Below are 55,920 nucleotides of genomic sequence, written 5' to 3'. Positions count from 1 at the left end.
TTTGCCCTTGATGACAGCGCCCGCGGCATGGTGAGGAGTCCCGCGCCGAGCATCGTGTTTGAAATCAACGCTGTCCCTTGATAGCTTGTAAGCTTATTGTGAGTTGTTTTCTGGCTCATTTACGTTTTTCGCCTCTTTTGGTTGATTTTTAATAGGGAGACGGAGAATAGAGTCGTTTGCGTTTTTTAAGCTGAAAAATCCATTCGGCGAGAAATACGGAGAACCGAAGCTTCGCTGTCTCGATAAATGAGTGTAGATCGCCAGCATAAATAAAATCATGCCGTACAGCCCGAAAGCTGCCGCGGTAAACATCGAAATGAAACGGAGCACACGGAACGACAGACCCATCCCGTACTGCGGCACCGTAAATGAAGCGAGCGCGACAATGCTGACCACGATGACCATGATGGAGCTGACAATATTCGCTTCAACGGCCGCCTGGCCAATGACAACTCCGCCCACCAATCCGATCGTCTGGCCGAGCGGGCTGGGAAGCCTCAAGCCCGCTTCTCTCAGCAGCTCTATCGTAATTTCCATTACCATCGCTTCAATGATAGGCGGGAAGGGAACGTTTTCTCTGTTCGCCGCGATGGTGACTGCAAGCGACGTCGGCAGCAGCCCTTGGTGAAACGAAACGAGGGCGATATAAATGGACGAAAAAAACAGCGTAATAAAAATAGACGTAAACCGCAGCACCCGGATGAGCGAGGCGGAAATCCACCGTTCATAATAATCATCGGGAGACTGCATTAAAATTCCTAAAGAAGCCGGGACCACCAGCGCAAACGGCGAATTGTCGACAAGGATGGCGACGCGGCCGTTGAACAAGGCGGAAGAGACTTTATCAGGCCGTTCCGTATTTTGTATTTGCGGAAAGGGCGAATACTTATTATCCTCAATAAGCTCCTCAAGCGTTCCGGAATCCTGGATGTCGTCCATCTTCACTTCGCTGAGGCGCTTTACAACATCGCTGACGACAGACGGGTCCGCCTTATCATCTATGTACATGACAGTGGCGTATTTTAACTTATTTTCTCCGATCGGAACCTTTTTCGTTTTCAGCTTCGGATGGTTCGTGCGCTGCCTGATCATGGCGACGTTTGTATCAGAATCTTCTATGAAGGCGATTTTCGGACCTCTTACGACCTTTTCGGATGTGGGTTCATTCACGCTTCTTTTTTCTCTTTTTCCCGTGGACAAAATGTATACGCTGTCAAGTCCGTTAATAAACACGGCGCATTTTCCCCGCAGAATGGAGATGACGGCTTCCTTCGACGTAAAGACGGGACGGGCGTCGATCTTATCAAGACGTTTCGCCACCGTATCCAGCGTCAGAGTGTCTTCCTCCCGAAGCAGCGTTTCCATCGCCTCTTTTATTTTGTCTTCGTCGTTCATTTCACTCAGATACATATAATAAAAAACAAGCCCGTTCGGAAGCATCTTTTTATTTTGAACCAGGTCATCATTCTGCTCTACGTGGGGAAGCACCAGTGCCAGATTAACGTGTATGTATTCCTTGAATTCCGATTGCGCCATCGACAGTCACCCGCCTTCCAATCCTTAATTGAGGTTATCTTTTCCTGTTAAAAAAATGATATACTATGATAAAGTATTTAATGGTACAAGTTTTTTTATGAAAGCGGAGGAGAGATGTGGCACAAGTCAGACTGGCAGGAAATGCCGAAGAAATTGAACAGCTCATCAAATCATTTGAAGCGCATTACGAAGTGGCTTACACGTCGAAAGAATACCGTAAAACAAATCCGAAGTATAAATACTCAAAGGATTCGCGCGTCTATCTTGAGCTGAAATTAAAAACGGCCAAGGCCGAAAAATAAAAAGGGTTTCATCTGTTACTGGCGAATAATACTCAGGGTGAAGCAACTGTTATGGAGGGATACATAAATGGACTACAGAATTGAAAAAGACACCATGGGAGAAGTTAAAGTTCCGGCAGATAAATTTTGGGGCGCTCAGACACAGCGCAGCAAAGAGAACTTCAAAATCGGTTCAGAAAAAATGCCTCAGCGTGTTGTGAAGGCGTTTGCAATATTGAAAAGAAGCACAGCGATCGCCAACGAACGCCTCGGCAACTTAGAGTCTGAAAAAGCACAGGCGATTGCCGCTGTATGTGACGATGTTTTAAACGGCAAATACGACGATAACTTTCCGCTCGTTGTCTGGCAGACGGGAAGCGGCACGCAAAGCAACATGAACATGAATGAAGTGGTGGCCAACCGCGCGACTGCTTTATTGAAAGAAAAAAATTCCGAGCTGAAGATTCATCCGAATGATGACGTTAACCGCAGCCAAAGCTCAAACGATACATTCCCGACGGCGATGCACGTTGCGGCGGTTCTTGCTGTATATGAGCAGCTCGTTCCGGCGCTTGATCAGCTGCGCGCGACGCTTGATGAAAAAGCGAAAGCTTATCAGGATATTGTGAAAATCGGACGCACGCATTTGCAGGACGCCACTCCGCTGACGCTCGGACAGGAAATCAGCGGCTGGGTATACATGCTTGACCGTTCGAAAGAAATGATTCTTGAGTCAACGGAAAAAATCCGCGCGCTTGCCATCGGAGGCACGGCAGTCGGTACGGGAATCAACGCCCATCCGCAGTTCGGTGAATTCGTCGCGGAAGAAATCACAAAAGTAACGGGGCAGACATTCAAGAGTTCGCCTAACAAATTCCATGCGCTCACAAGCCATGATGAAATCACTCACGTTCACGGCGCGTTAAAAGCATTGGCTGCCGACCTGATGAAGATTGCCAACGATGTCAGATGGCTGGCTAGCGGCCCGCGCTGCGGAATCGGCGAAATCGTCATTCCTGAAAATGAGCCGGGAAGTTCTATCATGCCGGGCAAAGTCAACCCGACGCAAAGTGAGGCGCTGACAATGATCGCCGCGCAAGTGATGGGAAATGACGCGACAATCGGATTTGCGGCCAGCCAAGGAAACTTCGAGCTGAATGTCTTCAAACCGGTTATTATCTATAACTTCCTGCAGACCGTGCAGCTGCTCAGTGACGGAATGAATTCCTTCCATGACAAATGCGCTGTCGGTATTGAGCCGAACCAAGAGACGATTCAGGAAAATCTCTCTAACTCATTAATGCTTGTTACGGCGCTTAACCCGCACATCGGTTATGAAAACGCCGCGAAAATCGCCAAGCTTGCCCACAAAGAAGGCTTGACGCTGAAAGAAGCGGCATTACAGCTGAACCTTCTGACAGAAGAACAATTTAATGAAATGGTGCGTCCGGAAGATATGGTGCACCCGAAAGCATAAAAAGAAAGAACGGCTGCAGTCATTGCGGCCGTTCTTCTAAATAAACTGCTGTTTCAGTAAAAATCTGAGCTGTTCTGCATCTTCAGCCAGCAGGTCGGATTCCTTCAAATTCAAAATCATTCCTTTGATGATTGCCGGTTTCGGCGACTTTTTCTTCATTTCCGCTTCCAGAATATCCAAGCTCTCGGTGAATTCAGATGCTTGCGTCTTGTCCATCGTGCCGATGCGCGTGCGGAGGGTCTGCAAGATCGATTGGCTTAAAGGATCGGGCTGCCCGTTATGAAGGGGGCCAAACAGTGAGCTTGCCTCATCAAGAGAAATAAACGCTTCATCATGTCTGTCCGCCATTCCGTTTACGATGTCATCAATTCTGTGAATCACGGTATTTGCCAAAAGCGAAGGCTGTACGGACCGGCCGGTCAGAATGAGATATTCAAGATACATCTGACTGATTCCTTCTATTAAAAAACAAAGCTCGGCTGTGTATGGTTCAGCTTTTTCTCCGTAAATCGCAAGAAGACTGTCGATATGAAACTGCAGGATCGACCGGCGGATTCTCTTTCCGCACTGCGCCGCTTCTTCGGTATAAGGAAGTGAACCGTCTTTCATCTGCACGGTAATAAAATCCTGATGGGCGAGAATCGATTCGTAAAACACCGCAAGCTGTTTTTGGTAAGCGGCTCTCGGACTGTCACCCTCCGTTTGGATCGTCGTGATTCGGGTAAACGTTTTATCATAGTAGTAATTCAGCATGGATAGAAGCAGTGCTTCTTTGGAAGGAAAGTAAAGATAAAAAGCGCCTTTTGAGATTTTGCATTCATCGGCGATTTCCTGAACCGATGTAGATTTGTACCCTTTTCGGGCAAACAGTTTAATTGCTGCTTCAATGATCAGCTTTTCTTTTTCCTTCAATGGTTCCACCCTTTCGGAGCCAGGAGGCTGGCTTGTGCTTCTCATGTATGACTATATGGTCATATTGATATTCCGTAAATTTAACCTGATTGTAACTTGTTTTTTTGTTTTGTTTTATTTATATTATAAAGTGAGCTGACCGAATGGTCAAAGTTCTGGCGAAAGGGTGAATCTGAAAATGAAAGAATTAGATGAAATGATCAGCCGCTTGCGAAACAGAGGAATTAAAGTCGAAAAGGTGAAATATCCGAAAAAGACAATTTGTGAAAAGAAATGGGTTCATCAATGCCAAAAACCGCTGAAAGCAAACTACAGAGATTTTAACGGCTATTCCTTCACATAAAAAAAGACTGCAATGAAACACTACAGTCTACTTTGGTATGATAATTCGGTAGATTACACCCGATTGGTCATTTTCAATTGAAATTGATGCTTTATGCAGGGTTAAAATCCGTTTTACGATGCTGAGTCCTATGCCGAACTCGCCTTTCTTCCCTTTATTAAAAGGCTCGTACAAGCTGGATAGCATCTCATCCTCAATCGGAGGCCCGTCATTTTCAACCGTCATGACAATCTGCTGCTGATTTTGGCTGATCCGAATGTGAATCGCCGTTTCTGCATAGCGGATTTGATTTTCGAGAATGTTTTCAAGAAGTTTGCTCCATTGTTCCGGATCACCGGGCATCATTAATGCATCTTCTGTTTCAACGGTCCACGATAATTCCTTCCGGGCCCATTTGAGCCGTTCAATGACTTCTTCCGTGACCTTCACAATGTCAAATGTCTCATGGTGCACCCGCTGCTTCATTAAATAATCAAGCTTCGTTAAATATAATAAATCCTTAATTTTCTTCTCAAGTTTTTCTGCTTCGCCTTCAATGACATCAATTGTGGTTTCCAGATCCCCCTTAGGAAAAATCCCGTCCTTTATTGATTGAGTATAGCCCCTTATCACCATGACAGGCGTTTTTAAATCATGAGAGATATTTTGCAGGAGCGTTCTTTCCGTTTCGTCTTTTTGCACCAGCTTGCTCCGCATGTCTTCAATGGTATGGCCTAATTTTCCGATTTCGTCTTTTCTGTCGACGATGACCGGATCATCCCAATCCTGTTTTGAAATCCGTTTGACATGCTTCTCTAAGGAAACGAGCGGGCGCGAGAGATATTTGGCAAGCCAAATCGCCGGAATCCAGCTTAACAAAATCACGCCGGCAATGATAAAGAGCAGCTGCTTGAACAGGGTGAATGCCAGATCATCACGATAAGAATCAAGGGCGTAAGACAGCATCATCGCATCCTGGCCGTTAATGGTGAGGCCTTTTTTAATGACGAAAAATACTTTTTCACCGCTGATGTCCGCGCTGTATCGTTTCGTGACGCTGTGCTGGCGGTCCGCGAGCTTGTACACCTTATGGATAAAGGAAGAAGAAAAGTAGTTCAAGTCTTTGTCACTGGCCGATTCCTCCCGTTGCGGCAGAAGAACGTGCTGAACGGATCGGAAAGTCGTCGGAGCGGTCGCATCCTCGCTGTAATATCCCCGCTCGATCGATCCGGGCAGCCGGTACTCCGTCAGTACATGCTGTTCATTTTCAATGGTCGTATACGTTTCATCCGTGAAAAAATTACGCAGCGTATTTGAGAACAACACGAGCAGCAGAATCGAAATGGCTAAGAGGATGCCTGAGATGACCACCCATATTTGAAAAGCAAGCGGCTTATTTTTCATGACGTCATCATCCTGTAGCCGAATCCGTAAATGGTCTCAACCTTTAACTCCGGCATTTTTTTCCGCAGCCTCCGCACAAGATCATCGACCACCCGGTCAGTGCCGAAATAATCATGGCCCCATATTTTCAGCAGAATATCTTCCCTGGAAAAAGGGTGTCCTTTATGGTGAAGAAATAAAAGCAGCAGATCAAATTCCTTAGACGTCAAATTGACCAGGCTGCCGGTTTCATCATAAACCTCTCGGGCATCTTCGATCACATTGTAGGAAGAAACGGTGATGCCGGTTTTCTTTGCGGCGGGCTGTTCTTTATACACGAGCTCCAGCAGCTTCTGAACCCGTATAATGAGCTCTCTCGGCAAAAAAGGCTTGGCGATATAATCATTGCTTCCAAGCTCTAACCCGAGGACTCTGTCAATATCGGCATCCCGCGCGGAAATGAAAATGACGGGCACATCGGGATCTTTTTCTTTTATTTCTTTTATCAATGTATAGCCGTCCGTATCCGGAAGCATGATGTCGAGAATCCACAAGTGGGGAGACGGCTGCATCTGCTTTCTGGCATCTTCGCCTTTTGTGAAAGATGTAATGTTCCAGCCTTCATTCTCTAAATATTTTGTGAGCAGTTCATTCAGGTTATCCTCATCTTCAACTAGATAAATGGTGTATGACAAGGCATTTCACATCCTTTCAACGTCATTATACTAGTTTTAACACACTCAAGCCGCATTTTCATAATTTCACATATTCTTTTCATTTTTATCCCACAATGTTTGTTTATGATGTGTATAAGGGAAGAAAGGAAGAAAAAAAGCGGGGAAGATAACATGTTCAAACACATTTTGTTTTGGAGCTTTGCTTTTCTCCTTATTATTGGGACAATAGAACTTGTACATGCGATGAATATGTAATCGATAGAATGAAAACATGCTAAAAGGAGTGTGCGTGAATATGAATGATCATCGAGATGACGGCAGAAGCCGCGATCAGTCAGATCTTTCACATACGGAACAAAACAGAAATGAAAAGCAGCGGATCAGCCATCAGGAGCCGGAGCTGCTCGAAGGGCCCGTCTCGAAAGAAGCGGAAAACGAGACGGCCGCCGGCGCGGAATTTGAAAAAACGGCTGCCGTGAAAAAAGAAAAAAAACGGAGAGCCGCTTGGCTGAGCCCGATTTTAGGCGGTATTATCGGCGGAGGCCTCGTGCTTGGCATTGTGCCGAACCTGCCGAGTGAGCAGCATAAGACAGAAGCCGTTTCTGATACGAAACAAGTTCAGTCTTCGAATTTTACGTCAACGCCTTTGAAAAATACCTCAAGCGTAGCGGATATGGTAGAAGATTTGGAGCCTGCGATTGTGGGAGTGTCCAACTACCAAGCTTCGCAAAGCAGCCAGTTCGGACTTGACGGCGGTTCAAGCTCTGAAACGGAAAGCGGCACGGGGTCCGGCGTCATCTTCAAAAAAGACGGCGAAAAAGCGTACATCATTACAAACAATCATGTCGTAGAAGGTGCGAACAAACTGTCGGTCACTCTTTACAATGGGAAAACCGAAACGGCAAAGCTTGTCGGAAAGGATGCCATCAGTGACTTGGCTGTATTGGAAATCAGCTCGTCCAATGTCAAAAAAGCGGCCAGCTTCGGAGATTCCTCCAAGCTCCGCATTGCCGATAAAGTGATTGCCATCGGCAACCCGCTCGGCCAGCAGTTTTCCGGCACCGTCACACAAGGTGTCATCAGCGGGCTGAACAGAACGGTAGACGCCGATACATCTCAAGGCACGGTGGAAATGAACGTGATTCAAACGGATGCGGCGATTAACCCCGGAAACAGCGGCGGCCCGTTAATCAACTCAAGCGGCCAGGTTATCGGGATCAACAGCATGAAAGTCAGTGAAAGCGGCGTGGAGTCACTCGGCTTTGCCATTCCGAGCAATGATGTAGAACCGATAGTCGACCAGCTGCTTGCAAAAGGAAAAGTCGAGCGCCCGTTTTTAGGTGTGCAGATGATTGATATGTCGCAAGTGCCGGAAACCTATCAGGAAAACACGCTCGGACTGTTCGGCGACCAGCTGTCTAAGGGTGTTTACGTAAAAGAGGTGCAATCCGGCTCACCGGCTGCGAAAGCGGGCATCAAATCAAATGACGTCATTGTACAATTGAACGGCAAAGATGTCGGCAGCAGCGCCGATATCAGACAGATCTTATATAACCAGCTGAAAATCGGCGATAAGACGACTGTTCAAGTTCTCAGAAGCGGAAGCAAAAAGACGCTGAACGTCACATTAACGAAACAAACCGAAAGCGCAAGCTGAACGCATAAAAAAAGCTGAACCTTCAACTGAGGTTCAGCTTTTTTCGTCATTCTCCCAAGTAGGCTGACAGCATCCACACATGCTTGTCCGCTTCTTCAACTAATCCGACAAACAGGTCGGCAGTTGACGGGTCATTTTGTTCCTCGGCGATGCCGATGACAAATTTTGATTCGCGGCTGATTTGTTTATAGTCTTGAACCAGTGATTCCACCATTTCAGAAGCCGTTTTTTCCTGGCCTTCATCCGTAATGGAAGCTTGTTCAAGGTAAGTGTGTAAAGTCGCCGCAGGCTGTCCGCCGATGGCCAGAAGACGCTCTGCGATGGCATCCGCCGTTTCCGCCGCTTCGTTATACAGTTCTTCAAATTTTTCATGAAGCGTAAAGAAATGAGGGCCTTTTACATACCAATGGAAGCGGTGCAGTTTAGAGTAAAGGATAAACCAGTTTGATAATTGTGTGTTCATTGATTTCTCAACAAGAGTTTCAGTTTTTTTCGCGTTTTGTGTATTCATATTCATCGTCCTCCCTGTGATCTGTTAATTTAATTATACCACATATCAAATAAAAATCAATACTAAATTATAATAATTATAATTTAGGTTTAAGTGAACAGCTTTTTCTTCACAACAGATTCCCAGGCGGACCACGAGAAGAGTGAGCGGAAAGCCAATGCCAGCTTAACGCCCCTGCCGATCGGATACCGCAGTTTCTTCAGCCGTTTCCTTTGTGCCAATTGATAAATCAGCTCCGCTACGTCATCAGGATCGCCGCTTTTGGATGCGTTGGCTTTGAAGTAAGCTTCGATTTGCTGATAATAGCGGTAATAGGGCGAATCTTTGGCGGGTGCCGTAAGATGATTGGAGAGAGACGTCTCCCAAATAGACGTTTTATAGGAGCCCGGTTCTATTAAAGCTGCATCAATTCCTAAAGGCAGCAGTTCGAGGCGCAGACACTCTGTAAATCCTTCAACCGCGAATTTGGAAGAGACATACGGAGATAGAGCCGGGAAACCGGTCAGTCCGCTGATACTGCTGATATTGAAGATTTTCGCCCCGCCATGTTTTCGCATATAAGGCAGCACGGTTTTTGTGACGTGAATCAGACCGAATACATTTGTTTCATACTGCTGTCTGTAATGTTCCATCAGCACATCGTCAATAAACCCCCCGTACGCAGAGCCGGCGTTATTGACGAGCAGGTCAATCGGTCCGAAACCGCTGATGGTGTTCCCGAAGTCAGACACCGACTGCTCATTTGTCACATCTAAAGAAACGACCGTAACATGATCGGATGCACCCGCTTGAGCGGCGGCCTCTTTCAGTATTTCAGCTTTCTCCGGCTGTCTGGCTGTTGCGATGACGTGATAAGACCGGGCGAGCTTCAGCGCTGTCAGCAGCCCGAATCCGCTCGTCGCGCCGGTTACAATGGCAATTTTTCTGTTCATCTTATAATCCTCCCCGTTTGTTCTTATCTCATAGTGTATAACATCTCGCGGAAAGAAGGAGAAATCGTTCGGAAATATGTCAGAATTGTTTTATAATGGAGTCAGCTTCGGATAGAAAGGGGTAAAGAAAAGATGGCATTAGAGGGATTGAAGGAAACATGGGATTTAAACTCCATTTTTGAGGGCGGGAGCCGGTCGGAAGAGTTTCAGCAATACATACAAGAGCTCAAAAAGCATCTAAGCGCCTTTCAACATGCGGTTGAAGCGTTTACAGTTCCGGCGCATGCGGATGAAAGCCGGGAGCTGATAAATCTGATTGATAGGTTTGAACGGTCAGCGATCATGATCAGGCAGGCGGGAGCGTTCGTCGGCTGTCTTCAGGCTCAGAACACTCAAGATCAGAAAGCGAATGAATGGAGGGCGCGGATTAATCAGCTGAGCAGTGATTTTAAATCCGCTCTGGTCACCCTTGACGATACACTTGCCCGGATTGACGAGCGGGTCTGGGAGGAGCTGCTGCAAAAACCGGAACTTCAGGATCTCACATATGTTTTAAATGAGAGAAGAGACCGTGTCAAAGAGAAGCTCAGCGCTTCAGAAGAAAGGCTGATTGAAGGCCTGGCCGTTGACGGCTATCACGCATGGGGCGACCTGTATAATGCGGCTGTCGGCAGAATGAAGATTCCGTTTGAGGATAAAGAGCTGTCGGTCGGCCAAGCGGAAAATATGATGGCGCACCCGGACCGCCGCATCAGACGTCAAGTGTTCAAAGAGCTTAATGAAGCCTGGAAAGGAGAAGAGGAGCTTTTCGGCAGCACGCTGAACCATCTGGCCGGCTTCCGCACAGAAATCTATAAAGCGCGGGGCTGGAAAAGCGCTTTGGAAGAGCCGCTTGCGATCAACCGGATGAAAAAAGAAACGCTGGATGTCATGTGGCAGGTCATTACCGATCATAAAAAACCTTTTGCCGAATACCTGAATCGAAAGGCGTCTCTTTTAGGGCTTGAGCGGCTGAACTGGTATGATGTGGACGCGCCGATCGGCGAGGCTCCGAAAGAATACACATTTGATGAAGCGGCCAATCTGATCGTCAGCCAATTTTCGACGTTTGGCAAAAAGCTGTCCGCATTTACGGAAAAAGCGTTCCGCGATCAGTGGATAGAAGCGGAAGACCGCAGCGGCAAACGGGTCGGCGGTTTCTGCACCAGCTTTCCCGACAGCGGGGAATCCCGGATTTTTATGACGTTTTCCGGAAGCGCTTCGAATGTATCGACGCTGGCGCATGAGCTCGGTCACGCGTTCCATCAGGAGGCCATGCTTCAAGTGCGGCAGCTGAACAGAGCCTACGCTATGAATGTCGCTGAAACAGCCTCGACCTTTGCGGAAATGATCGTCGCCGACGCCGCTTTGAAACAAGCGGAGACAAAGGATGAAAAGCTGTTCTTGCTTGAGGATAAAATTCAAAGAAGCGTTGCCATGTTTATGAATATTCATGCGAGATTTTTGTTTGAAACGCGTTTTTATGAAGAGCGCAAGCAGGGCGTCGTTCCGGCTGAGAAACTGAATGAACTGATGGAAGCGGCGCAGAAAGAAGCATTTTGCGATTCATTAGGGGAATACCACCCTCATTTCTGGGCGTCGAAACTGCATTTTCATATTACGGGAGTGCCGTTTTACAACTTTCCGTATACGTTCGGTTACTTATTTTCGCTTGGAATATATGCAAGAGCTCTTCGGGAAAAAGCGGATTTTGAAGAAAAATATATCGCGCTTTTGTGTGACACGGCTTCGATGACCGTTGAGGATTTGGCGATGAAGCACCTTGGAGCGGATCTGACGGAACGGTCGTTTTGGGAAGACGCGGTCCGCCTTGCCGTACAGGATGTGCAGGAATTTTTAGAGCTGACTGAATGATAATCTGGAGATGAACCGGCCGGAGTGTTACCGCTCCGGTTCTTTTTTGTTCCATGAATGACAGCCGCCTCCCTTGGAAATACCTAAAAACGATCGGAATGGAATGGGAGTGAATCGCATGAAATGGTTCAGGACGGCGGGCGTTTTATGTCTTACGCTGATGCTGATTGCCGGCTGCCGATTGATTGAAGAAAAACGGGAAGCGGAACAAGACAGCACACCCGTGTCATCCGCGAAGCCGGTTCCTTACAGCAGCTTTTCCCTTCGCGTCAGCTACGGAGCCGGAGAGCATAACCGCTATGAAGGTTTGTATGAAAGAAAAAGCGGTCATGAAAAGGCGGACATCCGGGACAAGCTCTCAGGGGTTCACAGAGAGGGCGAGGAAGCGCTTGATGAAATGAAGATGATCCTCGGAGAACTTGCTGTAAACAGCCGGATGCAGGAAAGCGAGGTCGTCCGGCAGGTGCTCTCGGCTTTTAATTTAGACAGCCGCTATGACCATTTTTATCTGAAACTGAAAAAGAACGACGGAGAAATGACAGAAATAAAAAAATAACCGCCGTCCGCTGCTTTTTTGCCCAAAACTAATTGATAATGATATTCAGAGTCATTAATTTCTGTTACAATATAATCATGATCTCACGTTGAATGTTTAGGCAATTTGTTTATATACATAGTGTTGGGAAACTCAAAAAAGGAGCGGTTAGCGGTATGAGTGCAATTTCTACAGAGACGCTGAGCTTAGGGTACGGAGAAACTGTTATCATTGACGAATTGGATGTCGCGATTCCAAAAGGCGAAATAACTGTATTGATCGGAAGCAACGGCTGCGGAAAATCGACGCTTTTACGTTCATTGGCCCGGCTGATGAAACCGAGGGGCGGTTCTGTGCTTTTAGAAGGAAAAGCCATCGCTAAGCTTCCGACGAAGGAAGTGGCAAGAGAGCTCGCTATTTTGCCGCAGAGTCCGTCAGCTCCCGAAGGCCTGACGGTGCATCAGCTTGTGAAGCAGGGAAGATACCCTTATCAAAGCTGGCTGAAGCAATGGTCCAAAGAGGACGAAGACGCAGTGGCAAACGCGCTTAAAGCGACGAAGCTTGAGGAAATGGCCGACCGTCCGGTAGATTCCTTGTCAGGCGGACAGCGCCAGCGCGCATGGATTGCGATGACACTCGCTCAGGATACGGATATCATTCTGCTTGACGAGCCGACAACCTATCTTGACATGACGCATCAAATTGAAATTCTTGATTTGCTGTTTGAATTAAATGAAAAAGAAAAACGCACAATCGTCATGGTGCTGCACGACCTCAATCTGGCATGCCGTTATGCCCATTATCTGGTCGCCATTAAGGATAAACAGATTTACGCAGAGGGCCGTCCCGAAGAAGTCATCACTTGCGAACTTGTACAGCAGGTCTTTGCGATGAACTGCCAGGTAACGCAAGACCCGCTGTTCGGCACGCCGCTTTGCATTCCGCACGGACGCGGCAGATGTATCGTGCAGGAAGCGGCCCTCACCGCCCGATTGTCATAATCATGAAAAAAGGGAAGGGAACGGTATGGAAGAGAAACTGCAGCAGCAGCTGGACGGCCTGCTTGAAAAATACACGGAACTATTGCTTGGCGAAACAAACCCGGATGTAAAGGAAGAAGTCAGGCAGTGGATTTTGTATACACATATCGCAAAAAGCATGCCTCCGCTCGTCAAACATTGGAATCAATCCTACCCGGACGCCAAAGAGGGCATCAAAGCTGCGATACAGCACATTAAACAGCTCAATGAAGCACACAGAAAAAAACAATAAAAAAGCTTTCGGCATCAAAGAGAGGTGCCGGAAGCTTTTTTTTCTGAAAAGGAATCAATAAAGGCGCCGTTCAATTCATAGCGAAGAACTTTAATGTAACGCACCCGTTTGTTAACGTATATTTCTTCCGCTTGCTGAACCAAGAAAAAAGGACCGCCGCAGCAATCCCTTTCTCTCTTTCCTATATATCACATTTCCTTTCGGATACGTAATAACTCTTCAAATGCTTTTATATTTGTATCAAAATTGGGCACTGTTTGAGATTCCTCGGCACATTTGACTTGTGCTACAACCAAATCATGAAAAGGTGTTGAAATGCCAGTACCTTCTGCCATTTTGGGAATAACTCCATTAATATAATCAATTTCAGTTTTGCGTTTTTTCTCAAGATCCTGGAGCATACTTGCTCTTAGCAGCCTAGATGGTTCCATGGCTGCCCTAAATGTTTGGATACGTTCAGGAATATCATTTTCGCTTCTTAATTCCAAAGATTCTATATCAAGGCCGCCCATTTTCGCAAATTTGACACCATTGGCGTGTCCAACCTTAATCGTCTCATCTGCGATATGAACTGCACTAACAATGCCGATTTCATGGTCAAGAATGTCTCCGTATTCTCCGTTTAATGCTGCTGATAAACCACTGAATGCATTATTGATAAGTAATTTTGACCACTTCGTTCCAACTAAATTATCGGAAATATGTGTTCCGCCGATAAGGTCTAAAACCGATTTAATACGCTGGATTCTTTCTGTTGTTTCACCATGTAATTCTCCAATTTGAAAAGCGTACTCTTTAAATTGAGTATACTCAGTTGTAAGTCTGGATACGCCCGGTTCAATAAACGTAGCACCAAATTCAACAGAACCTGCAATAACACGTTCATCACCAACGATCGAAGCGACTTTCTGTTCAGGTATACCGTTTTGCAAGGAACATACTACACTGTCATCCTTTAAAAAAGGCAGTAACTCCTTAAGAATGGAGTCATTATATAATTGTTTCGTCAGAAGTAATATGAAATCATACTTGCCCGACTTGTTTTCAGGGGTAATGGCTTTCACCTTTGCTTGAAATTCCGTTGTACCAACTACTTTAGCACCTATTTGATTTAAAGTATCTACATGTTCTTTGTATGAATCAATCAATTCGACATCCATTCCGCCAGCAGACAGATATGCTCCAACAATGGTTCCTAAAGAACCTGCTCCTAAAACTGCAATTCTCATTGTAAACGTCTCCTTATTTTTCCTCTAAGTAGTTATAAACCGGCTGTGCTGCATTTAAGGTTAAATCCGTAATAATATGAGATGCTGAAACAACTTCTAGTACAGGCAAATCTGCAAGCGGTGCCAGAGCATGTTCAAATAATTGAAGCCGCGCCGGTCCAGTCCAGGCACCTTTAACTTCTATATTCGTTATTTGCGTTCGCACCAAATCACAAACCCTTAAATCACCATTGTAATCAGTAGCAATCTTCACCATAAAATTAGGTCGGCAAATTTCCCTTTTCGCTTTTTCCTTGTCCATTTCGAAATGTTTATATCCCATAGTCGCAGCTGCCACACGAAGACTGCCATAATCTAATGTGCCAACAAGAGTATCAGAGTCTATATACAGCTTAGGGGCACCCAATTTCTTTGGATATGCAGTAAGTTCCCGTCCGCTTGCAATAGCCGGGAAATTGTCTACATACATAGAATGAACATAATCTCCTTCTTCACCATTAAAGCTGACAGGGATGATTTGTCCCGCCTCTGTATAGGCACCAAGTCCGGAAACATCGGGCATCCACATCACTTCGAATTTCACTAAAGGTTCAGTAATTTCAAGAGGTTCCGGCACTGCCGCACGTAAAGCTTTTTCATCCGTTCGGTAAATAATATTAAGATATTCCCGGTTAACAAATTTATAGGTTGGCACGGGGTAAGCAGGTGATGTTAAAGGTGTGTTTAAATTTTTCACAATGTTATTCACATCAATTTTCATAGTAGGAGACCCCTTTCCTTTTCTTTAACTATGCTATTATCTTACATCCGCATTTACATTTAATCCAATACATAATAAGGTATATATATATTTATTGAAATAAATGAGGGGGGTGCAGACAGATGGAATTGCTGCAGCTAAAATACTTTCAGACAGTTGCCTATACTGAACATATTTCTAAAGCAGCAGAACAATTAAAGATTGCCCAGCCTTCTTTAAGTCTCACTATAAAAAGACTTGAGAATGAACTGGGAACAACCTTGTTTGAGAGAAAAGGCAGAAATATTAAGCTGAGTTCAGCAGGGGAAATTCTTTTAAAACATGTAAACAGGATTTTTACTGAGATTGAAAATGCACAAACGGAAATTCAATTGGAGGAACATCAAATTTCTGACACCATCAGAATATCTATTTCCAATCCAAGATTCCTTGCAGGACTGATGAGTGAATATATCAACCGCTCCCCTCAATCAAAAATTCTCCAAGCAATCGGAGTTAAAAGCGAGATCATAACAAGTTTAAAAAAAGGGGACATTGATTTAGGAATAACAGGTCATCCGATTCAAGATGAAGAGATAGAGAGTTGTGTGCTGGTAAATGAAGATATTGTTCTGGCTTTGCCCTCAAACCACCGATTTACGGGTAAAACAGAAATTTCTTTACGTCTTGCCGCCGATGAACCATTTATTACCCTTGCTAATAATGAAGAGTACAGCGGTTTTACAGCCTCGCTTTGTGAGAAAGCCGGTTTCACCCCAAATATTGCATTTGAGGCGGATTCTCATTTACTGGTCGAGATTATAAAGCTGGATCAAGGTGTGGCGTTGCTTCCTATTTCAGTTTGCAGAACATTGGGGCTGAATTTTATAAAAGTGACTGATCACTCTGCTTCATATCCAGTCGGCTTATCTTGGTTAAGACATAAGCTGTTATCTTCTTCGGTAAGAAATTTTCGGGATTTTATTATGTCGTACTATAAAGATAACTATGAAATGTTTAAAGTTTATTAAAGGATTTCATTATTATTTTTTTGAATTTTTCCCCCAATTCCAATGAGGCGGAAGACTGGTCATTCGGAAACGGAGAGGCCCAGATGATATAAAAAAATCCCGCGGCATCCGCGGGATTTTTCTTTGTTAAACGGCTTTCGCCTTTTCTTCTTGTTTGCCTGTCTTTTTGTTTGTCAGTTTAATTGATTTAACAAACAGCGTGAGGATCAATCCGGCAGCGATAAAGGCCAGGCCTGTGAAAAACACGCTGTGAAGCGAATCCATCAGTGACGTTTTCAAAACCGGCACGATATGGGAAGAAAATGCGGCCGGGATCTGCTTAATCGATTCCTGGCTGAACAAGGATTGAAGCAGCCCTTCAGGATTCTTGTCAATCATACCTTTAAACTGGGCGGCAAAGGCACTTGCCTGTTTCGGGAGTGAGTCTAAGTAAGGCACCAGTCTGTCGGTTAAAAGGCTTCCTGATCTGGCATTCATGACAGCGCCGAGCACCGTAATGCCGAACGTTCCCCCGATCATCCGGAAAAATTGGCTTGAAGAGGTCACAACACCCAGCTCTTCTTTTGAAAACGTTTCTTGCAGAGCGAGTGTGAGAAGCGGCATGACGAGCCCCATTCCCAGACCGATCACGGCCATATAGCACGTCGCCGCGAGCTTGCTTGTATCCAGCTGCAATGTCGTTAATAAGAAGAAGCCGACGGCCATGATCAGCATGCCGATCATGATTTGCGGTTTAATACCGATCTTATAAACCAGCTGGCCTCCGATAATACTTGTGATAATCATAGATACCATCATCGGCGTCATAATCGTGCCGGACGCGGTGGCGCTGACTCCGATAATTCCCTGCATAAAGAAAGGAACGAACGTAACGGCGCCGAACATGCCGATACTCATGAAAAAGCCGATCAGATTCAGTACGGTAAACGTTCTGTTTTTAAACAGGTACATCGGCAGAATCGGCTCTTTTGCTTTGATTTCAGCGAAAATGAATCCGACAATCCCGGCAAGCGCAAGCGCAAAGAGACCGAGAATCTGCCAAGAGCCCCATGCGTAATCCTTTCCTCCGAAGCTGAGCGCGAGGAGGAGGCTGACGATTCCGACGATCATTGTGAAAATGCCGGCGATGTCAAAGTTAATCGGCCCAGTCTGTTTTCTGCCTTGAAGTCCTCTTGCGATAAAGATCACGGCTAAAATTCCGACAGGCAGGTTGATATAGAAAACCCATTTCCAATTTAATGAGTCAACAATCCAGCCCCCGATTTGCGGGCCGATCACGGAAGCAAGCCCGTAAATCGCCCCGAAAAGCCCTTGGAACTTGGCACGCTGTTTTCCTGTGAACAAATCCCCGATGACGATCATAGCCATCGGCATCATGACACCGCCGCCGATTCCCTGAAGTCCGCGGAAAATAATCAGTTCCGTCATGTTGCTGGCCATTCCGCACAGTGCGGAAGCTCCCATAAAAATCAATAAACCTGACACATAGACGACGCGGCGTCCCAATAAATCTGCAAGTTTCCCCGCAATCGGAACGATCGTCGTCGAAGTTAAAAGATATGCCGTGGTCAGCCACGTCATCATGCTTAATCCCCCGAGGTCACCCACGATTTTAGGAATCGCCGTTCCTACGATGGTGCCGTCAAGGGCTGAGAAAAACATGGCGATGATTAAGCCGGTTATCAATAATGTGCGTTTTGGATCTTTCTTTTCAATGCTCATGTTTCGGCAGCTCCTCTATTCTATTCGTTTTCTTTTTGATCAGCCGCGTATTTCTCGGCGGCTTCCGCTACTTTGCGGATGATGTTCACGGACTGAATCAGTTCATCGTCAGTCAGAACGGACAGGTTTCGCGCCAGTATCGCTTTCCGTCCTTCCACAACATCTTCGAATTTTGTTTCGCCTTTTTTGGTGAGGCTGATGTCGATGACGCGTCTGTCCTGCTGGTTATGTTTGCGGACGATAAGTCCTTTTTGCTCGAGGCGGTCGGCCATCAGCGTCACTGCGCTCGGTTTTACCTCCATGCGTTCCGCAATTTCGGAAACTTTGCAGCTCCCGTGTTTTTTCAGGCTGGCTAAAACAAATAATTGGGCAGGCGTCACCTCGTGTTTTGCCATGCTTTCCACCATTTCAGGCTGTATGTTTTGCAGCAGCGTCTGAAGAGATTTCTGGATGTCAGACACATATTGATCCGCGTTTTTCATAACTCCTCCTCATCTTGTTCCTTGAGAAAATAATTAACATTAGTTAAATATAAATAAGGATTAATGATAAGTCAATCTTTTTGTGCAAAAATAAAAAAAGGATTGATGCTTGTCGAAAACATCAAATCCTTCTTCGTTTTACTGCTGATAGGGAGACTGCTGCTGAATGGTCTGCCGGAACTTCTCATACGATTGCTGAAGCTTTTGGGTATCGGCTGCTTCAATGGAATACCAGCCATTTTGAAACATCACATCGTATAATCTTCTTTGCGCTTTTTGTGACTCATCGAAAATCGCCTGAATATCTTGATAAAGAGACTCGTGGCTGAACTCGTGCAGGGCTGTGCAATATGAAGACGTGATGTATTTTTCCGTCGTCAGCAGCTCATTCACCAAGTCTCTGTCATTCATTTGCGCCGTATTGGGCACGGGCGTTTGCGGATTCGTGATTTTTTGATTTTGCTGTTCCATGTATTGTCCTCCTATTGCATATAGCCTGTTGTTGTCTGTCCGCCTTGATCGGGGTTCAAGCGGCCCAATATGTGCTGATAATGCTTCTGATGCATCCGGCCGATCTGATCAAGCTCTTGTTTTAACGTCTGATTCTGGCAATGTTCCGCCATAAAATGCGCTTTTTTCATGGCAAGCAGATTCCAGTTCAGCATGTCCTCAAGATACAAATGGTCTTTCGTTGAGATGACGGCAGGCGGCAAGTTTCCGTGCTGCTCTTGGTTGTTCATATAAACGCCTCCTTCAATTCTGTTCTTTTTAGCTTTCTCTGCGATCAGGATTTCATACACGAATAAAAGAAAAAGGAGGGAGTTCATCCTTGCTGCGGAACATATGTTTATTTTTGTCGAAAAATAAAATGCTTACAAAATTCGCCCAGGCTTACGGAATCCGCTTCGGCGCGGGAAGGTTCGTTGCAGGGGAAACACTCACAGAAGCTGTGAAAACGGTAAAGCGGCTGAACCAAAAAGGGCTGTCGGCTTCGATTGATTATCTAGGTGAATATGCGGGTTCAGAGAAGGATGCGAAAAGGACGGCGGAAGAATGTAAAAAAGCAATCAGGGCGATTGCCGAGAATCAACTGGATTGTGAGCTGTCTCTGAAATTAACATCCATCGGTCTGGATATTTCCGAGAAGCTCGCGGAACAGCATGTCAGAGACATATTGACGGAGGCAAAAGAACGCTGCGTGCCTGTAACGATTGATATGGAGGACTATTCAAGATGCGGCCGTACACTCGAGCTGTATAAGCGGTGCAAGCCGGATTTCCCGATGCTCGGCACCGTCATTCAGGCTTATTTGTACCGGGCAGCTGAAGACATCAGCGGTCTGATGCCATACAAGCCGCGGCTCAGGCTTGTAAAAGGCGCTTATAAAGAATCGGCGGCCGTTGCATTCCCTGATAAAAAAGCAACCGATCTTCATTTTCAGCAGCTGATTAAGCTGCAGCTTTTGAGCGGCCATGAAACGGCGGTGGCGACTCATGACGATGACATCATTTCTTATACGAAAACACTCATAAGCGAACATCAAATTCCCCGGGAGCAGTTTGAATTCCAAATGCTGTACGGCATCAGAACGGAGCGCCAGAAGGAGCTTGCCGAAGAAGGATACAGGATGAGGGTGTATGTCCCGTACGGAACCGATTGGTACGGGTACCTGATGAGAAGAATCGCCGAGCGCCCGGCAAACGCGGCGTTTGTGCTGAAAGGGATCTTCAAAAAATAACGGCTGCTCCAAAAAGCAGCCGCAGCATGTTATTCCATGTTGTCTTTTTTATATTGCTGATTTTGGCTCGTCCGTTTGCCGCCGCCGTATTTTTGCTTCGGTCCCGCATTTCCTTTCATGCTGGCCGCGCTCACTGCGGCAGAAGACGGATCTTTTCTCCCTCGCACCATTCCCTTCACCTCCGGGTTTAAGTTTCCCGCCCGCGCCATGGAACATGCGGAAGCCGAAAAATTTAAAAAAATTCCATATTTGCTATTGAAGTCATCCTGAAAATCTTTTAAGATGAAAGAAGAAAAGGGTTTCATTTTTTTTGCCGAAAAAATGAATGACTATTCATTCAAAGTTCAAGGGGGATGACTCATGCACAAGTTTATAAAGAAAGCAGCCGTTCTCGGATCAGGCGTCATGGGGTCCGGAATTGCCGCGCACTTGGCTAACATCGGAATTCCCGTCCTGCTGCTTGATATTGTGCCAAACGAGCTGACAAAGGATGAGATGAAAAAAGGGCTGACATTAGAAAGCCCGGAGGTCCGCAGCAGGCTGAGCCGATCGGCCATGCAAAAGCTGCTGAAGCAAAAACCGGCGCCGCTGACTTCGGCTGCCAATCTCGACTATATAACTGCGGGGAATTTGGAAGATGACGCAGCTCAATTAAAGGATGCTGATTGGATTATTGAAGTCGTCGTCGAAAATCTTGACGTAAAAAAACAGATTTTCTCACTCGTTGATGAATACCGGAAACCGGGAAGCATCGTGTCGAGCAATACGTCCGGTATCTCCGTCACAAAAATGGCGGAAGGCCGATCTGCCGATTTTAAAGCCCATTTCTTAGGAACCCATTTCTTTAATCCGGCCCGCTACTTAAAGCTTCTGGAAATCATTCCGATTCAGGAAACAGATCCTGACGTGCTGGAGTTTATGACTTCATTTGCAGAAAACACGCTCGGGAAAGGTGTCGTCATCGCGAAAGACACGCCTAACTTTATCGCCAACCGCATCGGTACGTACGGCCTGCTGGTCACGGTAAGAGAAATGCTTTCTTCCGGCTGCCGCATCGGCGAGGTGGACACGGTGACCGGGCCTTTGATCGGCAGACCGAAAAGCGCGACCTTCAGAACCCTCGACGTTGTGGGGCTTGATACTTTCGCCCATGTGGCAAAAAATGTGTATGATAAAGCCGACGGCGCTGAAAAAGACATGTTTAAGCTGCCTGAATTTATGAATGACATGCTGAAAAACAATTGGCTGGGCAGCAAATCAGGCCAAGGTTTTTACAAAAAAGAAGGTAAAACAATATATGAACTCGATCCGCTGACCATGACATACGGTGAGCGCTCGAAAATGAAGACGCCCGCTTTAGAAGCCGCCAAACAGGCAAAGGGTGCCAAAGGCAAAATGAAAGCGCTTATATACTCCGATGACCGCGCCGGACGCCTGCTTTGGAATATTACATCGCAAACACTCTTATACTCAGCCCGGCTTTTAGGTGAGATCGCTGATGATATCAAAGCGATTGACGACGCCATGAAATGGGGCTTCGGATGGGAGCTCGGCCCGTTTGAGATGTGGGATGCCATCGGCGTCAGAAAATCAGCGGAGCGGCTCGAAGAAGAAGGCGCAGAAATCCCCGGCTGGGTGAAAGATATGCTTGATCAGGGCCATGAAACATTTTATATGAAGGAAAACGGAACACCATTTTACTATTCAGACGGCCAATACAGGGCTGTGAAAGAAAATCCGAAACGGATCAGCCTGCAAACGTTAAAAGAAACAAAAGGCGTTATCACTAAAAACAGCGGCGCAAGTCTGATTGATCTCGGCGATGATGTCGCGCTGCTGGAATTTCATACGAAAAGCAACGCGATCGGCTTAGACATTATTCAGATGATTGACAATGCGCTTGAGGAAACCGAGCGGAATTATAAAGGACTTGTCATCGGAAACCAAGGCAGACATTTCTGCGCGGGGGCAAACCTTGCGATGATTTTGATGGAAGCTCAGGATGATAACTTCATGGAAGTCGATTTTGTCATCCGCCGTTTTCAGCAGACGATGCTGAACATCAAATACAGCGCTAAACCCGTTGTCGCGGCGCCATTCGGGATGACACTCGGCGGCGGCACGGAAGTCTGTCTCCCGGCGGCACGCGTTCAGGCGGCGAGCGAATCGTATATGGGTCTTGTTGAAACCGGCGTCGGCCTTATTCCGGGCGGCGGAGGAAACAAAGAGCTGTACATGAATTATTTGAACGGCGGAAGTGAACTGATGGACGCGGCCATTAAAACCTTCGAAACAATCGCGCTTGCCAAAGTGTCCGGTTCGGCACACGAAGCCCGTGATATGCAGATTTTGTCCGCGGCAGACCGTGTCAGCATGAATCAGGATCACCTGCTGCACGATGCGAAACAGCTGGCTGCTTCCTTATATGACAGCGGATACCGCCCGCCTGCCCGCAAAAAAGTGAAAGTCACCGGAGAAACCGGCTGTGCGGCATTACTGCTCGGAGCAGACCAAATGAGACGGTCGGGTTATTTATCCGATCACGATATGAAGATTGCGAAGAAGCTGGCCCATGTCATTGCCGGCGGAAGAGTCCCGTTCGGCACGGAGGTTTCAGAAGAATATTTACTCGAGATTGAAAGAGAAGCCTTTTTAAGCCTCGCTGGCGAGGCGAAATCTCAAGCGAGAATGCAGCATATGCTCGTCAAAGGCAAACCTTTACGGAACTAGGAGGGTGTTTATGAGAGAAGCAGTCATTGTGGCCGGTGCGAGAACCCCGGTCGGTAAAGCGAAAAAAGGATCGCTTGCAGCCGTTCGTCCTGATGATTTAGGCGCGCTTTGTGTAAAAGAAACGCTGAAACGGGCAGGCGGCTATGAAGGAAATATCGATGACTTAATTATCGGATGCGCAACACCTGAAGCCGAACAAGGATTAAATATGGCGCGGAATATCGGTGCGCTGGCGGGGCTTCCTCATACGGTGCCGGCCATTACGGTGAACCGCTACTGCTCTTCCGGGCTCCAATCCATCGCTTACGGTGCTGAAAAAATCATGATCGGCGCGGGTGACACCGTCATTGCGGGCGGTGCGGAATCCATGTCGCAAGTTCCGATGATGGGGCATGTGACACGGCCGAATATCGCTTTGGCGGAGCATGCGCCTGAGTATTACATGAGCATGGGGCACACAGCGGAGCAGGTCGCCGAAACGTACGGCGTATCCAGAGAAGACCAAGATGCATTTGCCGTCCGCAGCCATCAGAATGCCGCAAAAGCCCTTAAAGAAGGCAAATTCAATGACGAAATCGTGCCGGTTGAAGTATCGCTGACAGAAGTCGGTGATGACCATAAGCCGCGGAAAAAACAATTTACCTTTTCACAAGATGAAGGCGTTCGTCCCGGCACATCGGCTGACGTCTTGGCGAAGCTCCGTCCGGCTTTTTCTAAAACGGGAACCGTGACGGCCGGGAACTCTTCACAAACAAGTGACGGCGCGGCGGCTGTCATGCTGATGGATCGCGAAAAAGCATCGTCGCTCGGGTTGGCGCCGCTTGTCAAATTCCGTTCCTTTGCCGTAGGCGGCGTTCCGCCTGAGGTAATGGGGATCGGTCCGATTGAAGCCATTCCGCGGGCGCTCAAGCTTGCCGGACTCGAATTACAGGATATCGGGCTTTTTGAATTGAATGAGGCCTTTGCTTCACAGGCCATTCAAGTCATCAGATCGCTTGGGATAGATGAAGAAAAGGTGAACGTCAACGGAGGCGCCATCGCGCTCGGACATCCGCTCGGATGCACGGGAACGAAGCTGACCCTGTCACTCATTCATGAAATGAAACGGAGAAACGAGCAATTCGGCGTGGTGACGATGTGCATCGGAGGCGGCATGGGCGCTGCCGGCGTATTTGAGCTCATTTAAAACAAGGGGGAAACGAAGCATGAAACAGGAAACGGTCAACGTCAAAAAAGGCGGCAGCTTTCTGATTGAAGAGACGGGATATGATCAAATATTCACTCCGGAGGACTTTACAGACGAACATAAAATGATCGGAAAAACGACAGAAGACTACGTCGTAAACGATGTGCTTCCTTATATTGATGAAATTGAAAATCATCAGTTCGAGCATTCGGTCAGACTGCTGAAAAAAGCCGGAGATCTCGGCCTCCTCGGAGCAGACGTGCCTGAAGAGTACGGCGGCATCGGCCTGGATAAAATCAGTTCAGCCTTCATTACGGAAAAGTTTTCACGTGCCGGCAGCTTTTCGCTGTCTTACGGCGCTCACGTCGGGATCGGCTCATTGCCGATCGTGTTCTTCGGAACGGAAGAACAGAAAAAAACCTATTTGCCGGACTTGGCTTCAGGACAAAGAATCGCGGCATACGCCTTAACTGAGCCCGGTTCAGGTTCAGATGCCCTCGGCGCGAAAACGACGGCTGTTTTGAATGAAGCGGGCACACACTATATTCTTAACGGAGAAAAGCAATGGATTACAAACTCCGCCTTTGCAGATGTCTTTGTCGTCTACGCTAAAGTGGACGGAGATAAGTTTTCCGCATTTATCGTAGAAAAGAACTATCCGGGCGTGTCAACGGGACCGGAAGAGAAAAAAATGGGGATTAAGGGTTCGTCGACAAGAACGCTGATTTTAGATCAGGCGGAAGTCCCGAAAGAAAACCTTCTAGGCGAAATCGGAAAAGGCCATGTCATCGCCTTTAATATCCTGAATATCGGGCGCTACAAGCTTGCCGTCGGCACAATCGGCGCTTCAAAACGGGTGATTGAGCTGTCCGCCGCTTATGCAAACCAGCGCCGGCAATTTAAAACGCCGATCTCAAGCTTCACGCTCACTCAGGAAAAGCTTGCGACGATGTCAGCGCGGCTTTACGCCATGGAGAGCTCTGTATACAGAACAGTGGGCTTATTCGAAGATAATATGAGCAGACTGACGGAAGAGGAGCAAAAAGACGGACGCGAAGTCGCGAAGTCAATCGCCGAGTACGCGATTGAATGCTCGCTCAACAAAATGTGCGGTTCTGAAACGCTTGATTACATTGCCGATGAAGGCGTTCAAATTCACGGCGGTTACGGATTTATGCAGGAATATGAAGTGGAGCGCGCTTATCGCGACTCAAGAATCAACAGAATTTTTGAAGGCACAAATGAAATCAACCGCCTGATCGTAACGAGCACGTTCCTGAAAAAAGCCGTAAAAGGTCAGCTGCCGCTCTTTGAAAAAGCAAAAGCGCTCCAAGAAGAACTCATGATGCTGATGCCTGAAGAGCCGGGCTCAGAACCTCTTGAACAGGAAAAATACATTGTCAGACAGGCGAAAAAGATCGCCCTCTTGACAGCGGGTCTCGCGGCGCAGAAATACGGCAAAGAGATCGAAGGCGAGCAGGAAATCATGGTGAACATTGCCGATATTGTCAGCGCGCTTTACGCTTTGGAATCTGCCGTCCTCAGAACGGAAAAAGCAATTGCGGCGGACGGTGCCGAAAAAGCCGCGCAGAAGCTGTTATATACGGAAATCTTTGCTCAGGAAGCCCTTCAGAACATTGAAGCGCACGCCAAAGAATCACTGATCGCCATGGAGGAAGGAGATTCCCTCCGCATGATGCTTTCCGTGCTGCGCAAACTGACGCGCCTGACGCCGAAAAACCTCATTCAGAAAAAACGTGAAGCGGCAGCCGCCGTCTTCCGTGAAGAAAAATATACGGTCTGATCACATGCTGAAAGCGCTCCTTCATCAGGGGCGCTTTTTCATGAAGCAACGTTATAGGTTTTTACAAGTGATTGTGTTAAAATAACGACGATCATTTACAAGGGGTGAAGAAGATGTCGTTAAATTTTTACTGGTACCCTAAATGCGGAACGTGCCGTAATGCGAAAAAATGGCTGGAAGACCGCGGTAAGGAAATAAACGAAATACATATCGCGGAGGAAACTCCGTCGAAAGAAGAAATTAAAGACCTCTATGAGAAGAGCGGTCTTGAGCTCAAAAAGTTTTTCAACACGAGCGGAATGAAATACCGCGAGCTGAACTTAAAGGAAAAACTGTACCATATGTCAGAGGACGAACAGCTTGAACTCCTGGCATCAGACGGTATGCTCCTGAAACGCCCGATTACGACAGACGGCGAAAAAGTCACTGTCGGCTTTAAAGAAGACCAATTCGAAAAATATTGGATGTAATGCCAGGTTCAAAGAATTATGGTATCTTCTTATTATAAGAAAAAAATGGAGGGATTTAGATGAGCACACCGAAAGAAATGCGTTATTCCAAAGAGCACGAATGGGTCAAAGTTGAGGACGGAAAAGCCCGTATCGGGATTACACATTTCGCGCAAGCCGAACTTGGCGACATCGTCTTTGTCGAGCTTCCGGAAGTCGGCGCCGAAATTAAAGCGGACGAGCCATTCGGCAGCGTGGAATCCGTCAAAACCGTATCCGAACTGTACGCACCGATTAACGGAACGGTGACGGAAGTGAACGAAGACCTTGATGACAGTCCTGAATTCGTAAACGAGTCTCCGTATGAAAAAGCGTGGATGATCGTCGTGGAACCGGCTGATGCTGAAGAAATCGAAAACCTCATGACTTCCGAGCAATATGACGAAATGACACAGGAAGACTGATCGGATAGCAAAGGGGCCATTTGGACATTCTATCTGTAACGGGAGGTGTCTAAAATGGCTTTTGATAAACAAAAGGTCGATGTGACGGAGAACGTTACGGGCCGCTTTCAAAACGGCCGGTTTTCCTTGTTTCATGAAAATGAAGCCATCGGCGAGATGACAGGCATGGACCAGTACGAGCTCAAACAGGGCTTTTCATTTGAAAATCAAAAATTTTATAAAACAGCCGATGTCATAAACGGCAGCGATCCGAAATATGTCGATTGCGATTATGAGAATGGCTGGTGTTAACAGTTGGCGGTGAATTTCACTGCCTTCTTTTTCAATCTGACGCTAAAACAATCGGCAGGTGACGCGCTTATGTACAACGGAGATGAAAAGGTCATTATCGTAGAAGGAAAATCTGATAAAATCAAAGTCAGGGAAGTGCTCATCGAACCCGCGGAAATCGTCTGTACAAACGGGACGATCGGCCAAACCGAACTGGAAGATTTGGCGGACCGCCTGTTTGACAGAGACGTCTATATTTTAACGGACGCAGATGACTCCGGAGAAAAACTAAGAAAACAGCTGAAACGGGAGCTTCCCGAAGCGCGCCATATTTATATAGACAGAACATACAGGCAAGTCGAGTCGTGCCCGGGCCATCATCTCGCATCTGTGCTGATCAGAGCCGGCTTTGATGCTGACACTGTATTTTTGAAAAAGAACGACCTGAGGTGGTAATCTTGAAAGAACTCCAAGAAAATGAACTCGAATCGATTCAGGATGACGTTTATCTCCTGTATTTGTATACCCCGTTTTGCGGCACATGCCAGCTGGCGTCCAAAATGCTTACTGTCGTCGAAGAAATGCTGCCCGGCGCCGCCTTCTATAAAAACAACGTGAATTATTCCCCCGCATTCGCCAAAGCCTATCAGATTGAAAGCGTTCCGTGCTTTTTGCTGTTTAAAGGCGGAGAGCTTGTTGAGAAAGGATACGCCTTCCGCTCCGTTTCCTATTTATATGAGCTGATTAAACAAAAAACATCGCAAACGTTCCCGATGTGACAATATTTACAGGAAAATGTCGTGCGGTTTATAAAGGGTTCTGTCCGTTAAAAAGAGAAAGTGTATGTATGGCCATTAAAACGGGAGGTTATACGAGTGGAGAAAATAGAAGTTTCAGAGAATGACGGACAGCATCTGTTTTTGAAACCGCTATTAAACGCCTCAACGCTGCTGATTACATTCCAAGGAGAAACAGAAGCCTTAACGGTCTCAATTAACGGACAGGGAGAAATGAGAAAAACGTCGGCTTCAAAGGAAAAATCTAATTTGACCTTTTACGGAAACCAGACGGAAATCATCCATCTCCTGCATGGTGATGTCTCTTTGCAAAAGCTTATCCAAAGCGGAAAACTCAAAGTGAAAGGATCATTCAGAGCCCTGCTGAAGCTGGAGGCCATCCTCTGGCTGACAAACGGATTTTTTCAGGCGATCAGTAAACGGCCGTAACTGCCAATCTACTATGTGACAATAGCTTCCAATATTTATTTTATTGACTTTTTATCATTCGCCGTGCTATTCTACAGTAAGAATTTCCGGACGAAAATACGATATGTTTTCTCTTATCAAGAGAGGTGGAGGGAAGTGCCCTATGAAGCCCGGCAACCATCAACAATGTTGAAATGGTGCCAATTCACTCGAAGCGGTCTGCTTTGAAAGATGAGAGAAAGGCCTTTTTCAATAAGCCTTTCTGCTCATTTTTGCAGAAAGGCTTTTCTTTTGCGGAGAAACCCGGAAGATTTCTTAGAATAGTGTAAGGCGGGTGATTGCTTTGATCCATCTTCAAAATGTTTCAAAAATTTACAAAGCGAAGCATGGGGATGTCAATGCTGTCCAAGATGTCACTCTTGATATCAAAAAGGGCGAAATATTTGGAATTATAGGATATAGCGGAGCTGGTAAAAGTTCCTTAATCCGTCTCCTGAACGGCCTTGAAAAGCCGACGTCGGGAACCGTGGAAGTCGCGGGGACGGAATTAAATAAAGTAAGCAGCCGCGGGCTGAGAAAAGCGCGCCAGGAAATCAGCATGATCTTCCAGCATTTTAACCTTTTGTGGTCGCGCACCGTCCGGGAGAACATTATGTTCCCGTTGGAAATCGCCGGCGTGAAAAAAAGCGAACGGGTCCGCCGCGCTGATGAATTGATTAAACTGGTCGGATTAGAGGGGAAAGAAAAATCTTATCCGTCGCAGCTGAGCGGCGGTCAAAAGCAGCGTGTCGGCATCGCCCGGGCGCTCGCCAATAATCCGAAAGTCCTTCTGTGCGATGAAGCGACATCAGCGCTCGATCCGCAGACGACCGATTCAATTTTGGATCTTTTATCCGATATAAATGACAGACTCGGTCTGACGATCGTGCTCATTACCCATGAAATGCACGTCATCCGAAAAATCTGCAACAGAGTCGCCGTCATGGAAAACGGGAAAGTCGTTGAAGAAGGCGAAGTACTCCAAGTTTTCAGAAACCCGCGCGAACCGATGACCAAGCGTTTCGTTCAGCAGGTGACAGAACCGGAGGAGACGAAAGAAACCATCCAGCATTTTCTGCAGGAAACAGCGACAGGGAAAACGATTCAGCTTTCATTTGTCGGGCAGGCCGCCGAGCAGCCCCTCATTACGGAAATGATCCGAAACTTTGATGTGGACGTCAATATTCTGCAGGGGAAAATTTCACAGACGAAGGACGGAGCCTACGGTTCATTATTCATTCATATTGACGGTCAGGAAAAAGAAGTAGAAAACGTGATCCGGTTCATCAAAGACAAACAGGTAGAAGCAGAGGTGATCACAAATGTTTGAAAAATGGTTCCCGAACGTTGATATAACCGAGCTGTGGACGGCCACATACGAGACCCTTTATATGACGGTCATCGCTTTAGTTTTTTCATTTATCATCGGAGCGATTCTCGGTCTTCTGCTCTTTTTAACGGGCAAGGGAAGCTTATGGGAAAATAAAATCATTAACACCGTGATTGCGGCGGTCGTTAATATTTTCAGGTCTATTCCGTTTCTTATTTTAATTATTCTGCTTCTCGGCTTTACTAAGATTTTGGTCGGATCGATTTTAGGACCGAATGCCGCATTGCCGGCGCTGATTATCGGCTCCGCGCCGTTTTACGCCCGTCTTGCGGAAATTGCGCTCCGGGAAGTCGATAAAGGAGTCATCGAAGCTGCCAGATCAATGGGAGCAAAGACATCGACGATTATTTTCAAAGTGCTGATTCCTGAATCAATGCCTGCGTTAATTTCAGGCATCACCGTGACGGCCATCGCCCTGATCGGATCTACCGCCATTGCCGGCGCCATCGGTTCAGGCGGACTCGGAAACCTTGCATATGTAGAAGGCTACCAGTCCAATAATACGGATGTAACGTTTGTAGCGACAGTATTTATACTCATCATCGTCTTTATCATTCAGATTATCGGTGATGTAATTACAAATATAATAGACAAAAGATAAGGGAGGATTTACATTGAAAAAGATTGTATTAAGTGCGCTGCTGCTTGTGTTCGCGGGAGTTTTAGCCGCCTGCGGATCAAACGGCTCGAATAAAAAGGAAATCGTTGTCGCCGCGACAAAAACACCGCATGCTGAAATTTTAAAAGAAGCGGAACCGCTCTTGAAGGAAAAAGGCTACACATTAAAAGTAAAAGTGCTGAACGATTACAAAATGTACAACAAAGCGTTAGCTGATAATGAAGTGGATGCGAACTACTTCCAGCACGTTCCTTACCTTGAACAGGAAATGAAAGAAAATAAAGATTACAAACTCGTGAATGCCGGAGCCGTTCACCTTGAGCCATTCGGAATTTACACGAAAAAATACAAATCACTGAAAGACCTGCCTAAAGGCGCGACCATCATCATGACGAACAATGTCGCTGAACAAGGCCGTATGCTGGCGATGCTTGAAAAAGCCGGACTGATCACACTTGATCCGAAGGTAAAAACGATTGAAGCCACTACGAAAAACATTACGAAAAACCCGAAAAACCTGACATTCAAAAAAATCGCCCCTGAATTAACGGCGAAAGCATATAATGAAGAAGAAGGCGATGCAGTCTTCATTAACGTCAACTATGCGATTCAAAACAAACTGAATCCGTTAAAAGATGCGATTGAAGTGGAATCAACGAAAAACAACCCGTACGCAAACATCATCGCCGTACGCAAAGGTGACGAAAAATCAGAGAAAATCAAAGCGCTTATGGAAGTGCTTCACTCTAAGAAAATCAAAGACTTTATTGAGAAAAAATACGACGGAGCCGTGCTTCCCGTATCTGAATAAAGCGAAAACCCCGGATGAATCATCCGGGGTTTTTTTCGGGTATTAATCGGAGAACTGTCCATAATAAAAAGGAAGGTTAACGATTGGAGGGAATGGCAGTGGCCCAATACCAGGATAACGGGAAAAGCGTGCATGACGCATTGAAACAATATAAAGAAGGTTTAGGCATATTCGAGCAAAAAATGCCGATGATGGGGCGGAAGTTTAATGAATTTACTGAACAGTGTTTCTCTGCGGATTCATTAACTGAAAAAGAGAAACAATTAATCGCTCTGGGCATCAGCATCAGCGCTCAAGATGAATTTTGCATGATTTATCATACGAAGGGCTGCCTTGACCAAGGGGCGACAGAAGAAAACATCCTTGAGGTCATCGGCGTCGCGGCGGCATTCGGGGGCGGCGCGGCTCTCAGTCAGGGAGTGACCCTCGTGCAGCAGTGCATTCAGGAATTCGGACATACGACGCATTAGAAAGAGCAATCGTGTGAATACCGTTTTTCAGATAAAGCGAGCGCCGGTTTTCGGCACATTCGAAAGGATTCAGGGGCACACTCTCTTTGGCCGGAGCAGGGGATCATTGTTACAATAGAAACAAATATATGAAGGGATTGATTCATTATCTGCACCAGCCACGAGAGACTGGACCTTGACTATACGCCTGAAATGGAAAAAGCGATGCAGAAGTCACACGGCATCGGCTACGAGGAATACGGACGGCGTCTTTCAAAAAGGATGGAAGTCGAACGGCAGAGGGAGCTTGAATATCAAAAAAGCAAGTTCCTCGCAGCGCAGCTTAATGAGAAAATCGGTCAGTAAAAAAGGGTGGATTTCCGCCCTTTTTCTGTTTCAAACAGCTTTAATTACGCCTTGATCTTTGATAAACTTTAGGAATGTTCCGGGTAATATAAAAAGTTGTATTTACTTTTCATTTGTTATAAAATTAGAATGAGAATAAATTGAGAATAATGATTATATATTTTGGAGGTATAGATATGGCTGCTTCAACATTAACGATCAAGGATCTTCACGTTGAAATCGAAGGAAAAGAGATCTTAAAAGGTGTAAACCTTGAAATAAAAGGCGGCGAATTCCACGCTGTCATGGGGCCGAACGGTACCGGTAAATCCACGCTCTCAGCAGCGATTATGGGACACCCGAAATACGAAGTTACAAAAGGCAGCATCACGCTTGACGGCAAGGATGTACTGGAAATGGAAGTGGACGAGCGCGCTCAGGCGGGTCTTTTCCTTGCGATGCAGTACCCAAGCGAAATCAGCGGTGTGACAAATGCCGATTTCCTTCGCTCTGCGATTAACGCCCGCCGTGAAGAAGGCGATGAAATTTCTCTTATGAAATTCATCCGCAAAATGGACGAAAACATGGAGTTCCTTGAAATGGACCCTGAAATGGCGCAGCGTTACCTGAACGAAGGTTTCTCAGGCGGGGAGAAAAAACGCAACGAAATCCTTCAGCTTATGATGATCGAGCCGAAAATCGCCATTCTTGACGAGATCGATTCAGGTCTTGATATCGATGCGCTTAAAGTCGTTTCTAAAGGAATTAACAGAATGCGCAGCGAAAACTTCGGCTGCTTAATGATCACTCACTACCAGCGCCTTCTGAACTACATCACGCCTGATGTCGTTCACGTTATGATGCAGGGACGCGTAGTGAAATCCGGCGGCGCGGAGCTTGCACAGCGCCTTGAAGCGGAAGGTTATGACTGGATTAAACAAGAACTAGGCATTGAAGACGAAACTGTAGGCCAAGAAGCGTAAGCGTTAGGGGGATAATCATGACATTGGAAACGAAACTATCCGTAGATCAGGAATATGTCAAAGGCTTTTCCGAAAAGCATCAAGAACCTGCCTGGCTGAAAAACCTGCGCTTACAGGCTCTTGAAAAAGCTGACGATCTGCCGCTGCCTAAGCCTGATAAAACAAAAATCACAAATTGGAACTTTACAAAGTTCAACAAGCATACAGTAGAAAATGCGCCGCTTGCTTCTTTAGAAGATTTAGCTGATGAAGCAAAAGCGCTGATCGATATCGAAAACGAAGACAAAACGTTATACGTGCAGCGTGACCAAACGCCCGCTTTCCTTTCTCTTTCCAAAGAACTGAAAGACAAAGGCGTCATCTTTACGGACATCTTAACGGCTGCCCGTGAGCACAGCGACCTCGTTGAGAAGTATTTCATGAAAGACGGCGTTAAGGTCGACGAACATAAACTGACTGCGCTTCATGCAGCATTAATGAACGGCGGGGCATTCCTTTATGTTCCTAAAAACGTTCAGGTGGAGACGCCTGTTCAGGCCGTTTACGTTCATGAAAGCAATGACACGGCATTGTTCAACCACGTGCTGATCGTCGCTGAAGACCACAGCTCCGTCACTTACGTTGAGAACTACATCAGCACGGTGAATCCGAAAGAAGCTGTATTCAACATTATCAGTGAAGTGGTCACAGGTGATAATGCCAGCGTGACGTACGGCGCCGTTGACAACCTGTCAGCAGGCGTCACAACATACGTCAACCGCCGCGGAGCCGCGCTCGGACGCGACAGCAGAATCGAGTGGGCGCTCGGACTGATGAACGACGGCGACACGATTTCTGAAAACACGACAAACCTCTACGGAGACGGCACATACGGCGATACGAAAACCGTAGTTGTCGGAAGAGGAGAACAGACGGAAAACTTTACGACGCAGATCATCCACTTCGGTAAGGCTTCTGAAGGCTATATCCTGAAGCATGGAGTCATGAAAGATGCCGCATCTTCCATCTTTAACGGAATCGGCAAAATCGAGCACGGCGCGTCTAAAGCAAACGCTGAACAGGAATCCCGCGTTCTGATGCTGAGTGAAAAAGCACGCGGAGATGCAAACCCGATTCTTTTAATTGATGAAGACGATGTAACTGCAGGACATGCGGCATCTGTCGGCCGTGTGGACCCGATCCAGCTTTACTACTTAATGAGCCGCGGAATTCCGAAAGAAGAAGCGGAGCGCTTAGTCATTTACGGATTCCTTGCTCCGGTGGTAAAAGAGCTTCCGATTGAAGGAGTTAAGAAACAGCTCGTCTCCGTCATCGAAAGGAAAGTAAAATAATGAATATCACCGATATTCGTGAACAGTTCCCGATCCTTCATCAGCAAGTGAACGGACATGACCTCGTGTACCTTGACAGCGCGGCGACTTCCCAGAAGCCGCGTGCTGTCATTGAAGCAGTGGATCAGTATTACAGCAAATACAACTCCAATGTCCACAGAGGCGTTCATACTCTTGGCACGAGAGCGACAGACGGCTATGAAGGTGCGCGTGAAAAAGTCCGTAAGTTTATCAATGCGAAGTCAATGGCTGAGGTCATTTTCACAAAAGGCACGACAACTTCACTGAATATGGTGGCGCTGAGCTATGCCCGCGCCAGCTTAAAACCCGGTGATGAAGTGGTCATCACCCAAATGGAGCATCATGCGAATATCATTCCATGGCAGCAGGCTGTCAAAGCAACCGGCGCGACTTTAAAATATATCCCGATGCAGGAAGACGGCACGCTTTCGTTGGACGACGTCCGGCAGACTGTCACAAGCCATACGAAGATCGTGGCAGTCGCTCATGTGTCAAACGTGCTCGGCACGATCAACCCGATTAAAGAGATCGCCAAAATCGCTCATGACAATGGCGCGGTCATCGTGGTGGACGGGGCGCAAAGCACACCGCACATGAAAATCGACGTTCAGGACTTGGATTGCGACTTCTTCGCGCTTTCTTCCCATAAAATGTGCGGCCCGACGGGAATCGGCGTGCTGTACGGCAAGAAAGAACTGCTTGAGAATATGGAGCCGGCCGAATTTGGCGGCGAGATGATCGACTTTGTAGGGCTTTATGAATCAACTTGGAAAGAGCTTCCGTGGAAATTTGAAGCAGGCACGCCGATCATTGCAGGCGCGATCGGATTGGGAGCCGCGATTGATTTTCTTGAAGAGATCGGACTCGACGAGATTTCCCGGCATGAGCATAAGCTTGCAGCCTATGCGCTTGACCGTTTCGAGCAGCTAGACGGCGTGACGGTATACGGTCCGAAAGAGCGGGCGGGACTTGTGACATTTAATCTTGATGAGGTTCACCCTCATGATGTCGCGACTGTCCTCGATGCTGAGGGCATTGCGGTCAGAGCCGGCCATCATTGCGCCCAGCCGCTCATGAAATGGCTGGATGTATCTGCTACTGCGAGAGCGAGTTTTTATCTGTATAATACAGAGGAAGAGATCGATAAGCTCGCGGAAGCCCTCCAAAAGACAAAGGAGTACTTTACAAATGTCTTTTAATGCAAATTTAGATACATTATACAGACAAGTGATCATGGATCATTACAAAAATCCGCGCAACAAAGGGGTTTTGGATGACAGCATCGTCGTCGATATGAACAACCCGACTTGCGGCGACCGGATCAGACTGACAATGAAGCTTGACGGCGATACCGTTCAGGAAGCGAAGTTTGAAGGAGAAGGCTGCTCCATCTCCATGGCTTCAGCTTCCATGATGACGCAGGCGATTAAAGGAAAAGATATTGATACCGCCCTTTCCATGTCTAAGATTTTCTCAGACATGATGCAAGGGAAAGAGTATGACGACTCAATAGATCTCGGGGATATTGAAGCCCTTCAAGGCGTTTCGAAATTCCCGGCCCGGATTAAATGTGCCACCCTTTCATGGAAAGCACTTGAAAAAGGAGTCGCTGGCGAAAAAGGCGGCAATTAAAAGATTGGAGTGAAAATGGATGGCTAAAAAAATGCCTGAAATTGGTGAATACAAGTACGGTTTTCACGATAAGGACGTTTCCATTTTCCGTTCAGAGCGCGGATTGACAAAAGAAATCGTAGAAGAAATTTCACGCATGAAAGAAGAGCCTCAATGGATGCTTGATTTCCGCCTGAAATCTCTTGAGCATTTCTACAACATGCCGATGCCGCAGTGGGGCGGGGATTTAAACTCTTTAAACTTTGACGAAATTACGTATTACGTAAAGCCGTCTGAGCGTTCAGAGCGTTCTTGGGATGAAGTGCCTGAGGAAATTAAACAGACATTCGACAAACTCGGTATTCCTGAAGCTGAGCAAAAATACCTTGCCGGTGTTTCTGCACAGTACGAATCCGAAGTTGTGTACCACAATATGAAAGAAGATCTTGAAGAGCAAGGCATCGTCTTCAAAGACACAGACAGCGCGCTGAAAGAAAATGAAGACATTTTCCGCGAGCACTGGGCGAAAGTTATCCCGCCGACTGATAACAAGTTTGCGGCGCTGAACTCAGCTGTTTGGTCCGGCGGATCTTTCATCTACGTGCCTAAAGGCGTGAAGGTTGAAACACCGCTTCAAGCTTACTTCCGCATCAACTCCGAAAACATGGGTCAGTTCGAACGTACGCTGATCATCGTTGACGAAGAAGCAAGCGTTCATTACGTAGAGGGCTGTACGGCTCCTGTGTACACAACAAACTCGCTTCACAGCGCGGTTGTTGAAATCATCGTCAAAAAAGGCGGCTACTGCCGTTATACAACAATTCAAAACTGGGCGAACAACGTTTACAACCTAGTAACGAAACGTACGGTTTGTGAAGAAAACGCGACGATGGAATGGGTTGACGGAAACATCGGTTCTAAATTGACGATGAAATATCCGGCTGTCATTCTGAAAGGTGAAGGCGCGCGCGGCATGACGCTTTCTATCGCTCTTGCGGGCAAAGGACAGCATCAGGACGCGGGTGCGAAAATGATTCACCTTGCACCGAATACGTCATCCACAATCGTATCAAAATCGATTTCCAAACAGGGCGGAAAAGTAACATACCGCGGTATCGTCCACTTCGGACGAAAAGCGGACGGCGCCCGTTCAAACATCGAGTGTGATACGCTCATTATGGATAACAAATCAACTTCTGATACAATCCCTTACAATGAAATCCTGAACGACAACATTTCATTGGAGCACGAAGCGAAAGTATCAAAAGTTTCTGAAGAACAGCTTTTCTACTTGATGAGCCGCGGTATTTCTGAAGAAGAAGCAACAGAAATGATCGTTATGGGCTTCATCGAGCCGTTCACAAAAGAACTTCCGATGGAATACGCAGTTGAAATGAACCGTTTGATTAAATTCGAAATGGAAGGTTCCATCGGTTAATAGTAAAACCCCGCCATGTGGCGGGGTTTTTTTGTTTATTGAATAGTGAAATTACCGTATTCGCTTGACCGGACATGAATCGGCCCGTTTAAATTGTAGTTCTTCTCTTTGACAATATCGCGGAAAACGTCGACACGGGCAACCGATTCTCTCCATTCATCCTGGGTGTCCTCATCTGACGGATTCATCAGATCGTCATAGCGCACATCCAAGAATTTATTGAGCCATTTCTTCTCGTCAGTTCCGTCTTTCGGTGACCCGCCCATTTTTTTGTTCGTGCGTTTAATCAGGGCATAAAAGGAGTCTGGATCATCGCCGTCGCCATGCTGAATCACCGTATCGTACATCACTGCTTTTGCCAAGGCCGTTTTCAGTCCGGCATTTTCTGAACGTTTCATCGCCGGCTGATAATACAAGCTGTCATTTACCTTATCTTGGGCAGCGCGGAAGGCTTTATCATTGCCAAGTGAGCGCCAGGCAGAAGCGAATCCTTTCAGATTGCTGATGTCATCGCTTTCGTCCTTCGCAAGACGTCGCAATTCAGGCAAATACTTTTTCAATTTGTTATTCGGCACCGCTTTCGTGTATACTTCGACTACTTCCAGCGCATCTCCGGTAGCCGTCGTAAAGCCGGCCCGCCCGCAAGTGTAACCTCTTCCGTCATCCAACGCTTCAACATATCCGTATTGGATTTCCGTCTTTCCGTTTTCAAAGATGCTGGTCAGCTGTTCCGCCCGGCGCTTCTGATCCTTATTCAGCCCGGCCGCAAAAACCGTACCGCTCATCATCAGGGTAAAAAACATGGTGAAAATAAGAGATGAAACCGCCGTCTTCTTCCAAAAACCTGCTTTTTTCTTCAAACTGATTTTCATTGCCATACCCCTTTCATATGTAAGTTACGCACTCAGTATACATGAGGGGGTTGTTTTTTTGTTGAAAACACACGAATTTGTCAATATTTTGAATCCTAAGCCCTATCCGGCGCTTCATAAAAAGAACGCACCTTCATCAGACAGACAATCCCGTTCTCGCGTCATTCTCATCTGTAACATAGTCAACGCGGTGAAACCCGCATTGTACAGCCTGCTGATAAAGGGCTTCGAGCATAACCGGATCTTTGCAATATAACGTTACATACGAGCAATCTGCAATGAGAAGCACAAGCTCACAGGAACTCTCCAAATATTCCTCATACGTATTGATTTCCGTTACCATCCCGCCCGGGAAAGCTTTCAATTCAGCAAAAATCATATAATAAGGGTTTCCTTCCAGACGCTGACGGAGTTCTTGACCCTGAATGATGCGCTGATTTTGCGGAAACAGGTCTGTATCGGTGTCTTCTTTGAACTCAATATACGCCTCTCCATCACCGATAAACCACGTATAGGAAGAGATGGGGAACGGTTGTAATATATCTGCCGCAAACCGTCCGAACTCATTTGGGATGTTAAATGTAATGCCGCGTTTCATATGGTCGTATCTCCTTTCGGCTTTTGCTAGAATAATATGGTATACCATTTGGATAAATATTGAAAGGGGTGAGTGTTATGACAACACGATACGGAATTGATGCGCCTTATGGAGCGTTTGGATTTATCTTTCTTGCGCTCCTTTATGCCGCAGCCACGTTATGCGGTATGATTCCTCCTTACTGGGGCTGGCTGACGGGCACCTTGTTTTTAGTGCTCGGTCTTTGGATGCTCTTGTATTCAACGGCCATTAAACTTTTACACCGCCACCGCATTCTTGCGCTTTCCGGTTTAAAGCCGGACATGGAGGTGCTTGATATTGGGACGGGACGGGGGCTGCTAGCCATCGCCGCTGCTCAAAAAGGCGCTGACGTCTCAGCGATTGACAAATGGTCAGGCTGGGATCTGGGCGGAAACGGGAGAGACGCATTTGAAAAGAACAGACGGGCAGAAGGAGCGCCGGAAATTGATTTGTATGACGGACTCGCGCAAGACATGCCGTTTCCTGATAAAACGTTTGACCTTGTCATTTCGCATTTTGTCGTACACAACATTTCAGGCAGAAAAGAGAGGGAACGGGCGATTGCGGAAATGGTGAGGGTGCTGAAGCCTGGCGGCACATTGGCCGTGTCAGATATAAAAAATACATCACAATACAGAGAGATTCTTGAGGAAAACGGCTTTCAGACAAGGACGTATTCCTTTTATTATACGTTTCCGTTTTCGAAACTCATCATTGCCGTCAGGACTCCGGTAGGAACCGGGCGCTCCATTTGTTAAAATAAATAAGACAAAACAGATAGAAAAGGTGTTACACATGAAGTCTTATATGATTATCGGGGCCGGCATTCTCGGTGCGTCCGCGGCTTATCATCTCGCAAAGGCCGGGGCGGATGTAACGGTCATTGACCGGAAACACCCGGGGCAGGCGACTGACGCCGCGGCGGGGATCGTTTGCCCGTGGCTGTCGCAGCGGCGCAATCAGGCATGGTATGCGATCGCAAAAGGCGGCGCCCGTTATTATGAACGATTGATACAGCAGCTTGAAGCGGACGGAGAAACAGAAACCGGTTATCAAAAGGTCGGTGCCGTCAGCCTCCATACGGATGAAAAAAAGCTCAGCCAAATGGAGGAAAGAGCTTATAAAAGAAGAGAGGATGCCCCTGAAATCGGTGACATTACAAGACTGACTCCGGAAGAAACGAAGGCGCTGTTCCCCGCGCTGTCGGAGGAATACGGGGCAGTTCATGTCAGCGGCGCGGCCCGGGTGAACGGGAGGGCGCTTCGTAAGGCGCTGTTAAATGCGGCCGTTAAGCACGGCGCGGCTGTTTACAATGAAGAAGCGTCAATATTGACTGAGGACGGTGCCGTCATCGGTGTGAAAACCGCAGAACGCACGCTTACTGCCGACCAGGTTCTCGTAACGGCCGGCGCTTGGGCGAGAGAGCTGCTTGAGCCGCTCGGCATCCGTTTTTCAGTATCATACCAAAAGGCGCAGATCGTTCATTTAGAGCTTCAGGGAGAGGATACGGGCGGCTGGCCCGTCGTCATGCCCCCAAACGATCAATACATTCTCGCCTTTGACAGCGGCAGAATCATAGCGGGTGCGACTCATGAAAACGATACCGGCATGGATTTGCGGGTGACGGCCGGCGGCCTCCGCGAGATTTTTGACAAAGCATTAACCGTGGCGCCGGGCCTTTCAGACAGTACTGTAATAGAGACAAGAGTCGGTTTCAGGCCGTTTACTCCCGGCTTTCTTCCTGTCATCGGCAAAGTGCCGAATATCAGCGGACTCCTCGTTGCCAACGGGCTGGGCGCCTCAGGACTGACGAGCGGGCCGTATCTGGGGGCTGAACTGGCGAAACTCGCGCTCGGTCAGCAGACGGAAATTGATTTAAGCCTTTATGATCCGGCCGGGGCGCTTGAATAAAAAATAGCTTTTGGCGCATTCTTATGATAGGATGGAGCTTTAATGAATAAGAGGACGTGACCCATTTTGATAAAAATAAACCTTCCTGCTCCCGATGTAACCATTACGGAACGGCAGCAGTCACCGTCGGAGAATGAACCGGCGATTAAAGCGATTTACGGTTTCATTGATTTTCACCAAATTCCGAGAGACAAAGGCGGCATATTTATGTTTTATAACATTCATGATGAACTGCTGTTTGTCGGGAAAGCCCGTAAATTAAGACAAAGAATCAAAAAGCATTTTGAAGACAATGTGTCGCCTGTTAAACATCACAGGGACGAAGTGTATAAAATTGAAGTATGTGTCGTAAATGATCCGATGGAAAGGGAGATTTACGAAACGTACGCGATCAATACCCTTCAGTCGAAATACAACATTGAGAAAGTATTTTATAAATAAGAAAAACCGGAGCTTAAGGGCTCCGGTTTTCTTTATGTTTACAGTGCCAGCCACATCACGGCAACATGCACGATCAGCAGACAGTAAACGACGAGGAATAGCTGGACGACCTTTTTTCTGAATAACATGCAGATCATCATGAGCACAGGAAAAATCAGGACGCCGGCCGTTTTATTGATTGATGTATTCGGACGGTTCGACACGTCATAGTGAATGGCCATATCAGCAGGAAGAAACGGATAAAACACAATCGACAGAATAAAGGCGAGAACCACAGCTCCCCACAGCACTTTATCATTCATCAAAAACATATGAACACTCCCTTTTTTTACATATAATAGTATATTAGTTCGAAAAATCTAATTTATCAATATTTTACCTGTTGATTGGTGTATAATCATGTCAATGAAATTTCCATACGCTAGGAGGGTTTCAATTGACTGACAAGAAGCAAACCAGCATGTTTTCATTCTTTCTTTTTATCATGGCTGCCTGGATCATCGTTTTGTTTTTTACCGTCATCGCGGCACTGCCAAGCTCTGCCATCCAATTAACCAAGCATCAATCCAAAACCGTTTCCATGATTTATCCGCAAAACTGGGGATTTTTCAGTAAAGATCCGAGAGAAGACAGCTTGAACATCTATCTTCTTGATGCCGATGAGGAGCTCAGATGGCCGAATAATTCTCTGAAAAATGTGATCGGCTTAAACCGCTACGGGCGGACGCAAGGGATAGAGCTCGGTCTTATGCTGGAAAAGCTGCCTTCCAAAGAGAAGTGGAATGACTTTGCGGCTGGCCAAGACTTTAAGGATACCACATTTTTGAAAATGAAAAATGAGTCCCCCTCCCCAAGGCTGAAAGGGAAAATGATCATTACATATGAACGCATTACCCCGTGGGCATGGAGCCAGCATACCGAAACGAAAAGAACCATCAAAAAATACATCGGAGTGGATGTCAATTGATTCAGGATGCAAAAAAGCAGCTCACCTTATGGATGATGAAGAATCCGCCTTGGACAAATGTGTACGGGCTTGCCAGAAGCTTAATCGCGCTCGGCACGCTGCTGACATTGCTGTTCAATCCGGCGTCTGTCTTCTTCAAAACGCAAAATCAAATGCTCGGTTTTTCCGACACGTTCAGCCTGTTTCTGCTGTTTCCCGATTTCCGTTACATTGAGATCGTCAAAGCCGTTTGTATCTGTATGTTAATCCTTGTCGTCATTGGCTGGCGGCCGCGAATCACCGGTTTTTTTCACTGGTGGATTTCGTACAGCTTCCAAAACTCCGCCGTTACCCTTGACGGAGGAGATCAGGTGGCTGCCGTTTTTACACTGCTGCTGCTCCCGCTGACATTAACCGATCCGCGGAAATGGCACTGGTCTCCGTACGAGGCGTCTTTTGAGAAAAGGCCGCTTGAGCCTTATTACCGCTCCTTGTGCTGGGCAACGCTGACAATCATCAGAATACAGGTCGCAATGCTGTATTTTAACTCCGTCATTGCCAAACTGATGGAAGAAGAGTGGCAGAACGGAACTGCCGTTTATTACTATTTGAACGATCCGATGCTGGGTCTGCCGGATGCGCTTCACGGTCTGTTTGACTTTATCCTGCAGTCCAAGCTTGTCATCATCCCGACTTGGGGCACGCTTATTGTGCAAACCATTATGTTCTGCGCTTTGTTCGCTCCGAAAACATATTGGCGTCTGATATTGTTTATATCCATTTTTATGCACGAAATCTTTGCCGTTATGCTGGGGCTTACCTCGTTTTCCATTACGGTGGCTGGTATTTTGGTCCTGTTTTTGGTGCCGGCAGAGAAAACAGTAGCTTTGAACCATTACAATCCCCTTTTTATCAGATACAATTTTTTCAATAAAAGGAAAAGGAGGAAATTATATGGTTAAAAGCAAGAAGTCCGCAGCTGCCATGATGCTGGTGTTTGTTTTAATGGTTGCATTAGTCGGCCCGCATGCCGCGGCGAAAACTGAGCCATCCGTCTCTTATTCGGGTGAAGACATTTTTTCCGGCATCTTTTTCGGACAAGGTGAGGTCGCAAAGCTCCTTCCTGAAGTATGGGATACCAAGGCTGTCAAAAAGATTGATCAGGATGAATTAAAGCAAGTTTCCGATCAGGTGATCGCTGATATTAAAAAGTCATCGCCGGATTATTTTAAAGAGTTGAAAGCGGCGGTCTACAGCGGCGATTATGAGAAAGTGAACAGCGTCATTGATCAAGGTTCGCAGATTATGGCGAAAGTGCTGAAAGAAGAGTTTGACAAAAAGAGCATGGACAAAGGAAAATCAACGGCCATCGGCCAATGCGCAACGGCTGTATGGGTATTTTTAAACGCGGCGGCCGCCATTGAGACGATCGCTCTTGCGGTAGCGGCCATCATTTTGACAGTAGCAAGCGTTGACGAAGATTCCGACTTAGGAAAAGAGCAGCTCATCGCTAATGTCGTTGACCGCATTAACGCGCAGCACTGAGGCTGAAGAAAGAAAACGCTAAGGAGACGTACCTTAGCGTTTTTTTGATTGAAGCATCTGTTTTAAATATGCTTCTGAATCAAAGCCGAGTTCCTCGTCGGCTTCTTTTTTCAGTTCAAGCTGAAGTCGCACGTACGTGTCATATTTCGGGCTGAGCTTTTGAAGAAGATTGCTGAAAGGCGATCCCGCCTTCAGCGCGGGCAGATCAGAAGCGGATTCTCCGACCTTGATCAGGCTTTCTCTGTATTCTTCATCTGTCTGCACTCTTTTCACAAGCTGAATGATGATGTTTTTATGAGTGTCCCAAGTGGCAGGGTCTCTCTCCAAAATCCGCTCGATAAATTGGTCATGCTGGACTTTGTGCTGCTGGAGCTGAGCCGGATCCTCCTTGCCGACCAGCTGCATCATCGGGTGTTCAGCCGGAACTTCTTCCATATCATCCAATACTTTAATAAGCTCCGCCCATATCGCTTTTTTCTCATCTGTATCAATAGAAAAGTCGAGGAACGGTTCAAACAGCGCGGCGATAAATTCTCCGAAATCTCCCGGGAACAGTTTTTTCAGCTGAAGTCCCATATACTTCGGTTCATCTATTTTGACCTCGCCGATATCATGCAAAATTGAATCGACATTTTCCGCATCTTCCACGCGCTTGATCAGCATTTCAGTCAGTTTCCGTTCCTGCTCAAGCTCTTCAATCTGCCGGCTGAGCTTTTGATGCTGCTGGCGCAGTATATCATGCAGACTGCTGCCCTCTAAGAGGAACGCTTTAATATCGCTTACAGACAGTGCCAGCATTCGGAGGGCGGCAATCATTTTCAGCGTATTCACGTTCTGAGCGGAATACTCACGGTATCCGTTATCAGGGTTTTTGCTGACGGTGATTAAACCTTCCTGCTCATAATATTTGATGGCTTTTTTCGTGAGACCCGTCTGCCTTGCGGCTTCTTTTATATTCATTCTGAATCACTCCCTGCTTTTCATTCTAAACGTGTCTCTAAGGGTCAGGTCAAGAGAGGGCGGGAAATAAGACGGGTTTATTTTATATTTTAGAAATTTCAGAAAATATGATTGACAACGCACCTTTGTTGCGATTAATATAACGTTATATAATGTTATATAACGTTATATAATAAAACACTGAGGAGTGAAGGATTTGAGTCAAACTGCCGCACAAGTGAATCACAAAGTTCAGGCTTTCTTGGATGATCTGAAAGGAAAAACGATTGACCACGTCTTTTTCGTCGCTTGCGGGGGTTCTTCAGCCATTATGTATCCGAGCAAGTACGTGTTTGACAGAGAGGCGAAAGCCATCAGCTCTGATCTCTACAGTTCAAATGAATTTATTCAGCGCAATCCCGTTCAGCTCGGAGAGAACTCTCTCGTGATTTTATGTTCTCAGTCAGGCAATACGCCGGAAACGGTGAAAGCCGCCGGTTTCGCCAGAAAAAAAGGCGCGCTTACGATTGCGATGACCTTTGAGCCTGATTCGCCGTTAGCGAAAGAAGCCGAATATGTCGCGGTGTATGACTGGGGTGAGAATGCACAGGCGATAAATACGAATTACGGGGTTCTGTATCAAATCGTGTTCGGCGCTTTACACGTGCTGGAAAACCATCCCGTGTTTGAACAGGCGATCGACGGACTCAATAAGCTCCAGACCGTATATGACAAAGCGCTTAAACAAGAAGCGGATCACGCAAAGGCATTCGCGAAAGCCCACGAAAAAGAAGATATCATTTACACGATGGCAAGCGGTGCGAACTACGGCGTCGCTTACTCCTACAGCATCTGCATTCTCATGGAAATGCAATGGATTCATTCCCACGCCATTCATGCCGGAGAATATTTTCACGGCCCGTTCGAAATCATTGATGAATCCGTTCCATTTATTATCCTGCTCGGCTTAGACGAAACAAGACCCCTTGAAGAGCGGGCGCTTTCCTTCTCAAAAAGATACGGCAAAAAACTGACTGTGCTTGATGCGGCAGCATATGATTTTTCCGGAATTGACGATTCTGTAAAAGGCTATCTGGCTCCTCTCGTATTAAACCGGGTGCTCAGAAGCTATGCGGATGCGCTGGCGGAAGCAAGGAACCATCCGTTAAGCCAGCGGCGTTACATGTGGAAAGTCGAATATTAAGAACGCGCATTATATTTCACCGGACTATAATGATATATAACGTTATAGTCCGGTGACAAAGGAGGAAAAGCATCTGAAAAAGCTCATCTGCCTGTTCGTTCTGTTAGCCGTATGTCTGTCAGCCGCCGCCTGTTCAAGCCAAAGCAGTTCCTCTGACGGAAAAGTGACCTTGAAGTTTTTTCACAGGTGGCCGAAGGAGCCGGAAAAAAGCTATTTTGAAGAAGCGGTCAAAGAATTTGAAGCCGCTCATCCGGATATTCATATCCAAACGGAAGCGGTCTTAAACGATTCTTATAAAGACAAGGTGAAAGTCATGCTCGGAACAACGAGCCCCCCTGATATTTTCTTTTCATGGAGCGACCGGTTTGCTTATAAATTCATCAAAGGAGATAAAGCCCTCGATCTGTCGTCTTACTATCAGCAGGATAAAGATTGGTCCTCACAGCTTGTGCAGTCACAAATCAAACCCTTTACGCATGACGGAAAACAGTACGGTGTTCCGTGGCAAATGGACGCTAAATCATTCTTTTATAATAAGGACATTTTTCATACATTACATTTGAAGCCCCCGGCGACATGGGATGAACTGATCACAGTCTCTGAGAAATTGAAAGAGAACGGATATATTCCGATCAGTTTCGGCACAAAAGCGCCTTGGACGATTTCTCATTATATCGGGACGCTGAACCAGCGTATGGTGGATGAAAAAACGCGGGCGAAGGATTACAGCCCGGAAACCGGGGAGTTTACGGACGAAGGCTATGTCAAAGCGCTTGAAAAGCTTCAGGAACTGCTGCCGTACTTTACAAAGCACGTGAACTCCGTTGATCACGAATACGTGCGCCAGCAGTTTACAAGCGGAAAAGCGGCGATGATTTATGCGGAAACGGCAGAAATTAAGCTCGTCGAACCGGTCAATCTGGGCTTGTTTCCTTTCCCGAAAATCAGCGGCGAAAAGGGATCTCCCCGTGCACTGACCGGATCTCCGGAAGGATTTATGATTTCCTCAAAAACGAAGCACCCGAAAGAAGCCATGGAATTTCTTCAGTTTTTAACCTCGAAAAAAATGGGAGAGAAGCTGATAAAAGACGTCGGTAAATACAGCGCGGTTCAAGGAACGGCGACAGAAAACAATTCCGCCCCGATCCAGCGCGAAGCCGTGCAGGATATCGTCCGCGCCGAATCAATGGTGCCCTGGTTTGATATGGATGTTGACGTTGAAATCGCCGATGTGTATGCGGCAGGCGTTCAGCAGATGCTCGGCGGCACAATGACACCGCGCGAGGTGATGAATTCCGTGCAGAAAGCGGCGCGTCAGGTCAGAGCGTCATCTGAATAGAACAGATTTCTTTGGAGAAAGGAGATGAGGATTTCCTTGGTCAGCCGAAAACGTTTCATTCCGTATCTGTTTCTCGCGCCCGCGCTGATTTTTCTGCTGTTCGTTTACATTCCGATTATTGAGAATGTGTTTTTCAGTCTGTTTGAATGGAGCTCATTTCAACCCGAAAAGACGTTTATCGGTTTGAAAAATTATATTGACCTGTTTCACGATCCCGTGTTTTTTACAGCACTCCGCAACAATGTGCTGTATGCGGTCATATCGCTGATTTGCCAGGTTGGCGGCGGCTTAATTCTGGCGGCCGTGCTGGAAGACAGATTGGTAAGAAAATGGTCGCCGTTTTTCCGCACGGTCTTTTTTCTTCCGGTCGTTATTTCCATGACCGTTATTGCGCTGTTGTTTGATTTTATTTATAACCCGGAAATCGGTCTCTTGAATCAGCTGCTGGAAGCCGTCGGACTTGATGAACTGACCCGGGCGTGGCTGGGCGATGAAAACACCGCTATGCTGTCTGTCATTTTTGTGTCTCAATGGCAGTCTGTCGGTTACATTGCCATGCTGTACATTGTCTCGATTCAGAGCATTCCCGCTGAATTATATGAATCGGCGCAGCTGGACGGAGCCGGAAAAATCCAGCAGTTTTTTCACATTACGGTGCCGCAGACGAAAGAAATGTCGTTTGTTGCCGTGGTGATGACGCTGACCGGCGCATTTACCGTATTTAATGAACCGTATATTCTGACCGGCGGAGGGCCGGGCAATGCTTCAGAAGTGCTGAGCACATTTTTGTATAAGAGCGCTTTTACAAAGGATATGATGGGCTACGCTTCTGCGATCGCGACGGTGGTGCTTTTGCTGACGCTTGCTCTGTCGCTTATTCAGATGAAATTCTTTAAGACCGGAAAGGAGGAGTAGCCGATGCTTCCTGAAAAGACGGACTTGCGTCATGCCCGTCAGGCCGTCAGAACAGGCGGAAAACCGAGAAAATGGTATGTCGGGGAAACGTCTGTGTGGCTGTTTCTCTTTATCTACCTCATTGCCGTTGCTTATCCGCTGTTATGGATGGCGGTCAGCGCCTTTAAAAGCTCGGATGAGATTTTTGAGCACAGCTGGTCGCTGCCCTCTGTCTGGCATCCCGAAAACTTCGTATCCGCATGGAACCAAGGGATTTCCGCTTATTTTATGAACAGCGTCATTGTGACCGTGCTGACTTGTCTCATCACCGTATTTGTGAGCGCCTGGGCGGCATACGGGCTGGCCCGTTTTCAATTTAAAGGAAAAGGGTTTGTGCTGATCATTTGTCTTGGCGGCTTGATGCTGACGCCGCAGGTCAGTCTTGTGCCGCTGTACTCCATTATCCAGTCATTGGGACTGTACAATACGTATTGGGCATTGATTCTTCCGTACGCCGCCTACCGTATTCCGTTTACCGTGATTCTGATCCGTTCCTATTTTTTGTCGATTTCCAAAGAGCTTGAGGAAGCTGCCTATCTGGATGGATGTACAAGTTTCGGAATATTTTTCAGAATATTCTTACCTATGAGCGTGCCGATTCTGGTGACATCAGGCATTTTGACGGCTTACCATACATGGAATGAGTTTATGTTTGCGATTATTTTTATCGATGATGAAAATTTACGGACGATTCCGGCCGGGCTGATGCAGTTCAGAGATGCGCTGCAGACGGATTGGGGCGTGCTGCTGGCCGGGCTGACGATTTCTGCTGCTCCGATCATCGCGTTGTTTTTATTGATGCAGAGATATTTTATCCGCGGCATTGCAGCGGGAAGCGTGAAAGGATAAGGAGGATGAAAAGATGAAACTGATAGCGGCCGGAGATAATGTAGTAGATTATTATCAGGATCAGGAGACGTTTTACCCGGGCGGAAATGCGTTAAATGTAGCCGTGCTTGCCCGGCGCTTAGGCCACGAAACTTCTTATATCGGGATTCTCGGCAGTGATGAAGCGGCGGATCACGTATTGAATGTGCTGAAACTGGAGAAGGTGAATGCCGATCTGATCCGCCGGGCATACGGAGAAAACGGGATGGCGGTCGTCACGCTTGATGAAAGAGGGGACAGGATATTTGCCGGATCAAATAAAGGCGGCGTGCAATCGCGTCTGACGCTCGCTTTTCAGGAGAATGACATCTCATTTATCGCCGGACATGATCTGCTGCATACGAGCGTATACAGCAGGATAGAACGTGACCTCCCGATGCTGAGCGGCCATGCGCCGATTTCCTTTGACTTCTCTGTAAAACGTGACGAAGCCTATTTAGAAGCAGTCTGTCCGTACGTGACGTATGCGTTTTTTTCCGGGAGTGATTTGAGTGAAAGTGAATGTGTGCGGCTTGCCGAAAAAGCCCGCGGTTTCGGAGCGAAAATCGTCTGTCTGACAAGGGGAGAATATGGCGCGGTGTTATCGGATGGGGAACGCGTCTATCATCAGCCGGTGGTAAGAGCTGATATAATAGATACATTGGGCGCGGGTGATTCATTTATCGCCGGGTTTCTTACCGATTTCTTCGAGCATCAGGATATTCGGCGAGCGCTTACTGCGGCCGCCGGGACGGCTGCCAAAACATGCGGAGGGTTCGGAGCGTTCGGTTACGGGCATCCCTACAGGCCGGGCGGCGGGAAAAGCAGTGAAAAAACGAGAATACGATAAGCATTGTCTCGTTTTTTATACTTGTTACGCATAGGGACTGTTAATGGTAAACGTGACGCGGTCGGTATGCATTACAAACAGCGAGCTGTATATCGGCTGGTCTTTTGACATAAAAGCGGTTTTGTCAATTTCAAAAAGCGCATCCCCGATATCACAAGCCAGATAGCAGCTTTCTTCCTGCTTGGCGTATACGACATTTAACAGTTTCGTATTATGGGTGGGCACCACCTGATAGTGCTGTTTCAAAATGTCATGCATCGACACGCCGCCTTTAATATGCTTGCCGATGTCGGGAAATAAACTGAGCGGATAGTGGGCGATTTCGAATGAGAGCGGCTGGTCGTCGTGAAATAAAATGCGTTTTAATTCAAGAACGGGACTTTCGGAATCGACGCGAAGTTTTTGGGCGATGGATTTAGGCGCTTCAATGATTTCATGAGAAAGGATCTGGTGTTTCGGTTTTTTCCCCGTTGATTCCATAAATTCAGAGTAGCCGTTGACCGCGATGAGCTCCCGCTTCAGTTTAGGGCTTTTAACGAACGTTCCCTTTCCCTGCTGCCGGACGAGCCAGCCTTCTTCCACAAGATCAAGGATGGCCTTCCTGACCGTTATGCGGCTCACGTTGTACGTTTCGCACAGCTCATTTTCAGTCGGCAGTTTTACGGACGGCGAATAAACGCCCTTCTTGATATCGTCCGCGATAATTTGTTTCAGCTGAATATATAAAGGTTTCGAGCTCCCGTTATTTAACAATGGGACGGACCTCCTTTGTCAAGTAGTAGTACTATTATATGTATTATGACGTTATAATACAAATTTGCTTTTCATTTATGAATCTGTCAGAAACCCCGAACATTTTTAACATAACAGAAAGACGTGGCGGTTTCCAGTATTGGAGGAGGTTTCGAATGGCATCATTAACATTTGACCATATCAAAAAAACATACGGCGCCCAATCGGCGGCAGTGAAGGATTTTCACTTAGATGTAAAAGATGAGGAGCTGCTGGTGCTTGTCGGTCCCTCCGGCTGCGGCAAATCTACGACACTCAGAATGATTGCCGGACTGGAGAGCATTTCTGAGGGGAAGCTTTATATCGACGGAGACGCGGTAAACGATCTGCCCCCGAAGGATCGTGATATCGCGATGGTTTTTCAGAATTACGCGCTGTATCCCCACATGACGGTGTTTGACAATATGGCGTTCGGTTTGAAGCTCAGAAAGCTGCCGAAAAAAGAAATCGCAGAGCGAGTCCGGACGGCCGCTGATATTTTGGAAATCGGGCATCTGCTCAAGCGGAAACCGAAGGCTCTCTCAGGCGGGCAGCGGCAGCGGGTTGCGCTCGGCCGGTCGATCGTGCGGGAGCCGAAAGTGTTTCTGATGGACGAGCCGCTTTCCAACTTAGATGCGAAATTGCGAGTGACGATGCGCGCCGAAATCAGCAAGCTCCATCAGCGTTTGAAAGCGACCATCGTTTATGTGACGCATGATCAGACGGAAGCGATGACAATGGGCGACCGGATTGTCGTGATGAATGAAGGAGATATTCAGCAGGCCGCAAGCCCCCATGAGATTTATCATTATCCGGCGAATATGTTTGTGGCGGGTTTTATCGGTTCTCCGAGTATGAATTTTATAAAAGGCCTCATTGAAGAAAGTCACGGGCAATGGTATTTTGCCGGTTCGTCCGTTCGTCTGCCCATTCCGAAAGAAAAAGCGGCCGTTCTTGTGCAGAAAGGATACAGCGGTAAGGAGATGATTGCGGGGCTGCGTCCGGAGCAATTGACGCTTGCCGGACAATCAGAGCACCCGCCTGAAGCGGTGTGCCGCGCTGTGGCGGAAGTATGTGAAAACTTAGGCGCGGAGATGTACGTTCATGCGGTGAGCGGAAATAACCGCATGACGATCCGTCTTGACGGCGCTTCACAGGTGAAACCCGGCGATGCCATTCTGCTTGCGGTCAATATGAACCGGGCCGTCTTTTTTGATGCCGACACTAAAAACGCCGTATATTGAAAAAGGGAGCCTGATGATCGGGGCTCCCTTATCACTTCTTATGATACCATTACCAGATTTCGTCCGCCCATTCCGGATGGTCGATAAACGGATTGCGGTTATGCTGATAGTCTTCGTAAATGATTTCGTTCCGCCGTTTTTCCTTACTGTCGACGGGGTCTTGTTGATTCCATTTGAGCAAAACGGACAGTTTTCCCATGTAAGGAGCTGAGCCGTTTCCGGTTTTATCATTCAGCTCAAGGTCAGGATACCCGTCTTCTCCTTCATAACGCACCGCCATGTAAAACAGCATGCGGGCGACATCTCCTTTGACCTCATCGCGCGGTTCCCAGGAATCACCGTCGTAATAATTGCCCGGCGCTTTCGGGTATTCTGAGCCGCCGTTATCAAAATCCATGTTTCCTCTGGCACTGTTCACCTGGACGTCTGCAGGGCGCAGATGATGAATGTCCGTCCCGGGGCCGGCAGCTGTTCCGAAGTTTCCGTGTGACTTTGCCCATACGTGTTCACGGTTCCAGTCTCCGCCGCTGCCGCCGTTTTTACTTTTGGCCCGTGATTCTTGGGTGTAGAGCAAGATGACATTGTTCGGATTTGCCGGATCTTCGTCAGTTTCCTTCAATGCATTCCATACTTGGCTGTAAGACAGCTTTGTATGTCCGCTGATGATGCGGTGCAGGGCGCTCTTTAAGGCCGTTCCGCTTTTTCCGGAAGCTTCTTTGTAATATGTGTCCGTATCCGCAGACGGAGTGATGACAGCTGAGGCAGTTTGCGGAAAAAGAGTTGTGCCGCCGGCAGTTGAAACCGCCATCCGGCTGTACAGATTCGTGTCAGCCGGCGCGCCCGCAGAGGCTGACGGCGCGGCCCATCCAAAAATGAAAAACAGGCAGACAATCGGCAGAAACCAAAGTTTTTTTGTCATGACTTGCCCTCCTTTACCTCTATTATCCAAAAAATAAATCTAATATTCTATCTTTTTTGAAAAATGGTTCCTTCGGCTTATTGGTCAAAGTATCCGGAAAATCATTGATTTTTTGGAAGATATGATAATGAACTCGTTATGCGCTCCTTCTATAATGAAGATCATCTTGTCAGCAGTTTAAAAAGGAGGGCGTGTATGGAACACCAGCAGCTTTCGGCGGCGAATATCGGGATTTCCGATGATATACAATGGCTGTCTCAATTCGGCGCTTCCGCTTCCGGCGGAGTGACGAGGCTTTTATATACGAAAGAATGGATGGACGCCCAGCTTGCCGTCAAAAAGAAAATGGAGGCGTTCGGGCTGGAAACGGCATTTGACGATGTCGGTAACGTATTCGGCCGGCTGAACGGCACAGAATCGCCTGATGAGGTGATTCTGACCGGGTCGCATATTGACACTGTTATTGACGGCGGCAAATATGACGGTGCGTTCGGCGTGCTGGCGGGCATGCTGGCGATCCGGCATTTGCATGAGACGTGCGGGCGTCCGAAAAAAACGCTGGAAGCTGTGTCGCTCTGTGAAGAGGAAGGGAGCCGTTTTCCCATCACCTATTGGGGCTCAGGCAATATCACCGGTGCTTTCTCACTTTCAGATGCGGAAACGCCGAAAGACGCGTCCGGCATTTCTCTGAAAGAAGCCATGCGGCATAACGGCTTCGGTGCAGGCCGTTATCCGGCGCCGCTGCGCACTGATATTAGTGCCTTTCTGGAAATTCATATAGAACAGGGGCAAACGCTTGAACGATCGGGAAAGGATATCGGGATTGTCACCGGGATTGCCGGACAGAGACGCTATACCGTTACGCTTGACGGTGAATGCAACCATGCGGGGACCACTTCAATGAAATGGCGGAAAGATCCGCTCGCGGCGGGAAGCAGCATCATCCATGAACTCATGCTCTCAGCGGAAAGACAGCCGGAAGAGCTCCGCCTGACGTGCGGGAAAATGACGGTTGAGCCGAATATGGCGAATGTCATTCCGGGCCGTATCCAGTTTTCCGTTGATATTCGCCACCGGCAGGAAGACGTGCTGGCAGCCTTCCATCAGAAACTGGTATCGATTGTTGAAAACATCAGCCGCAGCAAAGGAGTCAGACCCTTTATTGATGAATATATGAGGATAGAGCCGGTTCAAATGGATCAGAAACTGACGCGAACCGCAGCGGAGGCTGCAAAAGAACAGGGGGCGGACCCGGAGAAAATCGTAAGCGGAGCGGGACATGACGCCCAGATGCTCGGCAGAACCTTTCCGGCCTGCATGCTGTTTGTGCCGAGCCGTGGCGGGATCAGCCACTCGCCGCTTGAATTCACATCCGCACATCAGCTTGAAACCGGCGTCCTTACGCTGGCGAATGTATTACATAAACTTGCCTATTAACGTAAAGGGGGAATCGGCATGCCGACCAGAAAAGAATTGTGCATTCCGCAAAGAACGATTATGACACCGGGACCGACAGAAGCTGAACCGAGAGTGCTGAGGGCGATGGGCGCTCCGATCATCGGCCAGTTTGACCCGGCATTTACCGGCATCATGAACGAAACGATGCAAATGCTCCGTGAATTGTTTCAAACGGAAAACCGCTGGGCCTATCCGATTGACGGCACATCAAGAGCGGGGATTGAGGCTGTTCTCGCAAGTGTGATAGAACCGGGCGACAGCGTGCTCATTCCGATATACGGACGCTTCGGATACCTGCTGACTGAAATCGCCGAGCGGTACGGAGCGGACGTTCATACGATCGAGTGTGAATGGGGAGCGGTCTTCCGGCCTGACGAGATTATCAGCGAGATGAAAAAGATTTCCCCGAAAATCGTCGCTATGGTGCACGGAGAAACATCAACGGGGCGGATTCAGCCGCTGAAAGAAATCGGAGAAGCGTGCCGCGCCCAAGACGCACTCTTTATCGTGGATGCCGTGGCCACGATCGGAGGCTGCGCCGTAAAAACGGATGAATGGAAGATTGACGCAGTCATCGGGGGAACGCAAAAATGCCTATCGGTCCCTTCCGGAATGGCGCCGATTACTTATAATGACCGGACGGCCGCTGTCATTGCCGCGCGTAAAAAGGTAGAACGGGGCATTGCGACGGCGGCTGACGGCAAAATGCTGTCCGGTCATCGGCCCATTACGAGCAACTATTTTGATCTGAGCCAGCTCGAAGATTATTGGAGTGAAAGAAGGCTGAATCACCATACAGAAGCGACAGCAATGCTTTATGCGCTGCGGGAGGGTGTGCGCCTTGTCCTGGAAGAAGGACTTGAAGAACGGTTCCGCAGGCATCGGCGTCATGAAAAAGCGCTTACGGCGGGACTTGCAGCGATGGGCCTTGATTTATTCGGCGATCCGGAGGCGAAGCTGCCTGTCGTCACATGTGTGAAGATTCCGCCGGAAGCAGACGGCGAATCGATCAGAAGTATGCTTTTGTCTCAATTCGGAATTGAAATCGCCAGCTCGTTCGGTCCGCTGCAGGGGAAAATTTGGAGAATCGGAACGATGGGCTACAGCTGCAGAAAGGAAAATGTGCTGTTTGTGCTGGCCGGACTTGAAGCGGTTCTGATCAGACACGGAGTTGCCGTTAAAGCCGGGGAAGCGCTGCAGGCGGCCCTTAACATATATGATCTGCCGGCTGAAACCGGTGTTCTGTCATGAGACTTGAAAACGAGATTGAAATCATCTGGACTTTTTTCCCTTTTGCCCGTTATACTGAATGGTATAAAAAATGACAAATATGGAATGGTCATCTGTTTGTCTGGGGAGAAGGTAAGAAATCATGGCGTACATAGGCCGATTGTCAATTTTAATGCTGAATATGTTTATTGCGATGCTTGGAATCGGATTGATTATTCCGATTATGCCCACCTATATTACCGAATTCGGTGCGACGGGGAGCACGATGGGTCTGCTTGTTGCGGCGGCGGGGCTTACACAGCTTTTATTTGCGCCT

The 55,920-nt window shown here is 47.3% G+C and carries 63 protein-coding genes, 1 pseudogene and 1 riboswitch (2 of these 65 only partly in view); of the genes and pseudogenes, 44 read left to right on the top strand and 20 right to left on the bottom strand.

Annotated elements, in window-relative coordinates; genetic code table 11:
• A protein-coding gene (locus GNE05_RS16860) for a spore germination protein (protein ID WP_160183009.1) crosses the window boundary here: on the bottom strand, nt 1–119 show its beginning. 982 nt of this gene lie to the left of the window's left edge; only the first 119 of its 1,101 coding nucleotides appear in the window; it begins with the start codon at nt 117–119; its stop codon lies off the left edge, out of view.
• The gene (locus GNE05_RS16855; RefSeq protein ID WP_160183008.1) at nt 94–1,536 is read right to left on the bottom strand and encodes a spore germination receptor protein GerAA; all 1,443 of its coding nucleotides are present in this window, start codon (nt 1,534–1,536) and stop codon (nt 94–96) included. The genes GNE05_RS16860 and GNE05_RS16855 overlap by 26 nt, the downstream gene beginning before the upstream one ends.
• A gap of 116 nt (nt 1,537–1,652) precedes the next feature.
• On the opposite strand from GNE05_RS16855, the gene GNE05_RS16850 reads away from it, so the two are divergent.
• A complete protein-coding gene (locus GNE05_RS16850; protein ID WP_003151806.1) occupies nt 1,653–1,838 on the top strand; it encodes a YvzF family protein in 186 nt (61 codons plus the stop codon).
• A 67-nt stretch (nt 1,839–1,905) separates the two neighbouring features.
• Nucleotides 1,906–3,294, top strand: a complete 1,389-nt coding sequence (gene fumC, locus GNE05_RS16845) for a class II fumarate hydratase (protein WP_007410064.1) — start codon at nt 1,906–1,908, stop codon at nt 3,292–3,294.
• A gap of 36 nt (nt 3,295–3,330) precedes the next feature.
• Here the strand turns inward: fumC and GNE05_RS16840 are convergent, their stop codons facing one another.
• A complete protein-coding gene (locus GNE05_RS16840; protein ID WP_007410065.1) occupies nt 3,331–4,206 on the bottom strand; it encodes a TetR/AcrR family transcriptional regulator in 876 nt (291 codons plus the stop codon).
• A 178-nt stretch (nt 4,207–4,384) separates the two neighbouring features.
• Here GNE05_RS16840 and spxO point away from each other — a divergent pair, with 178 nt between their 5' ends.
• Entirely contained in the window at nt 4,385–4,549 is a 165-nt protein-coding gene (gene spxO, locus GNE05_RS16835) for an anti-adapter protein SpxO (RefSeq protein WP_003151811.1), read from the top strand.
• Between the two features lie 27 nt (nt 4,550–4,576).
• Here spxO and GNE05_RS16830 read toward each other — a convergent pair whose 3' ends face one another.
• Together GNE05_RS16830 and GNE05_RS16825 are read right to left on the bottom strand one after the other, a co-directional pair.
• The gene (locus GNE05_RS16830) at nt 4,577–5,932 is read right to left on the bottom strand and encodes a two-component system sensor histidine kinase CssS (protein ID WP_160183007.1); all 1,356 of its coding nucleotides are present in this window, start codon (nt 5,930–5,932) and stop codon (nt 4,577–4,579) included.
• Nucleotides 5,929–6,606, bottom strand: coding sequence for a two-component system response regulator CssR (locus tag GNE05_RS16825; protein WP_003151813.1), 678 nt, complete (start codon nt 6,604–6,606; stop codon nt 5,929–5,931). The genes GNE05_RS16830 and GNE05_RS16825 overlap by 4 nt, the downstream gene beginning before the upstream one ends.
• A 277-nt stretch (nt 6,607–6,883) precedes the next feature.
• Between GNE05_RS16825 and GNE05_RS16820 the strand changes: the two genes are divergently transcribed.
• Nucleotides 6,884–8,245 carry a S1C family serine protease gene (locus GNE05_RS16820; protein ID WP_160183006.1) on the top strand — a complete coding sequence of 454 codons (1,362 nt, stop codon included), beginning with the start codon at nt 6,884–6,886 and terminating at the stop codon, nt 8,243–8,245.
• A 46-nt stretch (nt 8,246–8,291) separates the two neighbouring features.
• Here GNE05_RS16820 and GNE05_RS16815 read toward each other — a convergent pair whose 3' ends face one another.
• Complete coding sequence (locus GNE05_RS16815; protein WP_007410071.1) at nt 8,292–8,756, bottom strand: Dps family protein; 465 nt, start codon at nt 8,754–8,756, stop codon at nt 8,292–8,294.
• Nucleotides 8,757–8,845: 89 nt separating this feature from the next.
• A complete protein-coding gene (locus GNE05_RS16810) occupies nt 8,846–9,688 on the bottom strand; it encodes an oxidoreductase (protein ID WP_017418950.1) in 843 nt (280 codons plus the stop codon).
• A 132-nt stretch (nt 9,689–9,820) separates the two neighbouring features.
• Here GNE05_RS16810 and GNE05_RS16805 point away from each other — a divergent pair, with 132 nt between their 5' ends.
• The 4 genes from GNE05_RS16805 (at nt 9,821) to GNE05_RS16790 (ending at nt 13,409) form a co-directional block, all read left to right on the top strand.
• Complete coding sequence (locus GNE05_RS16805) at nt 9,821–11,602, top strand: M3 family oligoendopeptidase (protein ID WP_160183005.1); 1,782 nt, start codon at nt 9,821–9,823, stop codon at nt 11,600–11,602.
• Between the two features lie 118 nt (nt 11,603–11,720).
• Nucleotides 11,721–12,158: a YusW family protein gene (locus GNE05_RS16800; RefSeq protein ID WP_021494009.1), complete on the top strand. Its 438-nt coding sequence runs from the start codon at nt 11,721–11,723 to the stop codon at nt 12,156–12,158.
• A gap of 155 nt (nt 12,159–12,313) precedes the next feature.
• Nucleotides 12,314–13,138 (top strand): ABC transporter ATP-binding protein, encoded by an 825-nt coding sequence (locus tag GNE05_RS16795; RefSeq protein WP_014418835.1) that lies wholly within the window; start codon nt 12,314–12,316, stop codon nt 13,136–13,138.
• Between the two features lie 25 nt (nt 13,139–13,163).
• Nucleotides 13,164–13,409, top strand: a complete 246-nt coding sequence (locus tag GNE05_RS16790; RefSeq protein WP_003151822.1) for a YusU family protein — start codon at nt 13,164–13,166, stop codon at nt 13,407–13,409.
• Nucleotides 13,410–13,597: 188 nt separating this feature from the next.
• Here the strand turns inward: GNE05_RS16790 and GNE05_RS16785 are convergent, their stop codons facing one another.
• Both GNE05_RS16785 and GNE05_RS16780 read right to left on the bottom strand, forming a co-directional pair.
• Nucleotides 13,598–14,638, bottom strand: a complete 1,041-nt coding sequence (locus tag GNE05_RS16785) for a ketopantoate reductase family protein (RefSeq protein WP_021494008.1) — start codon at nt 14,636–14,638, stop codon at nt 13,598–13,600.
• Between the two features lie 13 nt (nt 14,639–14,651).
• On the bottom strand, nt 14,652–15,398 hold the full coding sequence (locus tag GNE05_RS16780; RefSeq protein WP_029973597.1) for an acetoacetate decarboxylase: 747 nt from the start codon (nt 15,396–15,398) through the stop codon (nt 14,652–14,654).
• 122 nt (nt 15,399–15,520) lie between these two features.
• Here GNE05_RS16780 and GNE05_RS16775 point away from each other — a divergent pair, with 122 nt between their 5' ends.
• Nucleotides 15,521–16,408, top strand: coding sequence for a LysR family transcriptional regulator (locus GNE05_RS16775; RefSeq protein WP_160183004.1), 888 nt, complete (start codon nt 15,521–15,523; stop codon nt 16,406–16,408).
• Nucleotides 16,409–16,534: 126 nt separating this feature from the next.
• Here the strand turns inward: GNE05_RS16775 and GNE05_RS16770 are convergent, their stop codons facing one another.
• The 4 genes from GNE05_RS16770 to GNE05_RS16755 all read right to left on the bottom strand — a co-directional run bounded on the left by GNE05_RS16770 (nt 16,535) and on the right by GNE05_RS16755 (nt 19,352).
• Nucleotides 16,535–18,130, bottom strand: coding sequence for an MDR family MFS transporter (locus GNE05_RS16770; RefSeq protein WP_007410079.1), 1,596 nt, complete (start codon nt 18,128–18,130; stop codon nt 16,535–16,537).
• A gap of 20 nt (nt 18,131–18,150) precedes the next feature.
• Entirely contained in the window at nt 18,151–18,612 is a 462-nt protein-coding gene (locus GNE05_RS16765; protein WP_003151828.1) for a MarR family winged helix-turn-helix transcriptional regulator, read from the bottom strand.
• 138 nt (nt 18,613–18,750) lie between these two features.
• Nucleotides 18,751–19,083 carry a spore coat protein gene (locus GNE05_RS16760; RefSeq protein WP_014418831.1) on the bottom strand — a complete coding sequence of 111 codons (333 nt, stop codon included), beginning with the start codon at nt 19,081–19,083 and terminating at the stop codon, nt 18,751–18,753.
• A gap of 11 nt (nt 19,084–19,094) precedes the next feature.
• The gene (locus GNE05_RS16755; protein ID WP_015418171.1) at nt 19,095–19,352 is read right to left on the bottom strand and encodes a hypothetical protein; all 258 of its coding nucleotides are present in this window, start codon (nt 19,350–19,352) and stop codon (nt 19,095–19,097) included.
• A gap of 89 nt (nt 19,353–19,441) precedes the next feature.
• On the opposite strand from GNE05_RS16755, the gene GNE05_RS16750 reads away from it, so the two are divergent.
• Nucleotides 19,442–20,350, top strand: coding sequence for a proline dehydrogenase family protein (locus GNE05_RS16750; protein WP_021494006.1), 909 nt, complete (start codon nt 19,442–19,444; stop codon nt 20,348–20,350).
• A gap of 29 nt (nt 20,351–20,379) precedes the next feature.
• Here GNE05_RS16750 and GNE05_RS16745 read toward each other — a convergent pair whose 3' ends face one another.
• Nucleotides 20,380–20,520, bottom strand: a complete 141-nt coding sequence (locus tag GNE05_RS16745) for a YuzL family protein (protein ID WP_003151836.1) — start codon at nt 20,518–20,520, stop codon at nt 20,380–20,382.
• A 190-nt stretch (nt 20,521–20,710) separates the two neighbouring features.
• Between GNE05_RS16745 and GNE05_RS16740 the strand changes: the two genes are divergently transcribed.
• The 19 genes from GNE05_RS16740 (at nt 20,711) to sufB (ending at nt 37,495) form a co-directional block, all read left to right on the top strand.
• Nucleotides 20,711–23,080 (top strand): 3-hydroxyacyl-CoA dehydrogenase/enoyl-CoA hydratase family protein, encoded by a 2,370-nt coding sequence (locus GNE05_RS16740; protein WP_014418828.1) that lies wholly within the window; start codon nt 20,711–20,713, stop codon nt 23,078–23,080.
• Between the two features lie 10 nt (nt 23,081–23,090).
• A complete protein-coding gene (locus GNE05_RS16735) occupies nt 23,091–24,266 on the top strand; it encodes an acetyl-CoA C-acetyltransferase (protein WP_003151841.1) in 1,176 nt (391 codons plus the stop codon).
• A 19-nt stretch (nt 24,267–24,285) separates the two neighbouring features.
• The gene (locus tag GNE05_RS16730) at nt 24,286–26,070 is read left to right on the top strand and encodes an acyl-CoA dehydrogenase family protein (RefSeq protein WP_007613612.1); all 1,785 of its coding nucleotides are present in this window, start codon (nt 24,286–24,288) and stop codon (nt 26,068–26,070) included.
• A gap of 113 nt (nt 26,071–26,183) precedes the next feature.
• Entirely contained in the window at nt 26,184–26,540 is a 357-nt protein-coding gene (locus tag GNE05_RS16725) for an arsenate reductase family protein (RefSeq protein WP_003151843.1), read from the top strand.
• Between the two features lie 59 nt (nt 26,541–26,599).
• Nucleotides 26,600–26,983 (top strand): glycine cleavage system protein GcvH, encoded by a 384-nt coding sequence (gcvH, locus tag GNE05_RS16720; RefSeq protein WP_014418827.1) that lies wholly within the window; start codon nt 26,600–26,602, stop codon nt 26,981–26,983.
• A 54-nt stretch (nt 26,984–27,037) separates the two neighbouring features.
• Nucleotides 27,038–27,274: a YusG family protein gene (locus tag GNE05_RS16715; RefSeq protein WP_003151845.1), complete on the top strand. Its 237-nt coding sequence runs from the start codon at nt 27,038–27,040 to the stop codon at nt 27,272–27,274.
• Between the two features lie 69 nt (nt 27,275–27,343).
• Nucleotides 27,344–27,709: a toprim domain-containing protein gene (locus GNE05_RS16710; protein ID WP_007410083.1), complete on the top strand. Its 366-nt coding sequence runs from the start codon at nt 27,344–27,346 to the stop codon at nt 27,707–27,709.
• Nucleotides 27,710–27,711: 2 nt separating this feature from the next.
• Nucleotides 27,712–28,032 carry a thioredoxin family protein gene (locus GNE05_RS16705; RefSeq protein WP_003151847.1) on the top strand — a complete coding sequence of 107 codons (321 nt, stop codon included), beginning with the start codon at nt 27,712–27,714 and terminating at the stop codon, nt 28,030–28,032.
• A gap of 96 nt (nt 28,033–28,128) precedes the next feature.
• The gene (locus GNE05_RS16700) at nt 28,129–28,479 is read left to right on the top strand and encodes an SCP2 sterol-binding domain-containing protein (RefSeq protein WP_003151848.1); all 351 of its coding nucleotides are present in this window, start codon (nt 28,129–28,131) and stop codon (nt 28,477–28,479) included.
• A 110-nt stretch (nt 28,480–28,589) separates the two neighbouring features.
• A riboswitch (SAM riboswitch) is annotated at nt 28,590–28,696 on the top strand.
• A gap of 105 nt (nt 28,697–28,801) precedes the next feature.
• Nucleotides 28,802–29,827, top strand: coding sequence for a methionine ABC transporter ATP-binding protein MetN (gene metN / locus GNE05_RS16695; RefSeq protein WP_003151850.1), 1,026 nt, complete (start codon nt 28,802–28,804; stop codon nt 29,825–29,827).
• Nucleotides 29,820–30,488: a methionine ABC transporter permease gene (locus GNE05_RS16690; RefSeq protein ID WP_003151851.1), complete on the top strand. Its 669-nt coding sequence runs from the start codon at nt 29,820–29,822 to the stop codon at nt 30,486–30,488. Before metN ends, GNE05_RS16690 begins: the two co-directional genes overlap by 8 nt.
• 13 nt (nt 30,489–30,501) lie before the next feature.
• Nucleotides 30,502–31,317 (top strand): methionine ABC transporter substrate-binding lipoprotein MetQ, encoded by an 816-nt coding sequence (metQ, locus tag GNE05_RS16685; RefSeq protein WP_007410087.1) that lies wholly within the window; start codon nt 30,502–30,504, stop codon nt 31,315–31,317.
• 92 nt (nt 31,318–31,409) lie between these two features.
• Nucleotides 31,410–31,787, top strand: coding sequence for a carboxymuconolactone decarboxylase family protein (locus GNE05_RS16680; RefSeq protein WP_029973602.1), 378 nt, complete (start codon nt 31,410–31,412; stop codon nt 31,785–31,787).
• 192 nt (nt 31,788–31,979) lie between these two features.
• Complete coding sequence (locus GNE05_RS16675; RefSeq protein ID WP_003151857.1) at nt 31,980–32,132, top strand: YuzK family famiily protein; 153 nt, start codon at nt 31,980–31,982, stop codon at nt 32,130–32,132.
• Nucleotides 32,133–32,308: 176 nt separating this feature from the next.
• On the top strand, nt 32,309–33,094 hold the full coding sequence (gene sufC / locus GNE05_RS16670; RefSeq protein WP_003327022.1) for a Fe-S cluster assembly ATPase SufC: 786 nt from the start codon (nt 32,309–32,311) through the stop codon (nt 33,092–33,094).
• 17 nt (nt 33,095–33,111) lie between these two features.
• Nucleotides 33,112–34,425 carry a Fe-S cluster assembly protein SufD gene (sufD, locus tag GNE05_RS16665; protein WP_053104476.1) on the top strand — a complete coding sequence of 438 codons (1,314 nt, stop codon included), beginning with the start codon at nt 33,112–33,114 and terminating at the stop codon, nt 34,423–34,425.
• Complete coding sequence (sufS, locus tag GNE05_RS16660) at nt 34,425–35,645, top strand: cysteine desulfurase SufS (RefSeq protein WP_007410089.1); 1,221 nt, start codon at nt 34,425–34,427, stop codon at nt 35,643–35,645. Before sufD ends, sufS begins: the two co-directional genes overlap by 1 nt.
• A complete protein-coding gene (sufU, locus tag GNE05_RS16655) occupies nt 35,635–36,078 on the top strand; it encodes a Fe-S cluster assembly sulfur transfer protein SufU (RefSeq protein WP_003151877.1) in 444 nt (147 codons plus the stop codon). The genes sufS and sufU overlap by 11 nt, the downstream gene beginning before the upstream one ends.
• 19 nt (nt 36,079–36,097) lie before the next feature.
• Nucleotides 36,098–37,495 (top strand): Fe-S cluster assembly protein SufB, encoded by a 1,398-nt coding sequence (sufB, locus tag GNE05_RS16650; RefSeq protein WP_007410090.1) that lies wholly within the window; start codon nt 36,098–36,100, stop codon nt 37,493–37,495.
• Nucleotides 37,496–37,530: 35 nt separating this feature from the next.
• On the opposite strand, the gene csn is transcribed toward sufB, so the two are convergent.
• Nucleotides 37,531–38,367, bottom strand: a complete 837-nt coding sequence (csn, locus tag GNE05_RS16645) for a chitosanase (protein ID WP_003151879.1) — start codon at nt 38,365–38,367, stop codon at nt 37,531–37,533.
• 136 nt (nt 38,368–38,503) lie between these two features.
• Entirely contained in the window at nt 38,504–38,965 is a 462-nt protein-coding gene (locus GNE05_RS16640; RefSeq protein WP_095270512.1) for a DUF2691 family protein, read from the bottom strand.
• 77 nt (nt 38,966–39,042) lie between these two features.
• On the opposite strand from GNE05_RS16640, the gene GNE05_RS16635 reads away from it, so the two are divergent.
• The 3 genes from GNE05_RS16635 to GNE05_RS16625 all read left to right on the top strand — a co-directional run bounded on the left by GNE05_RS16635 (nt 39,043) and on the right by GNE05_RS16625 (nt 41,338).
• A complete protein-coding gene (locus GNE05_RS16635; protein WP_160183003.1) occupies nt 39,043–39,744 on the top strand; it encodes a class I SAM-dependent methyltransferase in 702 nt (233 codons plus the stop codon).
• Between the two features lie 37 nt (nt 39,745–39,781).
• Nucleotides 39,782–40,897: an NAD(P)/FAD-dependent oxidoreductase gene (locus tag GNE05_RS16630; protein ID WP_160183002.1), complete on the top strand. Its 1,116-nt coding sequence runs from the start codon at nt 39,782–39,784 to the stop codon at nt 40,895–40,897.
• 66 nt (nt 40,898–40,963) lie between these two features.
• Entirely contained in the window at nt 40,964–41,338 is a 375-nt protein-coding gene (locus GNE05_RS16625; RefSeq protein WP_007410094.1) for a nucleotide excision repair endonuclease, read from the top strand.
• Nucleotides 41,339–41,376: 38 nt separating this feature from the next.
• Here the strand turns inward: GNE05_RS16625 and GNE05_RS16620 are convergent, their stop codons facing one another.
• Complete coding sequence (locus GNE05_RS16620) at nt 41,377–41,649, bottom strand: DUF1648 domain-containing protein (protein ID WP_160183001.1); 273 nt, start codon at nt 41,647–41,649, stop codon at nt 41,377–41,379.
• Between the two features lie 125 nt (nt 41,650–41,774).
• Here GNE05_RS16620 and GNE05_RS16615 point away from each other — a divergent pair, with 125 nt between their 5' ends.
• From GNE05_RS16615 to GNE05_RS16605, 3 genes and pseudogenes are all read left to right on the top strand, one after another.
• Nucleotides 41,775–42,305, top strand: coding sequence for an SdpA family antimicrobial peptide system protein (locus GNE05_RS16615; RefSeq protein ID WP_160183000.1), 531 nt, complete (start codon nt 41,775–41,777; stop codon nt 42,303–42,305).
• Nucleotides 42,306–42,337: 32 nt separating this feature from the next.
• Nucleotides 42,338–43,154 (top strand): annotated as a pseudogene (locus GNE05_RS16610) (sporulation-delaying protein SdpB family protein); the annotation flags it as partial.
• Nucleotides 43,155–43,238: 84 nt separating this feature from the next.
• The gene (locus tag GNE05_RS16605; RefSeq protein WP_007410098.1) at nt 43,239–43,829 is read left to right on the top strand and encodes a sporulation delaying protein family toxin; all 591 of its coding nucleotides are present in this window, start codon (nt 43,239–43,241) and stop codon (nt 43,827–43,829) included.
• 33 nt (nt 43,830–43,862) lie between these two features.
• Here GNE05_RS16605 and GNE05_RS16600 read toward each other — a convergent pair whose 3' ends face one another.
• Nucleotides 43,863–44,789 carry a MerR family transcriptional regulator gene (locus GNE05_RS16600; RefSeq protein ID WP_021493997.1) on the bottom strand — a complete coding sequence of 309 codons (927 nt, stop codon included), beginning with the start codon at nt 44,787–44,789 and terminating at the stop codon, nt 43,863–43,865.
• A 196-nt stretch (nt 44,790–44,985) separates the two neighbouring features.
• Here GNE05_RS16600 and GNE05_RS16595 point away from each other — a divergent pair, with 196 nt between their 5' ends.
• The 5 genes from GNE05_RS16595 (at nt 44,986) to GNE05_RS16575 (ending at nt 49,982) form a co-directional block, all read left to right on the top strand.
• On the top strand, nt 44,986–45,972 hold the full coding sequence (locus GNE05_RS16595) for an SIS domain-containing protein (RefSeq protein ID WP_033574890.1): 987 nt from the start codon (nt 44,986–44,988) through the stop codon (nt 45,970–45,972).
• 73 nt (nt 45,973–46,045) lie between these two features.
• Nucleotides 46,046–47,311 carry an ABC transporter substrate-binding protein gene (locus GNE05_RS16590; protein ID WP_025650319.1) on the top strand — a complete coding sequence of 422 codons (1,266 nt, stop codon included), beginning with the start codon at nt 46,046–46,048 and terminating at the stop codon, nt 47,309–47,311.
• Between the two features lie 24 nt (nt 47,312–47,335).
• Nucleotides 47,336–48,226, top strand: coding sequence for a carbohydrate ABC transporter permease (locus GNE05_RS16585; protein ID WP_012118373.1), 891 nt, complete (start codon nt 47,336–47,338; stop codon nt 48,224–48,226).
• Between the two features lie 3 nt (nt 48,227–48,229).
• Complete coding sequence (locus tag GNE05_RS16580; protein ID WP_003151895.1) at nt 48,230–49,114, top strand: carbohydrate ABC transporter permease; 885 nt, start codon at nt 48,230–48,232, stop codon at nt 49,112–49,114.
• 13 nt (nt 49,115–49,127) lie between these two features.
• Nucleotides 49,128–49,982: a PfkB family carbohydrate kinase gene (locus tag GNE05_RS16575; RefSeq protein WP_029973611.1), complete on the top strand. Its 855-nt coding sequence runs from the start codon at nt 49,128–49,130 to the stop codon at nt 49,980–49,982.
• A gap of 24 nt (nt 49,983–50,006) precedes the next feature.
• Here the strand turns inward: GNE05_RS16575 and GNE05_RS16570 are convergent, their stop codons facing one another.
• A complete protein-coding gene (locus GNE05_RS16570; RefSeq protein ID WP_029973612.1) occupies nt 50,007–50,735 on the bottom strand; it encodes a transcriptional regulator FrlR in 729 nt (242 codons plus the stop codon).
• 155 nt (nt 50,736–50,890) lie between these two features.
• Between GNE05_RS16570 and GNE05_RS16565 the strand changes: the two genes are divergently transcribed.
• Nucleotides 50,891–51,997: an ABC transporter ATP-binding protein gene (locus GNE05_RS16565; protein ID WP_029973613.1), complete on the top strand. Its 1,107-nt coding sequence runs from the start codon at nt 50,891–50,893 to the stop codon at nt 51,995–51,997.
• Between the two features lie 49 nt (nt 51,998–52,046).
• Here GNE05_RS16565 and GNE05_RS16560 read toward each other — a convergent pair whose 3' ends face one another.
• Nucleotides 52,047–52,916 (bottom strand): endonuclease I family protein, encoded by an 870-nt coding sequence (locus tag GNE05_RS16560; RefSeq protein ID WP_014418810.1) that lies wholly within the window; start codon nt 52,914–52,916, stop codon nt 52,047–52,049.
• A 195-nt stretch (nt 52,917–53,111) separates the two neighbouring features.
• Between GNE05_RS16560 and allC the strand changes: the two genes are divergently transcribed.
• The 3 genes from allC to GNE05_RS16545 form a co-directional block, all read left to right on the top strand.
• On the top strand, nt 53,112–54,353 hold the full coding sequence (gene allC / locus GNE05_RS16555; RefSeq protein ID WP_014418809.1) for an allantoate deiminase: 1,242 nt from the start codon (nt 53,112–53,114) through the stop codon (nt 54,351–54,353).
• A gap of 18 nt (nt 54,354–54,371) precedes the next feature.
• Complete coding sequence (locus GNE05_RS16550) at nt 54,372–55,625, top strand: pyridoxal-phosphate-dependent aminotransferase family protein (RefSeq protein WP_100261993.1); 1,254 nt, start codon at nt 54,372–54,374, stop codon at nt 55,623–55,625.
• A gap of 121 nt (nt 55,626–55,746) precedes the next feature.
• A protein-coding gene (locus GNE05_RS16545; RefSeq protein WP_072177417.1) for an MFS transporter crosses the window boundary here: on the top strand, nt 55,747–55,920 show its 5' portion. The gene runs 1,023 nt beyond the window's last position; only the first 174 of its 1,197 coding nucleotides appear in the window; its start codon is at nt 55,747–55,749; the stop codon falls past the right edge of the window.

Source organism: Bacillus sp. AM1(2019) (assembly GCF_009906915.1).
Classification (GTDB): Bacteria; Bacillota; Bacilli; order Bacillales; family Bacillaceae; genus Bacillus; species Bacillus velezensis.
This window is presented reverse-complemented; position numbering and strand designations above follow the sequence as displayed.

What these genes read in the sequence shown, in the direction of transcription:
- GNE05_RS16630 (WP_160183002.1), top strand. Translation starts at nt 39,782, where the DNA reads ATGAAGTCTTATATGATTATCGGGGCCGGCATTCTCGGTGCGTCCGCG.
- GNE05_RS16760 (WP_014418831.1), bottom strand. Translation starts at nt 19,083, where the DNA reads ATGGAACAGCAAAATCAAAAAATCACGAATCCGCAAACGCCCGTGCCC.
- GNE05_RS16735 (WP_003151841.1), top strand. Translation starts at nt 23,091, where the DNA reads ATGAGAGAAGCAGTCATTGTGGCCGGTGCGAGAACCCCGGTCGGTAAA.
- gcvH (WP_014418827.1), top strand. Translation starts at nt 26,600, where the DNA reads ATGAGCACACCGAAAGAAATGCGTTATTCCAAAGAGCACGAATGGGTC.
- GNE05_RS16800 (WP_021494009.1), top strand. Translation starts at nt 11,721, where the DNA reads ATGAAATGGTTCAGGACGGCGGGCGTTTTATGTCTTACGCTGATGCTG.
- GNE05_RS16565 (WP_029973613.1), top strand. Translation starts at nt 50,891, where the DNA reads ATGGCATCATTAACATTTGACCATATCAAAAAAACATACGGCGCCCAA.
- GNE05_RS16550 (WP_100261993.1), top strand. Translation starts at nt 54,372, where the DNA reads ATGCCGACCAGAAAAGAATTGTGCATTCCGCAAAGAACGATTATGACA.
- GNE05_RS16580 (WP_003151895.1), top strand. Translation starts at nt 48,230, where the DNA reads ATGCTTCCTGAAAAGACGGACTTGCGTCATGCCCGTCAGGCCGTCAGA.
- GNE05_RS16585 (WP_012118373.1), top strand. Translation starts at nt 47,336, where the DNA reads ATGAGGATTTCCTTGGTCAGCCGAAAACGTTTCATTCCGTATCTGTTT.
- sufD (WP_053104476.1), top strand. Translation starts at nt 33,112, where the DNA reads ATGACATTGGAAACGAAACTATCCGTAGATCAGGAATATGTCAAAGGC.
- csn (WP_003151879.1), bottom strand. Translation starts at nt 38,367, where the DNA reads ATGAAAATCAGTTTGAAGAAAAAAGCAGGTTTTTGGAAGAAGACGGCG.
- GNE05_RS16635 (WP_160183003.1), top strand. Translation starts at nt 39,043, where the DNA reads ATGACAACACGATACGGAATTGATGCGCCTTATGGAGCGTTTGGATTT.
- GNE05_RS16740 (WP_014418828.1), top strand. Translation starts at nt 20,711, where the DNA reads ATGCACAAGTTTATAAAGAAAGCAGCCGTTCTCGGATCAGGCGTCATG.
- GNE05_RS16710 (WP_007410083.1), top strand. Translation starts at nt 27,344, where the DNA reads ATGTACAACGGAGATGAAAAGGTCATTATCGTAGAAGGAAAATCTGAT.
- GNE05_RS16605 (WP_007410098.1), top strand. Translation starts at nt 43,239, where the DNA reads ATGGTTAAAAGCAAGAAGTCCGCAGCTGCCATGATGCTGGTGTTTGTT.
- GNE05_RS16730 (WP_007613612.1), top strand. Translation starts at nt 24,286, where the DNA reads ATGAAACAGGAAACGGTCAACGTCAAAAAAGGCGGCAGCTTTCTGATT.
- sufS (WP_007410089.1), top strand. Translation starts at nt 34,425, where the DNA reads ATGAATATCACCGATATTCGTGAACAGTTCCCGATCCTTCATCAGCAA.
- GNE05_RS16775 (WP_160183004.1), top strand. Translation starts at nt 15,521, where the DNA reads ATGGAATTGCTGCAGCTAAAATACTTTCAGACAGTTGCCTATACTGAA.
- GNE05_RS16755 (WP_015418171.1), bottom strand. Translation starts at nt 19,352, where the DNA reads ATGAACAACCAAGAGCAGCACGGAAACTTGCCGCCTGCCGTCATCTCA.
- GNE05_RS16600 (WP_021493997.1), bottom strand. Translation starts at nt 44,789, where the DNA reads ATGAATATAAAAGAAGCCGCAAGGCAGACGGGTCTCACGAAAAAAGCC.
- GNE05_RS16680 (WP_029973602.1), top strand. Translation starts at nt 31,410, where the DNA reads ATGGCAGTGGCCCAATACCAGGATAACGGGAAAAGCGTGCATGACGCA.
- GNE05_RS16725 (WP_003151843.1), top strand. Translation starts at nt 26,184, where the DNA reads ATGTCGTTAAATTTTTACTGGTACCCTAAATGCGGAACGTGCCGTAAT.
- fumC (WP_007410064.1), top strand. Translation starts at nt 1,906, where the DNA reads ATGGACTACAGAATTGAAAAAGACACCATGGGAGAAGTTAAAGTTCCG.
- GNE05_RS16770 (WP_007410079.1), bottom strand. Translation starts at nt 18,130, where the DNA reads ATGAGCATTGAAAAGAAAGATCCAAAACGCACATTATTGATAACCGGC.
- GNE05_RS16820 (WP_160183006.1), top strand. Translation starts at nt 6,884, where the DNA reads ATGAATGATCATCGAGATGACGGCAGAAGCCGCGATCAGTCAGATCTT.
- allC (WP_014418809.1), top strand. Translation starts at nt 53,112, where the DNA reads ATGGAACACCAGCAGCTTTCGGCGGCGAATATCGGGATTTCCGATGAT.
- GNE05_RS16785 (WP_021494008.1), bottom strand. Translation starts at nt 14,638, where the DNA reads ATGAGAATTGCAGTTTTAGGAGCAGGTTCTTTAGGAACCATTGTTGGA.
- sufU (WP_003151877.1), top strand. Translation starts at nt 35,635, where the DNA reads ATGTCTTTTAATGCAAATTTAGATACATTATACAGACAAGTGATCATG.
- GNE05_RS16575 (WP_029973611.1), top strand. Translation starts at nt 49,128, where the DNA reads ATGAAACTGATAGCGGCCGGAGATAATGTAGTAGATTATTATCAGGAT.
- GNE05_RS16560 (WP_014418810.1), bottom strand. Translation starts at nt 52,916, where the DNA reads ATGACAAAAAAACTTTGGTTTCTGCCGATTGTCTGCCTGTTTTTCATT.
- GNE05_RS16815 (WP_007410071.1), bottom strand. Translation starts at nt 8,756, where the DNA reads ATGAATACACAAAACGCGAAAAAAACTGAAACTCTTGTTGAGAAATCA.
- GNE05_RS16790 (WP_003151822.1), top strand. Translation starts at nt 13,164, where the DNA reads ATGGAAGAGAAACTGCAGCAGCAGCTGGACGGCCTGCTTGAAAAATAC.
- GNE05_RS16675 (WP_003151857.1), top strand. Translation starts at nt 31,980, where the DNA reads ATGGAAAAAGCGATGCAGAAGTCACACGGCATCGGCTACGAGGAATAC.
- sufC (WP_003327022.1), top strand. Translation starts at nt 32,309, where the DNA reads ATGGCTGCTTCAACATTAACGATCAAGGATCTTCACGTTGAAATCGAA.
- GNE05_RS16690 (WP_003151851.1), top strand. Translation starts at nt 29,820, where the DNA reads ATGTTTGAAAAATGGTTCCCGAACGTTGATATAACCGAGCTGTGGACG.
- GNE05_RS16745 (WP_003151836.1), bottom strand. Translation starts at nt 20,520, where the DNA reads ATGGTGCGAGGGAGAAAAGATCCGTCTTCTGCCGCAGTGAGCGCGGCC.
- GNE05_RS16795 (WP_014418835.1), top strand. Translation starts at nt 12,314, where the DNA reads ATGAGTGCAATTTCTACAGAGACGCTGAGCTTAGGGTACGGAGAAACT.
- GNE05_RS16830 (WP_160183007.1), bottom strand. Translation starts at nt 5,932, where the DNA reads ATGAAAAATAAGCCGCTTGCTTTTCAAATATGGGTGGTCATCTCAGGC.
- GNE05_RS16810 (WP_017418950.1), bottom strand. Translation starts at nt 9,688, where the DNA reads ATGAACAGAAAAATTGCCATTGTAACCGGCGCGACGAGCGGATTCGGG.
- spxO (WP_003151811.1), top strand. Translation starts at nt 4,385, where the DNA reads ATGAAAGAATTAGATGAAATGATCAGCCGCTTGCGAAACAGAGGAATT.
- GNE05_RS16780 (WP_029973597.1), bottom strand. Translation starts at nt 15,398, where the DNA reads ATGAAAATTGATGTGAATAACATTGTGAAAAATTTAAACACACCTTTA.
- GNE05_RS16855 (WP_160183008.1), bottom strand. Translation starts at nt 1,536, where the DNA reads ATGGCGCAATCGGAATTCAAGGAATACATACACGTTAATCTGGCACTG.
- GNE05_RS16805 (WP_160183005.1), top strand. Translation starts at nt 9,821, where the DNA reads ATGGCATTAGAGGGATTGAAGGAAACATGGGATTTAAACTCCATTTTT.
- GNE05_RS16640 (WP_095270512.1), bottom strand. Translation starts at nt 38,965, where the DNA reads ATGAAACGCGGCATTACATTTAACATCCCAAATGAGTTCGGACGGTTT.
- GNE05_RS16620 (WP_160183001.1), bottom strand. Translation starts at nt 41,649, where the DNA reads ATGTTTTTGATGAATGATAAAGTGCTGTGGGGAGCTGTGGTTCTCGCC.
- sufB (WP_007410090.1), top strand. Translation starts at nt 36,098, where the DNA reads ATGGCTAAAAAAATGCCTGAAATTGGTGAATACAAGTACGGTTTTCAC.
- GNE05_RS16765 (WP_003151828.1), bottom strand. Translation starts at nt 18,612, where the DNA reads ATGAAAAACGCGGATCAATATGTGTCTGACATCCAGAAATCTCTTCAG.
- GNE05_RS16715 (WP_003151845.1), top strand. Translation starts at nt 27,038, where the DNA reads ATGGCTTTTGATAAACAAAAGGTCGATGTGACGGAGAACGTTACGGGC.